The organism is Methylobacterium nonmethylotrophicum, from assembly GCF_004745635.1.
Lineage (GTDB): Bacteria > Pseudomonadota > Alphaproteobacteria > Rhizobiales > Beijerinckiaceae > Methylobacterium > Methylobacterium nonmethylotrophicum.
The window spans coordinates 54,131-100,985 of the sequence record NZ_SRLB01000022.1 but is presented as its reverse complement, the minus strand read 5'-3'; the positions used below and the strand labels follow the sequence as shown (position 1 = coordinate 100,985).

Here is a 46,855-nt window from a genome sequence, read left to right as displayed (position 1 = left end):
TCGGCGGCGAGCTGGGCGAGGTCGCTCTCGGGCAGCTGGCGCAGGTCCGCAGGCTCGCGGACGCGGTCGAGGAGGGGGAGAACCGGATCGGACACGTCGTGACACTCGCTCATTCGGGGGCGGACCCGCGCGGGCCCTCGTGGGCCGGGGATCCTGGCAGCTGGCCGCCGTTATACCTCAAGCGGCCGTTCGCGCCATCGCGCGACCTTCTAACGCCACGGTTGCGGCTGTGCGCGGCGCAACAACTCCGAAGAACATCCTGAACCTGAGGTGAATTCCGGGCGCGGCGGGACAGCTGCGCCGGAATGCGCTAGAATGCTCGCGCAGGCCGTGATCGCCCCGCGATCTCGCCAATACGCATCCCCAGGAGGTCGGATGGGACGGTCGCTACCGGCGCGCGGGCTTGCCGCTCGCGGGCTCGCCTTGCCCGGGTTGACCTTGGGTCTCCTGCTCGCGGTGCCGGGTCAGGCCGGGGCGGTGCCCCTGTACCCCGCCCTGGATCCGACCTGGCTGCCGCATCGTCCCGTCTGCCCGCCCACCGACCGGACCTGCGACACCGTCTCGCGCCGCCGGATCCCCGTCTGCACCTGGCGGGTGCGGCCGACGCCGGAGGGCCCGCGGCGGGTCCGGATCTGCGCGTGAGGCGCGCGGCCAAGGTGGCCACCGCCAGGACCCGCGCCGCGCTGCCGCCGGCTCGCGGCGCCCTGTGCCTGCTCCTGCTGGTCCTGCCGGGGCCGGTCCTGGCGCGCGGCTGCCCGGAGCACTTCGCCGGCGGCACGCTCCCGGCGCTCACCAACCCGCGGCTCTCCGCCAACACCACGCTCCTGTGCTACCAGGCCTTCGCGGTCCTGTATTCGGGGCTGTCCCGTACGCCGCTCTACGCCGCCGAGCACCTCACCGCCGCGGGCGTCGAGGCCGCCCGCCGCATCGACCGGGCCGACGCCTTCCACGAGGAGGAGCAGTTGCCGGAGGCGATGCGCTCCGAACTCGCGGACTATGCCGGCAGCGGCTGGGACCGGGGCCACATGGCTCCCTCCGGCGACATGCCGACCCCGAGCGCGCAGGCCGAGTCCTTCAGCCTCGCCAACATCGTGCCGCAGAACCCCGACGACAATCGCCGGCTCTGGGCCGGAATCGAGAGCAGCGTGCGCGCGCTGGCGATCGAGCGCGGCGACCTCTTCGTCGTCACCGGGCCGCTGTTCGAGGGCGCGAGCGTCCAGTCGCTGCGCGGCCGGGTGCTGATCCCGAGCCGGCTGTTCAAGGCGGTCTACGACGCGAATCGCGGCGAGGCCGGGGTCTACCTCGCCCGCAACGCCCCGGGCGACGCCTGGGAGGCGGTCTCCCTCGCCCAGCTCGCGACGATCGGCGGCATCGTGGCCTTCCCGGACCTGCCGGATTCCGTCCGCCGCCGCACCATGGCGCTGCCCGAGCCGCGGCGCGACGAGTATGCCGGCGGCCCCCGCAGCCGCCGCGAGCCGAGCTTCCTCGACTGGCTCACCGCCGAGCTGCGCCGCGCCGCGCGCCGCGCCTGGCGCGACTTCCTCCGCTCGCTGTTCTGAGCTGACCGGCGCTGGCAGGCCGGCGCGTCGTCCGCTTGGATCGTTGTTCTGCCGCAGGTTTTCATCGCAAAACCGGCAGCCACTGCTGCGAAACCTGCCTTGACGAGACGCCCCATGCCCGCGCACGCGAAGCCCGCCTTCACCCCCTTCGCCGACGATGCCGCGGTCCAGACCCTCGGCGGCCTCACCCTGGAGAACGGCACCGCGCGGATCGCCCTGCACGGCTCCCTCGACTTCGCCCGGGACCGGGAGAGCCTGGAGCGGGCGAGGGCGCTCATGCAGACCCTCGCGGCGATCGTGGCGGCGCTCGAGGGCGAGGGGCACCTGCCGGAGCGGGCCGAGGAGGTCCGGGTGGCGACGCAGGCGGTGAGGAACCCCTTCGGGTGAGGGCGGCGGAGCGCCGCCCAGGCGCCGCCTTGCACCCCCCCGGCGGCCCTGGTAAGCGCGGGAGCACTCCCCATTCCCGCGCGCGGCCGGCCGCGCCGACGCCCGGCGATCCGATCGTATCCCGGGAAACGGCCCGAATCCGGCAGAAAACCGCCCAACCCGGACCGCGCGCCAGAACCCGAAAAGGATCACCGCCATGGCCCGTGAATTCATCTACCACATGCGGGGTCTGACCAAGACCTATTCCAGCGGCAAGAAGGTGCTCGACAACGTGCACCTGTCCTTCTACCCGGACGCGAAGATCGGCGTGCTCGGCGTCAACGGAGCCGGCAAGTCGACGCTGTTGCGGATCATGGCGGGCATCGACACCGAGTTCAACGGCGACGGGTTCGTGGCCGAGGGCGCGCGGGTCGGCTACCTGCCGCAGGAGCCGCAGCTCGATCCGGACAAGACCGTGCGCGAGAACGTGATGGAGGGCGTCGCCGAGTCCCAGGCGATCCTCGACCGCTACAACGAGCTCGCGATGAACTATTCCGAGGAGACGGCGGACGAGATGACCCGTCTCCAGGACGAGATCGAGGCCAAGGGCCTGTGGGACCTCGATTCCAAGGTCGACCAGGCGATGGACGCCCTGCGCTGCCCGGGCGACGACGTCGCGGTCGGTACCCTCTCGGGCGGCGAGCGACGGCGCGTCGCCCTCTGCCGCCTGCTGCTGTGGCAGCCGGAACTCCTGCTCCTCGACGAGCCGACCAACCACCTCGACGCCGAGACCGTGGCCTGGCTCGAAGGCCACCTGCGCTCCTATCCGGGCGCGATCCTGATCGTCACCCACGACCGCTACTTCCTCGACAACGTCACCGGGTGGATCCTCGAGCTCGACCGCGGCCGGGGCATTCCCTACGAGGGCAACTACTCGTCCTGGCTGGTCCAGAAGCAGAAGCGCCTCGCGCAGGAAGGCCGCGAGGAGGAGGCACGCCAGCGCACCCTCGAGCGCGAGCAGGAATGGGTGTCGGCCTCGCCGAAGGCCCGGCAGGCCAAGTCCAAGGCCCGCATCGCCCGCTACGAGGAGCTGGTGGCGAAGTCCCAGGAGAAGGGGCCCTCGACCGCCCAGATCGTCATCCCGATCGCCGAGCGGCTCGGCAACAACGTCATCGAGTTCGAGCACCTCGAGAAGGCCTTCGGCGACCGGCTGCTGATCGACGATCTGTCGTTCAAGCTGCCGCCGGGCGGCATCGTCGGGGTGATCGGCCCGAACGGCGCCGGCAAGACCACCCTGTTCCGGATGATCAACGGGCTGGAGAGCCCCGACAAGGGCGAGATCCGCGTCGGCGAGAGCGTCAAGCTCGGCTATGTCGACCAGTCCCGCGACGCGCTCAACCCCGACGCCACCGTCTGGCAGGAGATCTCCGGCGGCAACGACGTGCTCTATCTCGGCAAGCGCGAGATCAACTCGCGGGCCTATTGCGGCGCCTTCAACTTCAAGGGCTCGGACCAGCAGAAGAAGGTCGGGGTCCTGTCGGGCGGCGAGCGCAACCGGGTCCACCTCGCCAAGATCCTCAAGAGCGGCGCCAACGTGCTGCTCCTCGACGAGCCGACCAACGACCTCGACGTCGACACCCTCCGGGCGCTGGAGGAGGCGCTCGAGGATTACGCCGGCTGCGCGGTGATCATCAGCCACGATCGCTGGTTCCTCGACCGGATCGCAACCCACATCCTCGCCTTCGAGGGCGACAGCCACGTCGAGTGGTTCGAGGGCAACTTCGCCGATTACGAGGCGGACAAGAAGCGGCGCCTGGGCGTCGACTCCACCATCCCGCACCGGATCAAGTACAAGAAGTTCAGCCGCTGACGGCGCAGGGCGGCGGGAGCGCCGCCCTCGTCTCCAGGCGAATCAAGAACGGGCCCCGCGGGGCCCGTTTCCGTTCCGAGGGATCGTTCGCCGGATTACCGCGTCGCCGAGTACAGCGAGGCGCCCGAGGCGATCGGCGAGGTGACGGTGGAGAACACGCTGAGCACCTTCTGGACCTCGGTGAAGGGCGCGTTCGAGACGTAGACGAGGTCGCGGTTGCGCATCCGGAACGCCTGCGAGACGAACAGGCTGTTGGGGTCGCGCATGTTGATCCGGTAGACCACCGGCACGAAGGTCGAGGCGAGGAGCGGGCTGCCCGGGTGCAGGCGGCGCACCACCGAGGCGGGCTCGAACCGGAAGATGAACACGCCGGCCGGATCGGCCTGGAGATCGCGCAGGCCCCCGGCCTTGGCGAGCGCCTGGGCGAGCGTGATGCCCTCGGCCGAGAACGGGATCTCGAAATTCGCCCCCGTGGCGCCGACGGCCAGGAAGGTCTGGGGGTCGCGCACCAGGGTGAGGGTGTCGCCCGGGCGCAGGAAGATGTTCTCGCGCGGGTTCGAGACGATTGCGGTGAGCGGCACCGTCGCGGTGGTCGAGCCGCGGGAGAGGCGCACGAAGGTCTCGTTCACCGGCGCGGCGACCCCGCCCGCCGTCGCGATGACGTCGAGGAGCCGGTCGCCCTTCTCGGTCAGCGGCACCCGGCCGCCGCCGAGGTTGGAAACCGGGCCGCCGCGGGCCGCCGCCAAGCGGGCGCCGCCGCCCGCGGCCGCCGCCTCGCCCAGCACCGTCACGCTGGTGCTGAGCGGGGAGTTGACGGTGACGAGCACCTGCGGCTGGATCGCCTTGCCGGCAAGCTCCTGCTCGATCTGCGCCTGCACCTCCGGCGCGCGCCGGCCCGCCACCTTGATGCGGCCGGCATACGGCACCGAGATGGTCCCGTCCCGGGCGACGATCTGCTCGGGGATGCTGGAGGATTTCGAGCCGGTGGAGAAGCGGTCGGCGATCGCCGGGCCCGAGAACAGGCCGCCGCTGCCGGCCTCCCAGATCGTCACCGTCACGGCGTCGCCGACGCCGATCACCGGCTGCACCGAGGGGCGGCGGTCGCCGAAGGAGGCGAGCAGGCTGTCGAGGGGGCGACCGCGCAGGGCCTCCACCACGGCGGCGTCGACGTCGATGATCTCGTAGCGGGCGAGCAGGCCCTGGTCGGTGGCGACGTCGGCCCCCTCCTGGACCGCGCTCGCCGTCGGGCCCGCCGCGGGCAGGAAGCTGCTGCAACCCGCCAGGAGGCTGCAACCCGCCAGGAGGCAAGCCGCCGCCAGAACCGCTGGCATACCGACGCGCACCATGCACTCACCCTCCGAACGACTCTCGAGAGCCGTCCGCGACGACCCCTTCGGTCCTGTACCCTACGATGCCGGCCGCGCCTCAAGACCGGCCGGCATCCGTCCCGATCCCGATCGGCAGACGCAGACGAGCACGGCCGCACGCGGCCACGCTTCGCCATCCTCCCTCTATCATCCCGGACCATCACGATCGAATGAACGGAGCGCCGTTTCGGCGTTCCGCGTGCACGCGCGCTCCCGGTGTTGCCCCGGGTCCACGGCCGACGGGTCGACGAGGAGGGGCGTCGGCCGCGAATGCGTCACGAGCGTGGCGGCAGGCACGGAGTGTGGCACGATCGCAACGCCCTGTGAATCCGGGGCATAACGCCGGAATGTCCACGTTCCTGCCCAGATCGGCGGCCTAATGGCGGCCGTCGCCCGACGGGCGACCGCGACGGCCGGACCTGCGCGACGGCGAGACTGCGATTTCCACAGAGTGTTGCATCCTTGCCATTGTTCGCCTCGGGCCGGTCGGTACTGTCCGCTTCGTCAGCGGCTCGCGCGCAGCTCGCGCGCCCCGAATGCCCGTCCGGGCAGGCTGGCATCAGCCTGTTCGGGCCTTCGTCGCCGCAGGGCCGATCCGGACGACCGTGCGCGGTCATCCGGCTCCCGCCCAGACTCGAGGTGTGCCCGTGAGAGTTGAGCCCGCGCGAAACGTCGAACCGAGCCGGCCGGGCCTCCGCCCCGGTCATCGCCAGGTCTTCCTGTTCCTGCAGGGTCCGATCACGCCGTTCTTCGCCCGGGTCGCCGATTCGCTCGAGGCGCGGGGCCATCGCTGCCTGCGGGTGAACCTGTGCTTCGGCGACTGGCTGTTCTGGCGCCGGCCGGGCGGGATCAACTTCCGGGGCACGCGGGAGACCTGGCCGGCCTTCATCGCCGACCTGATCGACCGCGAGGGCGTGACCGACCTGATGCTGCTCGGCGAGCAGCGCTACTACCACAAGGTCGCGATCGCCGCCGCCAAGGCCCGCGGCCTGAACGTCACGGTGACGGATTTCGGCTACCTGCGGCCGGACTGGATCACGCTGGAGCGCGACGGCATGTCGGGCGACAGCTGCTTCCCGAAGGATCCGGAGGCGGTGATGGCGCTCGCCGCGCAGGCGCCCGAGCCCGACCTGGTGCCGCGCTACCGCGACAGCTTCCTCACCCAGGCGGCTTGGGATATGGCCTACCACCTGATGAGCAACTGGCTCTGGTGGCTCTATCCCGGCTACAAGTCGCACCAGGTGCACCACCCGGCCCTGGTCTATATCGGCACCGGCCTGCACATCCTGCGCGCCAAGCGCACCGGCCCGCGGGGCGACGCCCTGGTGCGCCGCCTGCGGGAGGCCGGCACGCCCTACTACGTGCTGCCGCTGCAGATGGAGAACGACTTCCAGCTGCGCGCCTACTCGCCGTTCTTCGACCTGAAGACGCCGATCCACGCGGTGATCCGCTCCTTCGCCGAGCACGCGCCGGCGGAATCGCGCCTCCTCGTCAAGATCCACCCCCTCGATCCCGGCATCCGCAACTGGGCGCGCATCGTGCGCCGCTCGGCGGTGAAATGGGGCGTGGCCGACCGGGTCGACTTCGTCGACGGTGGCGATCTCGGGGCGATGCTGGAGGGCTGCCGGGGCGTCGTCACGGTGAACAGCACCGTCGGCCTCTGGTCGATGCGGGCCAACAAGCCGACCATGACCCTGGGCGCCGCGATCTACGACATCGAGGGCCTGACCTACCAGGGCGGCCTCGAGACGTTCTGGACGCAGGCCCCGCCGCCCCGGCGCGACCTCTGGGAGGCCTTCGTCAAGGCGATCGTGGCCAACATCCAGATCCGCGGCGTCTACTACAAGGGCGAGGGCATGGCGGCGGCGGTGGAGGCGACGGCCTCCCGCCTGGACCTCGCGCAGGGCGCCTGGCTCGAGGTGCGCACGCGCGCCCGCGGCACGGTCGAGGCGGGCGGCGACCTGCCGGGCCTCGAGGCGCTGCAGAACGCCTGACCGTACAGCAAGGAACGGAAGAACAAGAAGGGGCCGGAAACGGCCCCTTCGTCGTTTCCGGGCACCACCCACGCCCGCATCACCGCAAGCTTTCGCATAGGTGAAAGCCAGATCGACATCGCCCGTGTTGAGCTGAGAGCGCCGATCGCTTCGGGAAGAAGCCGGCACCTCACCGTCCGGCCCGTACATATCCGCTCTTTTGCGTGATACTGGCCGGACAATATCCTGCCTCGGTCGTGATGCCTCGGCGCATGGCTGACGGGAAGACTGCTCTCACGGCGCGAAAGGCCGCCCACGACGGTGAGCGCGGCCGCGCGCGGGGCCCGGGAGGAACCGCTCCGATGTCGTCCACCTCAACCGTCTCGGCGGGCGCAGGCGCCTCGTCACTCGCCCGCGGCGTGGCGCGGGCCGTCGGCGCGGCCGTCCGGACGCCGCTCTGGCTCGCCGGCGTCGCCGGGGCCGACAAGTCCTTCGCCAAGAACCCGATCCTCGGCAGCCCGGCCCTGAACCGGCTCGGGCTCCATGTCGGTCGGGTCAGGCTCGCCGCCCACATGGCCGAGCGGCGGCGCGCCCGGCTGGCGGCCCTGCTCGATCCGGCCGACCGCGCCGCCTTCGACCGCGACGGCATCGTGATCAAGCGCGACTTCCTCGACCAGGACGCCTTCGCGGCGTTGAAGGCCGAGATCTACGGGCGCAGCTTCGAGGCGCGGGAGCTGCGCCAGGGCCAGGCGGTGCAGCGGATGGTGCCCCTGGGCGGGCGGGCTCTGGCCGAGCTGCCGCACCTGCGCGCGCTGACCGAGCACCCGACCTTCCGCGGCCTGACCTACTACGCCGCGTCGCGCGCCGGCGAGCCGGTCTGTTACCTCCAGACGGTGCTGGCCGAGCCCGACGGGCCGGACGACCCGCAGACCGCGCTCCACGCCGACACCTTCCACGCCACCACCAAGGGCTGGTTCTTCCTGCACGACGTCGCCGAGGAGGACGGCCCCTTCACCTACGTGCCGGGCTCGCACCGGCCGACCCCGCAGCGGCTCGGCTGGGAGCGCGCGCAGAGCATCGCGGCGCGCGCGGCCGCCAACGGCCACCACGCCGCCGGCTCGTTCCGGATCGCCGAGGAGGAGCTGGCGGGCCTCGGCTACGGCTCGCCGGTCCGGGTCGCGGTGCCGGGCAACACCCTGGTGATCGCCGACACGTTCGGGTTCCACGCCCGCGCCCCGAGCCTGCGGGCGAGCACCCGCGTCACGGTGCACACCTATATCCGCCGCAACCCGTTCCTGCCCTGGACCGGCCTCGACCCGAAGGCGCTGCCGGGCCTGCGCGGGCGGGAGCTAGCGCTCTATCTCGGCCTGCAGGACGCGAAGCGCCGCCTGACCGGCCGCGGCGCGCCCTGGCGCCCGGTCGGCGCCGTCGCCATCGATGCGCCGGCCCGGTCCTGAGGGGCGCGCTCACCGCTCGTCCTAGCCTCGATCCGTCAGGTCCGGACGGCGGGACTCCGGTCCTCACCCACGGCGCAGCAGGTGGCGCCAGATCAGCGACCAGGCCTGCTTGAGCAAAGCCTCGGGGGTGAGGGTGCGCCGGGCCAGCTCCGGGTCGCCGGCGGCGAGGCGCTGCACCAGCACCTCGGGCGGGCAGGGCAGGCCGGAGCGCGGGTCGACGTAGCGCGGATACAGGATCAGGGCGCCCGCCACCAGCTCGTCGAGGGTGAGGCGACGGGTGCGGCGCGGGCAGCCGGGATCGTCGGTCAGGCCCCAGCCGGCGTAGAACGGCAGGCCGTGGGTGGTCACCGCCTTGCCGCGCAGGAGCGCCTCGAAGCCGATCAGCGAGGTCACGGTCTCGATCCGGTCCGCCGCCTCGATGGCGTCGACCGCCGAGACGTCGCGCAGGACGACATCGGCGTGCGCCGCCAGCTCGTCCGGCGGCACCCAGCCCGGCCGCAGGCCCGCCTCGACGTCCGGATGCGGCTTGAAGGCGATCACCGCGCCGGGGTTGCGCTCCCGGGCGAGACGCAGGAGCGCGGCGTTGCCAGACACCGTCGCACCGCCGAGGCGGATCGAGGCGTCGTTCTCGACCTGGCCGGCGACCAGCACCACCGGTCCCGGCCGCGGCATCGGCGGCAGCGCGGCGCTGCCGACATTGTACTTGCTCACCCGCGCGGCGATCACCGCCTCGCGCAAGGAGGCCGCCCGGGCGAGGAGATCGGCCGAAAAATCCTCCGTCTCGAGCAGCCGCTCGAGGTCGCTCGGACCCGTCGCATCGTAGTAGACGCCGGCGGCGTCGAGGACGTGCGAGGCACCGGGGCGCAGGGCGACCCCGAGACCGATCGAGCGCAGGAAGCCGTCCTCCATGCGCAGGAGCGGCACGCCGGCCTCCCGGCAGGCCGCCTCGGTCCCGGCCGGCATCCGGCTGGCCCAGGACACGACGCGCCGGACCTCCGAGAGCTCGCCCGCGGTGACCGGGTCATCCCCCCGCCGGACCACCGGGCGGCTGCCCGGCGCCGACAGCGTGCGGGCGATCCAGTCCCGCTTCCAGGCCGAGAAGCCGACGCAGAGGGTCGGCACGGCGTTCTCGCGCCAGCGCGACGCGACGAGGCCGAGGATCTCCACCGCGTCCTCGAACCGGGCCGGCGTCCCGGTATAGGGGTCGAAGTAGCGCGAGCAGACCAGGTAGGCGGCGGCGAACACCTCGGCGGGCTCGCGCCGGCGGGTGCGCCGCGGCAGGTGCAGCCGGTCGTCGGTGAAGCCCCAGCCGGCATAGAAGGGCAGGCCGAAGCAGGTCACGGGCGTGCCCGCCAGCGCCGCCTCGAAGCCGGCATGGGCGGAGACGACGTAGACGCGGTCGCTGTCCTCCGCCACCGACCAGGCGGTGACGGGATCGCTCACCAGCCGGGCCCCCGCCGCTTCCGCCGCGGCGGCGTCGATGTGGCCGCGCCGGCCCAGTGTCGCGGCGGGATCCATCACCACGAGGCGCTCGGCCTCCGGCGAGGCCGCGGCCGCGGCCGCCAGCATCGCCGAGAAGGCGCTGGCCCCGGCGAGGCCGAAGCCGACCGTGGGATCGCCCACGGCTTGGTCGACGATCACGATGCGCCGGCGGCCGGCCGCCCGCGCCGGCAGGTCGCGGCGGCGGGGGTCGTTGTCGAGGCTGAGCCGCCTCTCGCGCAGGCGCGCGATGCCGGCCCGGGCGCGGGCGACGAGATCGTCCGATTCCCAGCCGCCCTCCTCGAGCATGACCTCGAGCTCGCTCGGGGCCGTGGCGTCGTAGTGGATGCCGAGCCCGTCGATGATGTAGCTCAGGGCCGGCTCGGGGCGGATCTCGCCGAGGCGCAGGAAGCCCTCGTCCCAGCGGTCGCTCAGGCGCACCCGCCGCGAGGTCGGTTCGCTGCCCAGGCGCCGCGAGCGCCGCGGGCCGGGTCCTTGCGACTCCGACGGCATCCGGGGCCACAACCGCTTCAGCTTGCCGCGATCCATCCGCCTCTCACTCACTGCGGACCGTGCCGCCCAGGCGTTGCGGCCCGGAGCAGGGGCCGTTCCACATCACCCCGGCGCCGTCAAGCATGCACGCTCTGCGCGCAAGCCCGGGCGAGGGTGGCGCCGGTCTCCGTCCCGCTCCGGTTCTCCTTGAGGACGGTGTCACTTTTCGAGTCCGACCCTGCCGCCGGACGCAACCGGATTTTTTCGCGACCCGGCCGGGACCGACGTGCTACAGGCGCGGCCGTGCCGCCGCGTTCCGCTCACCGTCCGGGAGTAGCCATGCCCGTCATCCTGATCACCGGCGCCTCGAGCGGGATCGGCGCGGCCCTGGCGCAGCATTACGCCGCCCCCGGCACCACCCTGGTCCTGAACGCCCGCGGGGCCGAGCGCCTCGAGGCGGTGGCCGAGGCCTGCCGGGGCAGGGGCGCGACGGTCGAGGCGCGCACCCTCGACGTGCGCGACCGGGACGGCGTGCGGGCCTGGATCGACGACGTGGCCGAGCGGCGCGGCCTCGACCTCGTCATCGCCAATGCAGGTGTGAATGGCGGCCACCCGGAGGGCGGGCTCGAGACCGAGGAGACCGCCTTCCTGGTGCTCGACGTGAACCTGATGGGCGCCCTCAACGTGGCGCTCCCGGCGGTCGCCCGGATGGCCGCGCGGGGCAGCGGTCAGGTGGCGCTGATCTCCTCCCTCGCCGCCTACGCGCCGCTGCCCGACGCCCCGGCCTATAGCGGCACCAAGGCGGCGCTGCTGGCCCACGGCCTGGCGCTCCGAGAGAAGCTGGCGCCCCGGGGCGTGCGGATGAACGTGGTCTGCCCCGGCTACGTGAAGACCGCGATGGGGGCCGATTACGAGGGCTGGCGCCCCCTCGAGATGAGCGCCGAGGCGGCGGCGACGCGCATCGCCAAGGGGCTGGCGCGCGACGAGGCGGTGATCGCCTTCCCGGCAGCGCTCGCCGCGGCGGCGCGGGGCGCCGGGCTGATCCCCGAATCCTGGCGCCGCCTCGGCATGCGCGGCTTCAGCTTCCGGATGGGAGAGCGCCAGCAGCGCTGAGCCCCTCCTTTGCCGCGGAGATCGACGACCCGGTGCGGATCGCCCTGTTCACCCTCGAGGCCCTGCCCAACGCCCGGGCGGTGCGCCGCTTCGTGGCCGACCACGCCGCGCGGATCGCCTTCGTGGGCCTGTCCGATCCCGAGCGGCCGAGCACCGGCGGGCTGACCGGCCAGGTGCGGCGCCACCTGATGCGCTCCGGACCGGGCTTCCTGCCTTATCTCGCGGTGAATTTCGGCCTGCCCGACCTCGCCCGGGGGCTGGCTCCGGCGACGCAGGCGCTCGCCGGCAGCCGCGACGTGCCGGAGGCCACGCCCTTGCGCACGCTGTGCCGGCGCCTCGGCCTGCCGCACGCCACCATCACCGACGTGAACGGGCCGGAGACGACCGGGCACCTGCGGGAGCACCGGGCCGACCTGATCCTGTCGTTCCACTTCGACCAGATCTTCGACGCCGCGACGCTCGCGGCGGCGCCGAAGGGCGGGCTCAACGTCCACCCCTCGCTGCTGCCGCGCCATCGCGGTCCGGTGCCGACCCTGCACGCGCTCCTGGAGGATGAACCGGATTTCGGCGTCACGGTGCACCGGCTGGCGCCGACGATCGATGCCGGCGGCATCCTGGCGCAAGAGGCCGTTGCGCTGCCCGAGGGCGTCACCGCCTCGCGGGCGGCGATGCTGCTGCACGAGGCCGGGCGGCCGCTGCTCGACGAGGTACTGGTGCAAGCCGAGCGGACGGGCGCGCTGCCGGAGGGACGCAGCGTCCCGGTCCTGCCCTATTGCGGCTTCCCGACGCCGGCACAGCTGCGCGACCTGAAGCGGCGCGGCCGCAGGCTCGTCGATGCCGGGGACCTGCGGGAGGCCCTGAGCCTGTCGCTCAAACCATAGCGGCTTGGAGCGCATCACACGTCTATCCCAACCTCAACCTCATCCTGAGGTGCCCGGCGATCGTAGGATCGCTGGGCCTCGAAGGAGGGCTCCAGAAGTCTCAGCGATTGCTGGAGGCCTCCTTCGAGGCTCGCTTCGCTCACACCTCAGGATGAGGTCGCGGGTGGGAGAGAGAAGACCGTACCTTCCAAGTCACCTTGGGTCCCGCAGCGCGGACCCAGGGTTACCTAAGAGGTTCACGCCCGCCGCGACATCAGCCGCTCGACCAGCGAGCCGCCCTTGTTCAGCTCGTCGAGCTCGTCGGCGAGCACCGTCACCGTCTCGCGGATCTGCTCCGGCGTGTGCTCGGAGGTGATGAAGAAGCGCAGGCGCGAGGAGCGCTCGGGCACAGCCGGGTGGATGATCGGCTGCACGTTGATGCCGCGCTTGAACAGCCGGTCGGACAGGGTGACGGCCTTGAGCGAGTCCCCGAGGATCACCGGCACCACCGCGAGGCCGAGGCTGGTGCCGGTGTCGAGGCCGCGCTCGCGGGCGGTCGCCAGGAAGAGGGCGCCGTTGCGGCGCAGGCGCGCCACCCGCTCGGGCTCGCGCCGCATCAGGGCGAGGGATACGGTCGCGGCGGCCGCGAGAGGCGGCGAGAGGCCGACCGAGTAGACGAAGCCGCCGGCCGTGCACTTCAGGAGTTCCACCAGGGCCGCGGCGCCGGCGACGTAGCCGCCGCAGGAGGACAGCGTCTTCGACAGCGTGCCCATCCAGATGTCGACGCTGCCGGGGGGGACGTCGCAATGCTCGTGCAGGCCGTGGCCGTCGCGGCCGAGCACGCCGAGGCCGTGGGCGTCGTCGACCATCAGCCAGGCGCCGTAGCGCTCCTTGAGGGCGACGAATCCGGCGAGGTCGGGGGCGTCCCCGTCCATGCTGTAGAGGCCCTCGATCACGATCAGCGCGCGGCGGTGCTCGTGGCGGGTGGCGTGCAGCAGCGACTCCAGGGCCTGGAGATCGTTATGGGCGAAGCTGCGGCGCTGGGCGCCGGAGAGCTGCGCCCCGGTGACCACGCTGTTGTGGATCAGGGCGTCGTGGTAGATCACGTCGCCGGGCTCGAGCAGGGCCGCGATGGTCGCCACGTTGGTGGCGTGGCCGCTCACCATCACGACGCAGGCCTCGGTGCCGTAATGCGCCGCGATCGCCCTCTCGAGGGTGAGGTGGCCCGGCCGCTCGCCGGCGACGATCCGGCTCGCCGAGGCCGAGGTGCCGTAGGTGGCGAGCGCGGCTTGCGCCGCCGCGTTCACCTCCGGATGGCCGTTGAGCCCGAGATAGTCGTAGGACGAGAAATTGACGAAGGACTGCCCGTCGATCCGCGTCGTGGCGCCGGCCTTGGCGTCGTGGACGCGGAAGAACGGGTTGCCGAGGCCGATCAGGTCGGCGGCGGAGCGCTGGAGCTTCAGCTCCTTGTAGGCCGGCAGGCTGTCGAAGCTCGGAGCCTGCGCGAGGACGGGCTTGGGCGCCGGGCGGGCCGGCGCGGGGCGGACGGGAGCCTTGCCGAGGCGGGCGGCGACGAAGCCCGCCAGGGCCTCGCGCCCGCCTGCCCCATTGGAGGATCCGGTGCTCATTTGGTGATGACCTTGATGTCCTGGCTGTTCTGCTCGACCAGCACCTGGATGGATTGCAGCGCCTCGGCGTCGACCGCCTCAGCCCCGCCGTGGCGCTGCGACAGGCTGAGCACCGCCGCGGCGCTCTCGTCGACCGGGGCCGCCACCGACTGGATCAGGGTGTCGGCGAGTTCGGTCACGGTCTGGCCGCTCGATACGCCGGCGGGCGGCGCCTCGAGGCCGAACCGCTCCTGCAGGCTCGCGCCGAGCTCGACGCCCATCAGCGAGTCGAGGCCGATCTCCGAGAGCACCCGCACCCGGCTGATGTCGTCCTTCGGCAGGCGCAGGATGCGGGCGATGTCCTCCACGATGGCGTCCGCCACGGTCTTGCGGACCTCGTCGAGGTCGTGGGCGCGCAGCAGGCCCGCGATGCTGATCACCGCCTGCGCACCGGACTCCGCCTGCTGCTCCGAGCCGAGGCTGGCGTAGCTCGGGGAGCGCAGGGTCGCGAGGCGCTCGCGGGCCTTGCCCCAGTGCATCGCCGCGATGGCGATCACCGCGTCGTCGGGCGCAGGGCCCTGCGTCCCCAGCGCCTCTGCCATCAGGTCGAGGGACTTGCGGGCCTCGACCGGCGTCACGCCGACGCGGCCGGCCAGCGTCTCCATGACGGCCTTGTTGCGGGCGAGCACGCCGACATCGCCGATGGCGCCCCAGGCCACCGCCAGGGCCGGGAGGCCGATGCGGCGGCGCTGGCGGGCCAGCCCCTCCATGAAGCCGTTGGCGGCGACATAGGAGCCCTGGCCCGGATTGCCGATGAAGGTCGTGGCCGAGGAGAACAGCACGAAGTAGTCGAGGGCCCGGTCGCGGGTGAGCGCGTCGAGATGGCCGGCGCCGGTCACCTTCGGGGCGATCACCGCCTCGAGGGCGGTGGAATCGAGGTTCGCGATCAGGCCGTCCTGCAGCACCATCGCGCCGTGGATGATGCCGGCGAGCTTGCGGCTCTTGCCATCGACACCCTTGGCCTCGACGCGGTCGAGCAGGCGCTTGACCGAGGCCCGGTCGGCGATGTCGCAGGACTCGACCCGGACCTCGACGCCGCGGGCGGTGAGGTCGGCGATCGCCGAGAGCGCCGCCTCGCCCGACGGGGCCTTGCGACCGACGAGCACGAGGTGGCGGGCGCCCCGGTCGGCGAGCCAGCGCGCCGCCTCGATGCCGAAGCCCCCGAGGCCTCCGGTGACGAGATGGTACCGGTCCGCCGCGACCACGAAGGGCTTGGTGGCGACGGCCGGGACCGTGCCGGCCCTCGGGGGGGCGATGACGATCTTGCCGACATGGCCCGACTGCTGCATCAGCCGGAACGCGTCCGAGACCTCTTCCGCCGCGAAGGGCTGGTAGGGCAGCGCCTTCAGGCTGCCGTCGGTGAAGAGCGCCATCACCTCGCGGAACAGCCGCTTGCCCTCGTCCGGCTGGAACTGGAGCAGCTGGTCGAGGTCGACGCCGAAATAGGACAGGTTCCGGCGGAACGGCCGCAGGCCAATATGGGTGTTGGCGACGTAGTCGCGCTTGCCGAGTTCCACGAAGCGCCCGAAGGGCTTGAGCGCGTTGAGGCTGCGCTCCATCGCCTCGCCGAACAGGCTGTTGAGCACGACGTCGACGCCGTCGCCGGTGATGCGGCGGATGTCGTCCACGAAGGCGAGCGAGCGGGAATCGAGCACGTGCTCGGCGCCGAGCGCCTTGACGAGCGCCCGCTTCTCGTTCGAGCCGGCGGTGGCGATGACCCGGGCGCCGCGCATCCGGGCGATCTGGAGCGCCGCCAGGCCGACGCCGCCGGCGCCACCATGGACCAGCACCCACTCCCCGGCCTTGAGGCGGGCGAGGGTGACCAAGCCGTAATAGGCGGTGAGGAAGGCCACCGGCGTGGTGGCGGCGGCCTCCGGCGACAGCCCCTCGGGGGCGGCCGCCACGACCATCTCGGGCACCACGATGTGGGTCGAGAAGCCCGACTGGGCGAAGGCCACCACCCGGTCGCCGGGCTTGAAGGCGGTCACGCCCGCACCCACCGCGGCGACGCGGCCGGCGCATTCCAGGCCGAGCCGCGGGCCAGCGAAGCCGTCCTCGAGGATCTCCTCGGGCAGCATCGACAGGGCCCAGAGCACGTCGCGGAAGTTGAGGCCGGTGGCCTCGACCGCGATCTCGATCTGGCCGGGTCCGGGGGCGGCGCGCTCGGCCGGGCCCCAGTGCATCTCGTTGAGGCCGCCCGTGGTGCTGCGCTCGAGCCGCGCGGCCGGGGCCGCGGGCCCGGCGCGGCGCACGGGGCGCGCCCCTTGCGCGAACCGCACCACCCGGGTGCGGTCGTCGTCGACCACGATCTCGGTCTCGTGGGTGCCGGACAGGATCAGGTCGCGCAGCCGCTCGGCGGCGCGCTTCGAGGGGATCGCGGTCGAGAGGTCGATGCGGCGCACGTCGAGGCTGGCCACCTCGTTGGCGAGCGTCCGGGTGAAGGCCCAGACGCCGGCCTCGACCCCGCAGGCCAGCCCGCCGCGGTCGCGGGTCGCGCCGGGGCAGACCACCCAGAGCCGGGTCTGCCGGCTGCCGAGATGCTCGACGCAGCGCTTGAGCCCGAGGCAGCGCTCGCGCAGGCGCTCGGCCGGCTCGCCGCCGCGGTTGAACGCGCCGGCGAGGTAGACCACCGTGTCGGGCGTCTCGCGCTCGAGCTCCCGGAGGGACGCCTCGGAATCGAGGATGATCGAGACGTGGACCCCGCTCGCCACCAGGAGGGTGGCCAGCGACGAGGCGGTCTCGGCCGCGAACTCGTCCTCGGAGCCGATCACGAAGGCGAAGGTCTGGCCGGCGGCGGCCTTCGGCCGCGGCGGAGCTTCCGCCAGCAGCAGGAGGTCGTTGCCGTTGCGGGTGACGGCGCGGTCGGCCGCGACCTTGACGAGGCCGACGGCGCTCAACGAGCGCTGCCAGCCCGCCACGTCGTCGAGGCGCCCGACCGGAACGTCGCCGGCGGCCTCGAACCAGCCCGGGGTGAGGCCGAACACCATGTCCCGGAACAGCGAGGCGCCGGGCTCGACCGCCGCGAACAGGCCGCCCGCCGCCAGCGACGCCGCCAGCGGCGCGAGGAGGTCACGGGAGGCGCGGTGGAGCACGTCGCTCGCCAGCACCGCGTCGAAGGCGGCGAGCCCCAGGGCGGCCGGGTCCTCGATCACCGTGACGCCGGAGGGCAGGGCGAGGCGCGCGCGCTCGGCGAGGCGCCGGTCGGCCTCGAACACCGTCAGGCGCGCCTCGTTGAGCCCCGCGAAGGTCGCGACCTGGGCCGAGAGCGGCCCGAACCCGACCTGGAGCAGGCGCAGGGCCCGGTCGCGGGGCAGCGCAGCGGCGCTGTCGGACAGGAGCCGCATCACCGCGTCGGCCGAGGCCCGCACGGTGGCGCCGCGCAAGCTGAACGCGTCGAGCGCCGCCTGAGGCAGGGACGGGGCCTCCGCGAGGGAGCCCGCGAGGATGCGCGACACCACGGCGCCGAGATCGGCGCAGAGCAGGAGCTCCGCCGACAGCTCCGGATGGTCCGCCGCGATCCAGCGCATGATCTCGTCGGGTTCGGGCAGCGTCACATCGGCGCGCAGGCGCCAGCGGTCGTCGCCCGCGCCGTCCGCGAGGCCGCTGACCTCGAGGGCCAGGAGCTGGTTGACGAGCCACGGCCGAAGCGCCGCAGGCAGCCGGCGCGAGGCCGCGACGTCGACGACGCCGCCGACCGCGAGGCCCCGGGCGAGCCGGTCGGCGAGCGAGGTCGCCCAGCCCTCGAGCAGCATGTGGCCGGCGCCGAGGGCCGCCTCGCCGGCAGCAGTGACCGCGCGGGCCTGCCGGCGGATGAGGGCCGCGATGGCCGGCTGCGGCTCGAGGGCGATCGCCGTCGGCTCGGTGGCGAGCTCGGTGAACTGGCGGATCGCGAAGGCGTCGAGATCCCCCCCCGCCTTGACGCGAAGGGCCTGGAACCGGCTCTCGCGCAGGGTGGCGATCACCTCGCCGGCCTCGTCCACCAGGGTGAAGTCGGCCAGGATGCTGCGCTCGTTGCAGCGCCGGGTGCGGATCACCGCCCGGGCGATCGCCGCACCGGGGCGCACGAGGCGGATCTCGCCGAAGCGGATCGGCACGTAGGCCCGGCTCGCCGCCTCGCCGAGCAGGTCGGCGAAGAGCAGGATCAGGCCATGGAAGCACGCGTCGAGGCGCGCCGGCACCAGGCCGTAGCGGGCATGGGCCTGGTCATCGGCTTGCGCCGGCACCAGGTCGGACACGATGGTGACGTCGTCGAGCCGCGCCGAGCGGGCGACCTGGCGGAAGCTCGGGCCGAAGCCGAGGCCGGAGGCCCTGGCGCGGGCGTAGAGCGCCTCGCCCTCGACACTCGTCTCGGCCGGCAGCGGCGCCATCGCGCGGCCGGAGAGGCGCGCCGGCGCCGGCGCCTCGCCCTCGACCAGCTTGGCGACGGCGTGGAGCTGCCACGGCGCCTGGCTCAGGCGCGGCCGGGACAGGATCTGCACCAGGTTGGCGCCCGGCGAGAACCGGGCCAGGACCTCGCGCACCGCGTCCTCGGCGAAGACCATCGGCTGCTGGATCTCGAGATCGGCGAGCGTCACGCTCTCGGAGCGCACGATCTCGCGGCCGACGGCCAGCGCCATCTCGGCGAAGGCGGCGCCCGGCAGGATCGCCTGGCCGTCGATGCGGTGGTCGTCGAGGTCCGGCACCGTCGCGACGTCGAGATGGGCCAGCCACTCGAGGCCGTCCGGCCCCTGGCGGGAGCCGATCAGCGGGTGGTAGGGCCGGGCGCTCGCCGGGTTGGCGGTCTCGGTGGTCTCAGGCAGGCGGAAGACCTTGCGCTGCCAGGGATAATGCGGCAGCGCCACGATCCCGGCGGGATCGGCCCCGAAGGCCACGTCCTCGTCGACGGCCGCGCCGGCGGCCAAAGCCGCCGCGAGGGCGCGCCGGAACGGATCGGCCTTCAGGTCCTTCTTGGGCAGCACGCCGACCGTGGCGCCGTCAAGCCCGAGAGGCTCGAGGCAATCGCCGATATGGGGCAGCAGGGTCGGGCGGGGCCCCACCTCGACGAAGACCCGGGCCCCTCCTTGCGCCGCCGCCTGGATCGCCGCGCTGAACCGCACCGGCTCGCGGATGTTGCGCCACCAGTAGCCGGCGTCGAAGGCGCGGCCGTCGAGCATGTCGCCGGTCACCGTCGAGGCGAGGGGCACGGTGCCGGAGGCGGGGGAGAGCCCGGCGAGGTCGCGCCGCAGCGGCGCCTCGATCGGGTTCATCAGCCGGCCGTGGAAGGGGTAGTCGAGGTCGAGCTTGCGGCCGCGGCGGCGCTTGCGCGCGAGCGCCTTCATGGCGGCGTCGATCACCGCCACGGGACCCGCCACCGTCACGGCCTTCGGGCTGTTGTAGGCGGCGATGTCGAGCTCGGGGTAGTCGACCAGGAAGGCCTGCGCCTCATCGACCGGGGCGAGCAGCACCGCCATGGTGCCAAGGCCGCGGGTCGCCTCCTGGTGCTTCGAGCGGTAGAAGATGACCTTGACGGCCTGCTCGAGGGTCAGGATGCCGGCAGCCTCGGCGGCGCCGATCTCGCCGACCGAGTGGCCGACGATGGCGGTGGGCTGCAGGCCGACGGCGCGCAAGGCCGCCGTGGAGGCCGCCTCGATCGCGAAGATCAGCGGCTGCGACACGCTGGTGAGGGCGAGCCGGGCATCGAGGTCGTCGGCGTGCAGGGCCTCCTTGAGCGACCAGCCGGCCAGCGGCCGGAACAGCGCGTCGACGGCGTCGAAGCGGGCGCGGAAGACCGGATTGAGGGAGTAGGCGTCCCGGCCCATCCCGGCCCACTGGCTGCCGTTGCCCGAATACACGAAGGCGACGCCGCCGGCGCGCTCGACCGCGGTGGCGACCGCCGCCGCCGGGCTCTCCTCGCCCTCGGCGAGGCCGCGCAGGGCCTCCACCACGCCCGCGGGTCCCTCGAGGGCAGGATCGCGCAGCGGGATCGCGGCGCGGACCGGCAGGCGCTCGCGGCGATGGGCCGCCGCCGCCGCGACCCGGGCGATCTCGGCCGCATCCGCCCCCTCGAGGCGGGCGGCGTAGTCCTGGGCGAGGTCGGCGAGGGCGGCCCTGGTCTGGGCCGAGACCAGGAGCACCTCAGGCGCCGGCTGCGCCGCCGCGGAAGGCGCCGGCTGCGCCGCCGCGGACGGCGTTGCGGCCGCGGCCGGCGCCGGGTCGGTCAGGATCACGTGGGCGTTGGTGCCGCCGAAGCCGAACGAGTTCACGCCGGCGAAGCGCTGCTTGCCCGTGCGGGGCAGGGGCCGCAACTCGCGGTTGACCTCGAGATTCAGCTCGTCGAACGGGATCGCCGGGTTGAGCTCGGCGCTGTGCAGCGAGGGCGGCAGCAGGTCGTGCTCGAGCGCGAGACTGGCCTTGAGCAGGCCGGCGAGGCCCGAGACCGGCTCGGTATGGCCGATATTGGTCTTGATCGAGCCGATCGGCAGAGGCGTCAACCGGCCGCGGCCGAGCTTGCCGCCGATGGCGCCGGCCTCGATCGGGTCGCCGACCGGGGTGCCGGTGCCGTGGGCCTCCACGAAGGCGATCGCATCGAGGGGAACCCCGGCCTCGCGGTAGATCTCGTCGAGGAGCGCGCCCTGCGCGTAGCCGGAGGGCAGCGAGATGCCGGTGGTGCGCCCGTCCGAGTTGACCTTGGCGGCGGCGATGACGCTCCGCACGGTCGCGCCGTTGCGGGCGGCGGCCGCCGCCGATTGCAGCACCAGGACGACGCCGCCCTCGGCCCGCACGTAGCCGTCGGCCTTGGCCGAGAAGGCCTGGCACAGGCCGGTGCGCGACAGCATCGAGGCGTTGGAGAACGCCACGAAGTTGAACGGGCTCACCAGCAGGTTGACGCCCGCCACGACCGCGGTGTCGATCCGCCCCGTGGCGATCGCCGCCACCGCGGCGTCGAGGGCGACGAGGGACGACGAGCAGGCGGTGTCGAGGGTGAAGCTCGGCCCCTTCAGGTCGAAGATGTAGGAGATCCGGTTCGACAGGATCGACAGCGTGTTGCCGGTCGCCGCGTAGGCGTCGCCCGAGGCGGCGTCGAGCACCCGCAGGTTGCCGTAATCGAGCGAGGAGGCGCCCACGAACACGCCGATCGGGCTGCCCGCCACCGCGGAGGGCCGCAGGCCCGCGCTCTCCAGCGCCTCCCAGGTCAGTTCCAGCAGCATTCGCTGCTGCGGGTCCATCTGCTCGGCCTCGCGCGGCGAGATGCCGAACACCGAGGGATCGAAGGACCAGGGATCGTCGATGACGCCGGCGGCCCAGGTGTAGCTCTTGCCCCGCTCCTGCGCCCGGGGGTGGCCCATGCGCTCGAGGGACCAGCGGTCCTCCGGGATGCGCGAGACGGCGCACCGTCCCTCGATGAGCATCTGCCACAGGCTGTCGACGCCAGAGGCGCCCGGAAGCCGGCAGGCCCGACCGATGATCGCGATGTCAGGACGCTGTGTCACGTTCGATTCGCACACGCTCTTCTACGGAGGACCGGACGCGGCGGCGCCGCACCCGGGCATTCGGCTCAACCCATAGTATGAGGCCCGCATCGCGCCAACCCCGGAACGGCGCCAACCACCCCGGAACGGCAAGACTTGGTCCACCTGTGACATGCCTTCATCAGTCAAAGTCCTGCCGCGCGACCGGGGACAACGCCGGTGCACACGACACAACATTGTCATCAGACAGAGATGTCCGGCATCCCATACAATCCCGTTAAGCTTGCCCGCGGATCCCGGTCAGTCTGGGACACGCTCAATGCGATAAACCCGATGAATCGGGTGGCAATGGGGCAGCCCCGCAGGCGGCGCGGTCAGAACGCCTTGAAGGTGATGATGGTGCGGGTGTCGTGGATGTCGGCGATGGTCTGCACGTGCTCGGCCACGAAATGCCCGATATCAACGCCGTCATCGACGTGAAACTTGGCCAGTACGTCGTAGTGTCCGGCCGTGGAATAGATCTCGGATGCAATTTCGCGATCGGCCAGGGCGCTCGCGACGGTGTAGGTCTTGCCCAGGCGGCACTTGATCTCGACGAAGAAGGTCTGCATCGGCTCGCTTCCGGTTACCTGCGGAACTTGTCGTTGGAAGAATTCGCGAATCGGCGGAGACGCCGGCACGCCCATCGTGGCGTCATCCATCGATCGCCGGATGATGTCCGGCGCGAGGGCGCCTTCAGGGCCGCCCGACGCTGGCGTATGTGAAGCCGTGCTTGCGGGCGTCCTCGGGCCGGTAGACGTTGCGCAGGTCGACGAGGACCGGCTCGGCCATCGCGCCGCGCAGGCGCCTCAGGTCGAGGGCGCGGAACGCGTCCCATTCCGTCACGATCACGAGCGCGTGCGCCCCTTGCGCGCAGGCATAGGCGTCGGCGGCGTACGCCACCCCGGTGAGGTGCTGGCGAGCCTGCTCCACGCCCTCCGGGTCGTAGGCCACCACCTTCGCGCCGGCATCCTGCAGCCCGGCGATGATCGCGAGGGACGGCGCCTCGCGCATGTCGTCGGTGTTCGGCTTGAAGGTGAGCCCCAGCACCGCGATCCGCTTCCCCCGGACGCTCCCGCCGCAGGCCGCCACCACCTTGCGGGCCATCGCGCGCTTGCGGCTCTCGTTGACCGCCACCACGGTCTCGACCAGCCGCACCGGGGATCCGGCGTCCTGCGCCGTCTTGACCAGGGCCAGCGTGTCCTTCGGAAAGCACGAGCCACCGTAGCCCGGCCCGGCATGCAGGAACTTGCGCCCGATGCGGTTGTCGAGCCCGATGCCGCGGGCGACCTCCTGCACGTCGGCGCCGACCTGCTCGCACAGATCGGCGATCTCGTTGATGAAGGTGATCTTGGTGGCCAGGAAGGCGTTCGCCGCGTACTTGGTCAGCTCGGCGGTGCGGCGGCTCGTCACCAGGATCGGGGCGTGGTTGAGGTAGAGCGGCCGGTAGAGCTCGCTCACCACCGCGGCGGCCTGCGGCTCGTCGGCCCCGATGACGATGCGGTCGGGACGCTTGAAGTCGGAGATCGCCGCGCCCTCGCGCAGGAATTCGGGGTTGGAGGCGACCGCGATGGCGATTTCGGGACGCTCCTCGCGGACGATGCGCTCGACCTCGTCGCCGGTGCCGACCGGCACCGTGGACTTGGTGACCACGACGGTGGGCCCGGTCACCGCGCGGGCGATGTCGCGGGCCGCCTGGTAGACGTAGGTCAGGTCGGCAAAGCCGTCGCCCCGGCGCGACGGCGTGCCGACCGCGATGAACACCGCGTCGGCGCCCTCGACCGCCTCGGCGAGGTCGGTGGTGAAGGCGAGGCGCTCCTGGCGCACGTTCTCGGCGACGAGGGCGTCGAGACCGGGCTCGTAGATCGGGATGCGGCCGTCCTTGAGGGCGGCGATCTTCCCGGGCGCGGTGTCGACGCACGTGACGGTGTGGCCGAAATCCGAAAAGCACGCCCCGGAGACCAGGCCGACATAGCCGGCCCCCACCATCGCAACGCGCATCTCACGTCCTCCTGGCAGCGGCGCGGCGCGCGCCCTCGGTCGCCGCCGCCCTGATGTCCGCGACGGTCCGGCCCCGGTCGAGCGTCCTACGCCGAGCGCCCGGCGCCAAGCGCCCGGCACCGAGCGCCCTACGCCCCTTGCACGCTGTAGCGTTGCAGTGCAGCGCGGGCAACGGGCGCGGCCTCACCAGAGGCGGAACAGCGCCTTCGCGCGGGCGAGGTTCGGGTTGTAGTAGGGGTCGTTGCGCAACTCCGGGCCCCAGCGCTCGGTCATGGTGGCGACCTCGGCCTCGAAGCGGGCGCGCTTCTCGGGCGTGTCCTCCTTGCCGCGGCTCTTCGATTCGTGGTGGGTCAGGGCGGCGTGGGGCGTCCAGATCACGCTGTAGCCAGCCCGCCGCACCCGCAGGCAGAGGTCGATGTCGTTGAAGGCCACCGCCAGGTGCTCGGCGTCGAAGCGGCCGACCTGGTCGAACACCTCGCGGCGGATCATCAGGCAGGCGCCGGTGACCGCCGAGACCTCCTGGGCGATCACCATGCGGCCGAAATAGCCCGGGTCGTCCGGCCCGATATCGGGGTGGCTGTGGCCGGCCACCCCCCCGACGCCCAGGACCACGCCGCCGTGCTGCAGGGTGCCGTCCGGATAGGACAGCTTGGCGCCGACCGCGCCCACGGCCGGCTCGACCGCGATCGAGGCCATCTCGGTGAGCCAGCCCGGCTCGGCGATCGCGATGTCGTTGTTGAGGAACAGGAGGAGCGGCCCGCTCGCCGCGGCCGCGCCGTCGTTCGACAGCCCCGAGAAGTTGAACGGGCCGGGCCGGGCCAGCACCCGCACCCGCGGGTCGGCGGCGGCCTGTTCCAGCAGCGCCAGGGCCGAGGGCTCGGTGCTGCCGTTGTCGACCACCACGACCTCGATGTCGGGATAGTCGGTGCCTGCCAGGAGCCCGTCGAGGACGACGCGCAGGAGCTCGGCCCGGTCCTTCGTCGGGATGACCACCGAGACGCGCGGCGCCGGATCGGGCAGGGCCCTCACCAGCCGGTTGAAGCCGAGCGGGCCCCGCTCGACCCGGTGCGGCCAGCCGCGCCGCGCCACCAGCTCCTCGAGCGCCCTGAGCCGCGCCGCCTCGGCCCGGGCGAGGAACGCGTCCGAGAACGTGCCGGAGCCGATCGCGGTCCGCCAGTGATAGAGGATCGCCGGCAGGTGACGGACGCGGCGGGGCTCGAGGCGGTCGCTCAGGCGCAGGAGCAGGTCGTGGTCCTGGCTGCCCTCGAAGCCGGGGCGCAGGCCCCCCACCGCCTCGACCAGGCTGCGGCGCACCACCGTCAGGTGGTTGAGGTAGTTCTGGCCGTAGAGCAGCTCCGGGTTCCAGTCGCCCTTGAAGTGGGGCTCGAAGCGCCGGCCCTCGGCGTCGATCTTGTCCTCGTCGCTGTAGATGAGGTCGAGCTCGGGCTCGCGCCGGATGGCCTTCGCCACCTCGTAGAGGGCATGGGCCGGCAGCACGTCGTCGTGGTCCATGAAGGCCACGTAGGCGCCGCGGGCAAGCCCCAGGGCGGTGTTGGTGGCGGCCGCGATGTGGCCGTTCTCGGGCCGGCGCGCGACGCGGATGCGGGGTTCCTCCGCCGCGGCCCGGGCGAGCAGGCGCGGCACCGCCGGGTCGGTCGAGGCGTCGTCGGCGATGCAGAGTTCCCAGTGCGGGTAGAGCTGGTCCCGCACCGAGCGCAGGGCCTCCTCCAGCACCGTCGGGCCCGGATCGTAGACCGGCATCACCACCGAGATCAGCGGGGAATCGCGCCACTGCGCCACCTCGGCGCGGATGCGGGCGCGGTCGGTCTCGCTCAGCGTGTCGAAGTGGCGGACCCAGGTATCGTAGCCGGTGAGCCCCGGCGGCACGAGGGCACGGGCGAGGCGGTGCTGCGAGCGCACCCTCTTGCCCACGCTGCGCCAGAACAGCGCCTGGATGGTGAGCCCCGGCCGCCGCAGGGCCGCCCGGCCGACCAGGGCGAGGCGGCTGCGCACCGTGACGGTGAACTCCGTGATGCTCAAGGCCGGCTCGCCGAGCATCGGCGTCAGCCGCAGCGACGTGGTGCCGGCGGGCAGCCGCCCGAGCCAGGTGAAGCGCCCGTGCCCGAAGGCGCGCTCGGACAGGCTGGTGCCCTGCGGCCCCTCCGGCCCGTCCGCGACCGCCGTGAGCTCGACCCGGCTGAAGGCGCCGTGGTTCTCGTCCTTGAAGGCGATGCTGACCCAGCGCGCCCCGAGCCCGAGATCCGCCACGTCGAGGCTCAAGGCCTCGGCCCCGAATTCGAGCCGGATCCGGGTGAAGTCCCGCGCGGTCGCACGCCCGCGCCCGGTGCGGATCGACGCCCGCAGGGGTGCGGCGGGGGAAGGGGTCTGGGCTGTCACCTGTCCTCGCGCCTCTGGCTGCCGCACGGCCGGCGGCAGCGCCATCCTCGTCCCTGCCACCGCATCGTCGGACCGCCCCCTGGTGCCGATCGCGTCGCACGGATCCATCTCGGGCCAGGCGGGAGCACGTCCATCGGGCGCGCGTCAATCCCCGGACGGCATCTGCGCGCCCATGCGCAACCAGCCGGACCCGGCCCGACGCACGAGACGCAGGCGGCGTGCCCGTCAGCAGGTTTCGCAGCAGGGCCCTCGGTTCTGCGAGAAAAACCTGCGGCGCAGCAAAACCTGAGCAGACCTGCGTTGATCGGCCCACGGTACGCGACCATGCGATCGATCGGGGTCACGTGCCTCCGACCCTCAAACCCCATCCTGAGGTCGCGGGGAGGAAGGGCCGACGCTGCCTCACGACCGCACTGTCGTGGACCGTGCCATAAGAAATCGGATCGATCGCTTCGCGATGCGGATTTCGGCTCCGCTCAGGCGCCGCGGCCGGGTTTTCAGCTGATCGGGCAGCGCCCGCGCCCCTTGTAGACGTAAGGCCGGCCCGCGAAGTTGTAGCAGATCTTCCCGCCCCCGCCCGGCGGACGCGGCCGGTGATAGCCGCAATCGCCCATCGGGCAGTGCCGGCCGCCATGCTGGCCCCTTCCGCCATAGCCGCCCCATTGCGCCTCCGCCGGCACCGCCAGCAGCAGGGCCGCCAAGCCGCCGACCGTGGCGGCCATGCCGGCCGTGACATGAATCCTCGTCATCTTGCGTCTCCTGCACGCGTGTCCAAACGTGATCCTGCCCCGGACCCCGTCAGGGCGATGTGCCGAAGCTCACCGCGCCTCGGGCCGTGCATGCCGCGTTGCGGAGGACGGGCTCGAGGGCGGCACCGGATTCCGTCGACGCCGACGGGCATCTTCCGGCCCGCGCCCGGGACGGTCGGGCACGGCTCCGGGGCGGGGGCTGCGGGACGCCGGGGGCGGGACAAGCCAGTCGGCGAAGAACCGGCTTGCCACCCGTCCGAACAGCCTCTATACGCCCACTCACACCGGGGCCGCGGCAAGCGGCTTCGCCGGGCGCGTAGCTCAGCGGGAGAGCACTACGTTGACATCGTAGGGGTCACAGGTTCAATCCCTGTCGCGCCCACCACTTAACTTCCTGACTTCACTCAGAAAGTTTCGTGCCCTACCCGGTTCTGCGACGTGATCCCAGGTTCAGCGAACCTCGGAGACCGCGGATCACGCCCGGCCGCAGGTTCACGACCGGACGCGCTGCGGTCATCCTGGAACCGGCCGGGCTGCCCGAAACCACCCTCCCGCCCACCATCCTCGACTGATCGCGCGGCCTCGCCAGCCTGTCGCCTGGGGTGCCGCCGGGTCCCAGTCTCCTCGCCGAGACGGGGCAGGAGACGCATGAAGAGCGGCAATCGCAGCCAATCGTGGTAAAAAGGCCTGGATTGAGCATCAATCCCAAGCCGCCACGACGATACATCCCACTTGTATCTGCAGTGACTGATGGCACGCCAGGGATCACCGCCCAACTGTTGTGAATAGAGCGATCTGCTCTGCTTCCGTGCGAACGCTCTAATGGACGGAAGGCGCGGAGCTGCCACTTGCAACAAACATCCGCTCAGCGGAGCGTCACACCTGGCGACCAGCATTTCACAATTGTGATGTCTAGTATAAATAAATATGCAATATTTATGTTAGAACTTAAATCTGTTGTCGGCCCGCGCAGCGACAGAATAAATTTTGAAACATTCTGAAATGATAATGATACAATATCAATTCGCAGTTGCTTAGATTCAACAACGCAGGTGACGACTACAGCTTATAAATCCGGCAAATCAATTATTATTTGCACAGTCAATATTTTCATGATATATTGTTGAAGCCTTGAGCAAAACAACTTTACAGCCTGGGAGGTTATAACAATGCAAACTGTATACTTCAGCCGCACAGCTAGCTCCAATGAAGAGTTGTGGTCGTCGGACGCCTATGGCACGAGACGCATCACGACTCTCAACACAGTGGGCGCAACATCTTCTCATTTTATCACCGTCGGAAATCGATTGTATTTTGATGCTTATACCAGCAGTTACGGCTCTGAACTTTGGACATCGGACGGCACGGCATCAGGGACACAGCTTGTCAAGGATATCTATCCGGGAACAAATGGATCTGCTTATTCAAATTTCATTAATATGAATGGTACGCTGTATTTTACAGCGACCGATGGGTCGACCGGATACGAGCTTTGGAAGAGTGACGGCACAGCATCAGGCACAACTCTCGTCAAGGACATCTATAGCGGTTCCAATAGCAGTTATCCAGGTTATTTTGTTCGATCTGGCAACAACATATATTTCACGGCAAATGATGGCACCAACGGATATGAGCTATGGAAGACGGATGGCACGTCGGCAGGAACCACGCGGGTGAGAGACATCAACCCAGGAGCGTCCAGCTCCAGCCCATACAATTTATATGCGAGCAACGGATCGGTCTATTTTACAGCTAACGATGGTCCTGACGGTTACGAGCTTTGGAAAACCGACGGAACCGCCTCCGGAACTTTGATGCTGGCTGATCTATATACAGGTTCTGGCGGATCATACCCCGGCAATTTTACAAACGTAAACGGGACATTATTTTTTACGGCCCTGACGAGCACCTTGGGCTATGAATTATGGAAGACGGACGGAACCACATCCGGAACAGTACTGGTAAAGGATATATATAGTGGCTCTTCCAGCTCGTCGCCATATAATCTGACCAGTCTAAATGGCTCGCTTTTATTCGCTGCATATACTCCCACATCCGGATATGAGCTGTGGAAATCCGACGGCAGCGCCTCAGGAACCGTGCTGCTGAAAGATATCAGAATCGGTTCACAGGATGCCGGGATCGCAAACATCACGACGATCGGCAACAAGGCGTACTTCGAGGCGACCGATGGCAACGGTGACGAAATTTGGGTGACGGACGGAACGGCGTCCGGCACCCGCATGGTGTACAATCTAAATCCAACCACCACCCTCACATATGGCTCGACGTTCTTCCAGGCGAACGGCGATGTGTATTTCACAGGTTATGATGGAGATTACTGGAACCTTTACAGCACCGATGGAACATCGGAAGGGACAAAAATTGTCGCTGCAGCAATAAATCCAAACAATGTCGCTGTTACGAGCGGCTCCGGATTAAATGCATCGCAGATCACGGACTATAACGCAGATCAAACGTCAGATATTACATGGGCCAATCAATCCGGAGAAATCGACATCTGGTACATGGATGGAACGAACATCAGGGGTGGCGGACCAGTCTTCAACACGGCGCCGGGCTTTCAGGTCGTTGGACATAGCGACGTCAACGGCGACGGGAGAAGTGATATTGTTCTGCGCAACAGCAGCACAGGCGAAATCGATCTCTGGCAGATGGATGGCAAATCCATCATCGGAGGTGGTTACGTTTCCAATCCTGGGACCGACTGGAAGGTCGCAGCTCTCACCGACACCGATGGCAATGGCACGAGCGACCTCATCCTGCGCAACAATACGTCGGGTGAACTCGATGTCTGGAGAATCGATGGAAAAGGCAAGATCGCCGCGGGTAGCGGTTACGTCGGCAATCCTGGATCCGACTGGGACGTCGTCGGCAGTGGCGACTTCAACTACGATGCGCATGGCGACCTGGTGCTTCGCAATCGCAATACCGGAGAAATCGATCTCTGGTTCCTGAATGGGAACACCGTTCTCGGGAGCAGCGGGTATGTCGGCAATCCCGGTACCGGCTGGACGGTCACAACGACCGGCGACCTGAACGGCGATGGCGCGACGGACATCGTGCTGCGCAACACCGCCACCGGCGAACTCGATGCCTGGTTGATGAACGCACGCGCGATCGTGAACGGAAGCGGCTATATCGCCAATCCCGGTACGGCGTGGACGGCAGAGCAGTCCGGAGATTTCAACTCCGATGGGAAGGCTGACCTCGTCCTTCACAACACCCAGACGAACGAAGTCAACCTCTGGTACATGAACGGAACAAATCTGACTGGGGGTGGATACGTTTCACAACTGGACGGAAGCTGGAAGCTTAGCTGAGCCGCATGCAGCGATGGAGGGCGCGACCTCGCGCTCTCCATCTGTCGCCCGGTCGGCAACCGGGCCACACGGTCAAAATCCTGACCGACGAGCGGCTCGATGCGGCGGGCATGGCCTACCTGGCCGGTCCGTCGAAACCGGTGGTGCTTGGACATCGGGAAGCTGTGCCTCGACGTCGCTCCGGCCGTCCTGACCAACGCCTACCGGGCGTGGGAGTTCGAGCGATACCTGCCGGCGAAGCCTTCACGGCGAAGCTTCTGACCGGACGGGCGTCACCGATCGCGCGTGCGGCCCGGCAGAGCACCGGACCGCGCGGCTCACGAGGCGGGCGAGGCCGCAAGGCGCCGGGTGGCAGACATCAGGAGAAGACGAGCTGATCCTGGATCTGGGCCACGGTGAAGTTCTGGACGATCACGCCACCGGTGCCGCCCAGCTGCGTCGTGCTGACCAGGACGTCGCTGCCCTGCTGCGTCACCTCCAGGCTCGACGCCGACATCCCCAGGAAGAGCAGGGCATCGGTATCGCCTATCGCCTCGTGGAAGTCGCTCACACGATCGAACACCCCGGCCTGGAAGTCGCCGGCCTGGAACGCGAAGGTGTCCGAGCCATCTCCGCCGACGAGGGTGTCGGCCCCCTGGCCGCCATACAGGAAGTCGTTGCCGGCCTGGCCGTAGAGCTGGTTGCTGCCGGCATCGCCCTGGAGGTTGTCGTCGAAGGCGGAACCGACCAGGCCCTCGATGTTGGCGTAGGTGTCACCCGCCGCCTCACCGGCGTTGAAGCCGGATAGGTACAGCACCGCCGTGACCCCGGTGGTGGCGTAGTCGTAGCGGGCGAAGTCGAAGCCGGCGCCGCCATCGAGGCTGTCGCCGTCCAGGCCGCCCCAGAGACTGTCGCCACCGTCGCCGCCCACGAGGGTGTCGCTGCCGGCAAGGCCGAAGAGCTGGTCGTCGCCGGCCTGGCCGAAGAGCTGGTTGGCGCCGCCGTCGCCCTGGAGGTTGTCGCCGAAGGCCGAGCCGACCAGACCCTCGATGCCGGCGTAGGTGTCGCCCGCCGCCTCCCCGGTGTTGAAGCCCGGCAGGTACAGCACCGCCGTGACCCCGGCAGCGGCATAGTCGTAGCGGGCGAGGTCGAAACCGGCGCCGCCGTCGAGCACGTCGCCATCCTCGCCGCCCCAGAGGCTGTCACCGCCCTCGCCGCCCAGGAGGGTGTCGCTGCCGGCAAAGCCGAAGAGCAGATCGTCACCTCCCTGGCCGTAGAGCAGGTTGGCGCCGCCATCCCCCTGGAGGTTGTCGGCGAGAGCGGAGCCGACCAGGCCCTCGATGCTGGCGTAGCTGTCGCCCGCCGCCTCGCCGGCGTTGAAGCCGGGGTTGGACAGCACCGCCGTGACCCCGCTGGACGCGGAGCCGTAGAAGGCGACGTCGAAGCCCTGGTCTCCCGACAGGGAATCGGCACCGGCCCCGCCCATGAGAATGTCGTCGCCGGCATTGCCGGTCAGCGTGTCGTTGCCGCTGCCGCCCACGAGGGTGTCGTTACCGTCGCCGCCGTAGAGAAAATCGCTGGCCAAGCCGCCGGTGATCAGGTCGTTGCCGGCGTCGCCGAACAGGACCACCGTCGCGTTGTCGCTGTCGTAACCGATGACGTCGTCGCCGTCGCCGCCGTAGACCCAGTCCGAGCCCTCGCCAAGGCTGCCCCGGATGGTGTCGTTGCCGCCGCCGCCATAGATCGTGTCGTTGCCTTTCCCGCCCCGGAGATAGTCGGCCCCGTCGGTCAGGCCCGACCCGGCATCGTCGTCTCCGTAGATGACGTCGCTGCCAAGTCCCCCTGTCAGCGAGTCGTTGCCGCCGTTGCCGGAAATCGTCGATGCGTCGAGGTCGTTGCCGTACCAGACGGTATCGTTGCCGGCACCGGCAAGGACCGTGTCATTCCCCGTGTGGATGGGTGATGAACCGCCGTCGGTGATGAGGTCGTCGCCCTCGCCGCCGTCGACGAGATCGTCGCCGAATCCGCCGAGAATCGTATCCTTTCCTGCTTCACCGTACAACTCGTCACCGCTTCCGCCGCCGAAGACGAGATCGTCGCCACCTCCAGCCAGGACGATCACTTTGTCTTGGGAGGAGACAAAATTGAAAACGTCATTTTGACTGTCGTCGTCCGATACATTGGCATTGATTCCGTCGGAGTATCTATATTCAGACATTTATTTACCCATTTCCCGCCTCTCGATGTCTAATCTCATATGAAACTGATTATGTTAACAAAATGTGGATTGACATCGACCCACTTCAAGCATAACTTTGACGTGGACAAATCAGGCGTGCCCGTATATCGAGAGTGTTTTTGGTAATTTATCTATTGTCGGATAGAAATCTGGCGATAATCAGCAACAGGCCCTGCCGCAGCCCGTCGACGCGGCGTTGGCGCACCGACGAACGGCGCGCCGCCTCACCCAAAGTCAGGCACCGGCGATCTGCGGCCTACATTCCCATAACGTGCTATTATTTGATATTATCGACTGCAAGTTGTACTCTTTTTTCGCCACATTACGGCATGTAACATTCGCCAAAAGGCATATATATGTCCAGCAATGCGGGCTATGCCTTCGTTTTGTTAGATTTCCGTCAATGATTGCGCCACCATCTCATGTCCGAGACAGTGGCGCACCGCCCATGGCGCGCCGCCGTCGAGCCTCATGGGACCGTCCGTGACCGCCAGACAGGCCGCCTGCATCGTCGGCATCCTCTACCTCGTGCTCGCCGCCGGCACGATCCACCTGACGAGCAACGGGCGCGACATCGCGACCGTGTGGCCGGCCAACGCCGTCCTGCTCGCTGCGCTGCTCGACCGGCGCCCGGGCGCCTGGGCCGGGGTGCTCGGCGCCGGGTTCCTGGCCAACGTGGCGGCGAATGCGGCGATGCGCGGCCTCAGCGCGGCACCGCTGCTCTTCAGCGCCTGCAACCTCGTCGAGGTCGTCGTCGCCGCCGCGCTCCTGCGTCCGGCCCCGAGGGGCGAGGGCCTGCTCGGGGCGCCCGCAGTGGTCGGGCGCTTCATCGCGGTCTGCGGGTTCGTCGCCCCGGCGATCAGCGGGACCGGCGGCGCGGCCACCGCCTGGCTGCTGTTCGGGCAGGACCTGCGGGCCTCGTTCGCCACCTGGCTCCTGAGCGACGGCCTCGGCCTCCTGGTCTTCACGCCCTTCCTGCATGCCCTGCTGCGCGGGGAGTATGTGCGGTGCTTCGCCGGCAAGGGCTGGCGCCGGCGCGCGGAAGCGGCGGGGCTGCAGGTGCTGACCGCCACCGTGGCCTACGGGGTGTTCTTCGTCGCCGTGCGGCCACTGCTGTTCGTGCTGTTCGGCCCCGTAATGCTGGCGACGTTCCGGGTCGGACGCCTCGGGACGCAGCTGTCGGTGATGATCATCGCGGTGATCGGCGCCGTCGCGACCCTGCGCGGCCAGGGCCCGGTCGCCGCCCTCGCGGCAGATCCCCGCGAGCAGGCCGCCCTGTTCCAGGTCTTCCTGGCGGTCCTGCTGCTGACCTGCCTGCCGGTGGCGGCAGCCCTGGCCGCCCGGGGCGCGAGCTTCGCCTCTCTGGCGCAGAGCGCCGAGGCCCTGCGGGTGCGGGAGGCCGAACTCGCGCACCTCGCCGCCACGGACGGCCTGACCGGCGTCCTCAACCGGGCGGCGTTCCGCGACGCGGCCCTGCGGGCGATGCGCAGCCCCGCCCGCGCCCCCGTCAGCCTGATCGCCCTCGACCTCGACTTCTTCAAGCAGGTCAACGACCGGCACGGCCACCTCGCGGGGGACCGGGCGCTCGTCCACCTGGTCCGCGTCCTGCGCTCCGACCTGCGCGAGCACGACGTGCTCGGGCGCGTCGGCGGCGACGAGTTCCTGGTCCTGCTCGCCGGCACGGATCTCGACCAGGCGACCGCGATCGCGGCGCGCCTGCGGGATGGCTTGCGCCGGACGCCGCTGGTGCTCGACGACGGCACGACCCTTCTGCTCGCGATGTCCTGCGGCGTCGCCCTGCACCGGCCCGGGATGGGCTTCGAGGACCTGGTGCACGCGGCCGACATGGCGCTCTACCGCGAGAAGCGCGCGCGGCGCTGGGAGGCGCAACACGCGTGAGCGGAGCGGGGCGGCTACCGGTCGTGCTTGATATAGGCGAAGCGCGGATCGCTCGGCGTGCCCTCGAGCGCGCCGCCCTCGAGCCCCGGCTGCCAGCCGACCACGTCCTCGATCTTCTTCGCCAGGGCGAAGTCCTTCTCGGTCAGGCCCTTGGCGGAGTGGGTGGTGAGCCGCACCTCGACCCAGGCATAGGACGCGGTGAGGTCCGGGTGGTGCCAGGCCGCCTCGGCCAGGTGCCCGACGGCGTTGATCACCATCAGGGTGCCCTTCCAGCTATGGGTCCGGTAGGTGCGGATGATCCAGCCGTCGGCCTCGCGCCAGCCCGGCAGGTCGGCGAGGCGCGCGGCGATCGCATCGGGGCCGAGCACCTGATCCTTCGGCATGGCGTCCTCTCCCTCTGACGATAGTACAAGTGACCGCGGCGACGGGTCCGCCCAGGGTGCGGCCTCGCGCCTCCGCGCGCAAGCGGTGGACGCCGCCGTCCGCGCCGCCTACCTGAGGGGGCAACGGCCGGCGACACGGCCGGGCAGGTTTGGAGGGGCGCGCATGCTCTCACGGCGCGGATTGATGGCGGCGGCCGGGCTGTGGCCGATCGCGCCGCTCCGCGCGGCGCAGGCGCAAGGAACCTTGGGTCAAGGAACCTCGGGCCAAGGAACTCCCGGACAAGGAACCTCCCCGCAGGCCCTGAAGGTCGGGCTCCTGCCCTTCGGCACCGTCGCCTGGGAGGCGGCGGTCATCAAGGCGGAGGGGCTCGACGCCGCGGAGGGGCTCGTCGTCGAGGGCGTGCGCCTGGCCGGCAGCGACGCCGCCCGCATCGCCTTCCAGGGAGGTCAGGTCGACACCATCGTGTCCGACCTGCTCTGGGCCGCCCGCCTGCGCGCCGAGGGGCGGGCGGTGAAGTTCCTGCCCTATTCCTCGACCGAGGGCGCCCTGATGGTGCCGGGCGACAGCGGCCTGCGCTCCGTCGCCGACCTCGCCGGCAAGCGCCTCGGGGTGGCGGGGGGGGCGCTGGACAAGAACTGGCTGCTGCTGCGGGCCCGGGCCCGCGAGAAGGAGGGGCTCGACCTCGAGCGCGAGGCAAGGCCGGTCTTCGGCGCGCCGCCGCTCCTGATGCGCAAGCTCGAATCGGGCGAGCTCGACGCCGCCCTCCTGTACTGGACCTTCTGCGCCCGGCTCGAGGCGCGGGGCTTCCGCCGCCTGATCGGCGCCGACGGCATCGCGACGGCGTTCGGGGTCGAGGGGCCGATCGCGCTCCTCGGCTACGTCTTCGACGAGGCGTTGCTGCAGCGCGCGCCGCAGGCCGTCGCGGGCTTCGCCCGTGCCTCGGCCCGGGCCAAGCGGGCACTGGCCGCCGGGGAGGCGGCCTGGGCGCCGGTGCGGCCCCTGATGGCGGCGGAGGACGAGGCGACCTATGCCACGCTCAAGCGCGCCTTCCTGGACGGCATCCCGCGCCGGACCGCGGCGGCGGAGCGGGTGGACGCCGAGCGCCTCTACGCGGTGCTGGCGCGGCTCGGCGGCGAGCGCCTGGTCGGGGCCGCCGCGACCCTGCCGGCGGGCCTGTACTGGGACGGCGGGCCGAATGGCTGAGCGGCCCCCGCGCGGCACCGGCTGATGGCGCTTCTCGCCCGCCTCGCCTCGGCCGCCCTGCTCCTCGCCTGCTGGTGGCTGGCGAGCCGCACCACCGATCCGCGCACCCTGCCGTCGCCCGAGGCGGTGGCGGCGTTCCTGGCGCGGGAGGCGGCCTCGGGCGACCTCCTGCGCAACATCGGCATCACGCTGTGGCGGGTCGCGGCCTCGTTCTGCCTCGCCATGGCGACGGGGGCGGTGCTCGGCATCGCGCTCGGGCGCTCGCGGGCCGCCGACCGGCTCCTCGACACGCCGCTCCTCGTGCTCCTCAACACCCCGGCGCTGGTCATCACGGTGCTGGCCTATATCTGGCTCGGCCTGACCGAGACCGCCGCGATCCTGGCGGTCGCCCTCAACAAGATGCCGAACGTCGCGGTGATCCTGCGCGAGGGCGCCCGCGGGCTCGATCCCGGCCTGGAGGAGATGGCCCACGCCTTCCGGTACGACCGCCGCACCTGGATCCGCCACGTGCTGATCCCCCAGCTTGAGCCCTTCGCGGTGGCCGCCGCGCGCTCGGGCGTCTCGCTCGCCTGGAAGATCGTGCTGGTGGTCGAGCTCCTGGGCCGGCCCAACGGCGTCGGCTACGCCATCTCGTACTACTTCCAGCTCTTCGACGTCGCGGCCCTGATCGGCTACAGCCTCGTGTTCAGCGCCGTCATGCTGGCGGTCGACGCCCTGCTGCTCCGGCCCCTCGACGCCCATGCCCGCCGCTGGCGATAAAGGGCCCGGCGCCGGGCTCGCGGTCGCCACGGCGACCGCCCCCCTGCTCACCCTGACGGTCCGCCGCAAGGTCTACCGCCCGGCCGGATCCGCGCCGGTCGAGGCGGTGCGCGACCTCGTCGTCTCGATCGGGACGGCTGAGACCCTGTGCCTGATCGGCCCCTCGGGGGCGGGCAAGACCACCACCCTGCGCCTCCTGCTCGGTCTCGACCGCGACTTCGAGGGCAGCCTGACCGCCGATCCGCATCTTCGCATCGGCATGGTGTTCCAGGAGCCGCGGCTCCTGCCCTGGCGCAGCGTCGAGGAGAACGTGCGCCTCTCCCTGCCGAGGGCCGAGCGCCGCCAGTCCCTCGACGCGCTGTTCGCCGAGCTCGGCCTGACCGAGTGGCGCGGGCGCTACCCGCGGGCGCTCTCGCTGGGAATGGCCCGGCGGGTGGCGCTTGCCCGCGCCCTCGCCCTGGCGCCCCGCCTCCTCGTCCTCGACGAGCCCTTCGTCTCCCTCGACGATGCGGCGGCTTCGTCCTTGCGCGCCGCGGTGTTCGGCAGCGCGGCGTCGCGCGGCGCGGCGGTCCTGATGGTGACCCACAACGTGCCCGAGGCCCTGGCGGTGGCCGACCGGCTGCTGCTCCTCTCCGGCCGGCCGGCGAGCCTGGTGGCGGAGGTGCCGATCCGGACGCCCAAGGGCGAGCGCGGCCGCGACTGGGCCGAGGCGATGCGCCGGGACCTGGCGGCGCGCTACCCCGGGGCGGTCGCCGAGGGGTGAGGAGCGCAGGGCTGCCCCGCAGACATGTCCGGGCCGATCCGTGCCGGATCTCTGTCCCGTATGACCTCCGCCGATGCGCCGCTTGTTCCGCGGATCGAAACGATTACCTTCCGTATCGAGAGTCACAGCGACACCGTCATGCCCGCACCCGCCCTCACCCCCTTCGCCGCCGAGGATCGGGCACGCGTCAGCCCCGCGGAACTCGACGTGGTGACGTTGAAGGCGCCCGCGCAGAGCGACGACGGCGAGACGGTACCGGCCGGCGCGACGGGAACGATCGTGGCCGTCTACGGTGATGCCGTCGCGTTCGGGGTGGAGTTCGAGGCGCCCAGGCACGCTCTCGCAACGGTCTATCGGCACCAGATCGGCTCGTACCGGCGAGCCGGATAGGTACCTGCCGGCTCCTCCAAACCGCCGGACTTCGTCATCCCCTTCCCGAAACTCACCCGCTACCTTCTGCACCCGGAAGGGGCGGCGCCGGCGAAGGCGAAGTTCTTCCTCGGGCACGGCTTCGATCGGAACGCGCCGACCGAGCTGGCTCAGGCCTTGTGGCGACACGCGAAACCGGATCATTTCAGATCCGAGCGCGTCGTTCCCTTCGGGCGAAACCTCGTGTTCGAAGGGCCGATCGATACACCGAACGGAACCAGGCCCTCGATTCTCTCGGTCTGGCACATATCCCATGACAATCCGCAGCACATCGCCAGGTTCGTGACGGCATAACCGTCCGGACTCGACACTGTCCTCACGTGACGCCGTGATGTCGCGGCCGATGCGGGACACGGCGCATCGATCCCGCAGGGGTCGAACCGGTGATGACGAGCAGCGACGCCGTCACCCCGCGCAGCGGGGCAGGGGGGTTGCACCCGGATCGCTCCTCGGACGCCGCCCCGGCTGCTACAGCACCGGCAAAGCCAGAAGACGATTCGAGGACACGCCCGTGCCGACCAGCCCGCTGCCCGCCGACGGGCTCGATTCCGCCGCCGCCTGGCGCCGCCTCGTCGTCTCCGTGCTGCTGACCACCATCGGGGGCGTCGGCATGTGGTCGGTCGTGGTGGTGCTGCCCGCCGTGCAGGCGGAGTTCGGCGCCGCCCGCGGCGCGGCCGCCTTGCCCTACACGCTCACCATGGTCGGCTTCGCCTTCGGGGGCGTGCTGATGGGGCGGCTCGCCGACCGCTTCGGCATCCTGGCGCCGCTGGTGCTCGGCGGGATCTGCCTCTTCCTCGGCTACGGCGCCACCGCGCTCTCGACCAGCCTGTGGCAGTTCGCCCTCGCGCACGGGATCCTCATCGGTTTGCTGGGCTCCAGCGCCGCCTTCGGGCCGCTGATGGCCGACATCTCGCTGTGGTTCGCGCGCCGGCGCGGCATCGCGGTCTCGGTCTGCGCCGCCGGCAACTACGTCGCCGGCACCCTGTGGCCGCCGCTCGTGCAGCACGCGGTCTCGGACTTCGGCTGGCGCGCCACGCAATTCGGCATCGGGCTGTTCTGCCTCGCCACGATGCTGCCGCTGGCCCTCCTGATGCGCCGGCGCCCGCCGGTGGCGACCGTCGAGCGGGGCGGGCGCGCAGGGAGCGGCGGCACGCTCGGCCTGCCGCCGAGCCTGCTCCAGGGCCTCCTCGTGGTCGCGGGGCTCGCCTGCTGCGTGGCCATGTCGATGCCGCAGGTCCACATCGTCGCCTATTGCGGCGACCTCGGCTACGGCGTCGCCCGCGGCGCCGAGATGCTGTCCCTGATGCTCGGCTTCGGCATCGTCAGCCGGATCGCCTCCGGCTTCCTGGCCGACCGGATCGGCGGCCTGCCGACGCTCCTCGTCGGCTCGGTGCTCCAGGGCGTCGCGCTCCTCCTCTATCTCGCCTTCGACGGGCTGACCTCGCTCTACGTGATCTCGGCCCTGTTCGGCCTCTTCCAGGGCGGCATCGTGCCGGCCTACGCGATCATCGTGCGCGAGCTGTTCCCGGCGAGCGAGGCCGGCGGCCGGGTCGGTGTCGTCATCATGGCGACCCTGTTCGGGATGGCGCTCGGCGGCTGGCTCTCGGGGGTGATCTTCGACCTCACCGGCTCCTATGCGGCGGCCTTCGCCAACGGGGTCGGCTGGAACCTCCTCAACGTCGCCATCAGCCTGTGGCTGGTGCAGCGCCGGGCCGGGCAGGGGCGGGCGGTCCCGGCCTGACGCCACGCGAGCGCACGACGTCGATGCGCGCCCGGTCCGGACGGACCCTGCGGAAGGAACCGATCCGGACTTGAGCCCGTTGGAGGTACGTCACAGTCCCCCGGGGACGGAATACAGGGTCAGCGCCGCTCCGAGGCCGCCCGCGCAATCCCGGCGACGCCGTGCGAAATGTCACCGCGGCGTCGCACAGGCACGTTTACCGTTTTTTCAACGGACACGCTTGCGCGGCGCAACTCTTCGGGCGCTCGCGACTTATCCATGGCAAGAGAGAGCGGTCCAGAGCCACCTCGCCGGACATTGCCGCTCGGCACTCAACCGATGGGATCACCGACCATGCGTGCGCGTCCCTGCGCCCGACTGCCCCTGCTCGCCCTCCTGGCCACCCTGGCCACGGGCGTCGCCCCGCTCGGCGGGCACGCCGCGCCTGCGGTCGACAAGGCGCCGAAGGCCGGGACCGGAACGGCCCGCGACGTCACCGCAACCTCCAGCGTTTCCGCCACGGGCGGTGTCACCGCGACCGCCGCGGAGGCCGACGACGCCCAGTGCACCACCGCGCGCAAGCGCCTCTTCGTCGACGGCGAGGGCTGGATCGTGCGGCGGGTGACGACCTGCCGCTGAGGCTCCCGACCGGACGAATGTGGAGGCCCGCTTCGTTGAGGCGGGCCTTTTCCGTTTGGGGCCGGGATGGGCGCCGGATCGACGGCGGTTCGTCCTCGACAAGGCCGCATCGACGCCCCCGTCGTCATGCCGGGGTCGCGCGGCGGAACCCGGGATCGGCGGACGGGCGGGGCCTCGAGAAACGGAAAAAGGGGCGCCCGCGACATCCGCCGCGGGCGCCCCCTCAAGGAGCCTCGTCAGCTCAGTGCGCGGTGTCGCGCTCGTCGAAGATGTCCCGGTCCTTGGTCTCGGGCACGAAGAGCAGGCCGAGCACGAAGGTCATCAGCGCGATGACGATCGGGTACCAGAGGCCGTAATAGATGTCGCCGGTCTGGGCCACCATCGCGAAGGCGGTGGCGGGCAGGAGGCCGCCGAACCAGCCGTTGCCGATATGGTAGGGCAGGGACATCGAGGTGTAGCGGATCCGGGTCGGGAAGAGCTCGACCAGGGCCGCGGCGATCGGGCCGTAGACCATCGTGACGAACAGCACTAGGACGAACAGCAGCCCGATCACGCCGGCCACCTGCGGCCGGAAGATGTCGAAGGGGTTCGACATCTTCACCACCTGGGCGTCGCCGGCCTTCGGGTAGCCGGCGGCCTGGAGCGCGGCCGTCGCGGCCTTGTTGAACTCCGCCGCGGGTGTGCCCGCCGCGAACGGGACCTCGGTGCCGTTGATCCGCACCACCGTCGGCTGGCCGGCGGGACCGGCCTCCGTCGCGTAGCGCACCGACGACTTGGCGAGGTAGTCGCGGGCGAGGTCGCAGGGCGCCGAGAACACCCGTGTGCCGACGGGGTTGAACAGGTTGCCGCACTGGACCGGATCGGCCACCACGGTCACCTTGACGTTCTCGATCGCCTTCTCGAGGGCGGGGTTCGCCAGGGTGGTGATCTGCTTGAACACCGGGAAGAAGCTGAGCGCCGCGATCAGGCAGCCGGCCAGGATGATCGGCTTGCGGCCGATCTTGTCCGAGAGCCAGCCGAACACCACGAAGAAGCCGGTGCCGAGCAGCAGCGCCCAGGCGATCAGGAGGTTGGCGGTGTAGCCGTCGACCTTCAGGATCGATTGCAGGAAGAACAGGGCGTAGAACTGGCCCGTGTACCAGACCACGCCCTGGCCGGCGACGAGGCCGAGCAGCGCGATGAGCGCGATCTTGGCGTTGCTCCACTGGCCGAAGGCCTCGGTGAGGGGCGCCTTCGAGGTCTTGCCCTCGTCCTTCATGCGCTGGAAGGCCGGCGACTCGTTGAGCTGCAGCCGGATCCACAGCGAGATGCCGAGCAGCAGCACCGAGACCAGGAACGGGATGCGCCAGCCCCACTCGGCGAAGGCGGCCTCGCCGGTGACGGTCCGCACCGTCAGGATCACGATCAGCGACAGGAACAGGCCCAGCGTCGCCGTGGTCTGGATCCAGCTGGTGTAGAAGCCGCGCCGGCCGTGCGGCGCGTGCTCGGCCACATAGGTCGCCGCGCCCCCGTACTCGCCGCCGAGCGCCAGGCCCTGCGCGAGCCGCAGCACGATCAGGATGATCGGCGCCGCGATGCCGATCTGGTTGGCGTTGGGCAGGATGCCGACGATGAAGGTCGACAGGCCCATCAGCAGGATGGTGACCAGGAAGGTGTACTTGCGCCCGACGATGTCGCCGACCCGCCCGAACACCAGGGCGCCGAACGGCCGCACCAGGAAGCCCGCCGCGAAGGCGAGCAGGGCGAAGATGTCGCGGGTCGCCGGCGGGTAGGACGAGAAGAACTGCGCGCCGATGATGCCGGCGAGCGAGCCGTAGAGGTAGAAGTCGTACCACTCGAACACGGTACCGAGGGAGGAGGCCAGGATGACCTTCTTCTCCTCCCGCGTCATCGGGCGCGCGGCATCGCCGGCTGACCCGATTGCGGCTGAGTTTGCCATGGGGGTATTTCCTCCTTGGGAATTCTATCCTGTCAGGACGGCGCGCGTCGCCCGCGCGAGTCTTCGCCGCGTCGGGATCGTCGCGTTCGGCTCATTGAACCGTGTGTCCGGCGGCGCCTCAGCGGCCCGGGGCGAGGGGATGAGACCGCCCGCTCGTGCGTGATCCACCGCTGGAACCAATCGTTAAGCCAGCCCTGCGGCGCGGCCCATCCGACAATTCGTCGTGAGACTTAGGTCGTGAGACTTCCGTCGGGGGCGGGGGCGTGAGCCCGGTCGGGGGTGACCGCGTGACGGGCGCCCGGGGCTGGGATGCGATCATCCGCGAAACGCCGCACGGATATCCGGCACGCGGCCAACGCGGATGATCCGGCCATTCACGATGTCCGACCGGACCAGACCGGGTTGACCCGCAGGCCTCTTGATATTATGGTCATCATATAAAGGCGTCAGGAGGTCCAGGGAGACGATGCGTTACGCGGCGGACCACAAGCAGCAGACGCGCGAGCGTGTCCTGCAGGTGGCTGCGACGCAGATCCGCAAGGGTGGGCTGGACAGCATCGCGCTCGCCAAAGTCATGGCGGATGCAGGCCTGACCCATGGCGGGTTCTACGCGCACTTCACCTCCAGGGATGCGCTCCTGCAGGCGTCGGTGGAGCAGATGTTCGCCACCTCTCCCTACGCGACCCTGCAAGGGAAAGGTCGCTCCCCGCGCGAGGCGCTAGATGATTTCGTCGCCTACTACCTCTCGGCCGAGCATCGCGACACGAGGACGGGGGGATGCCCGCTTCCGTTCCTGACGGCCGATGCACCGAGAATGAAGGCGGATGTGCGGGACTACGTGGCCAGAGCGGCGGCCAGGTTGCGGGCCACGGTCGCGCGCCATCTGGCCGCTCTGGGCCACGCCGATCCCGAGGGTGAAGCGTCATCCTGCGTGGCGGAAATGATCGGAGCGGTGATCCTGTCCCGGGCCGAGCCCGATCCGGTTCGATCCGACGCCATCCTGGCGCGGACGAGTGCCGCCGTGCGCCGGCGGTTCAACCTCGAGGCGAACACATGAACATCGTCGAGACCCTTGCCCCGGGACTGTCGGGGATCGACACGCTCCGAACGTTGATCGAGGCCGGGGGTCGTCCGCCGATCGGCGAAACGCTCGAGTTCGACCTGGCGGAGGTCGGCGATGGCTGGGCCGCCTTCGTCGGGACGCCGAGCCTGCGCGCCTACAACCCGATCGGCATGGTCCATGGCGGCTACGCGGCGACGCTGCTCGACAGCGCCTGCGGCTGCGCCGCGCATTCGAAGCTCACGGCCGACCAGGCTTACACGACGGTCGAGCTCAAGGTGTCCTACATCCGGGCCATCACGGCCGGCGTGGGGCCGCTTCGCGCGGAAGGGCGCGTCGTCTCGATGGGCCGGCGCGTCGTCTTCGCCGAGGCGGCGCTGAAGGACGGGAACGGACGCCTTTACGCGACCGCGACGTCGACCCTGCTCGTGATCGAGCGCCCCAAGGCAGCGGACGTTGCCTAAGCAGATTTGCATGGCGCAACTCTGCTTCGCTTCTTGTTTTTGCATCATTTTCACCGCCGAACCGGTGACCGCTTCGGCGAATGACGCCGAGCTGTTTGGTGGCGGAACGTCGTCGGGGATGCCGCGCGTTGGGCGATCGAGGAGCATGCCTGGCGTGTCGAGCCCGGCGTTCCGAGCGGGCCCAGCGCTCCTCCTCCAGGGGGCGCGCTGATGCACGCGTTCCACCCCAACGCCCGCATCACCCCCGCCGTCCGCCTCGACACCGCCCGCTCTCGTGAGCCCTCCAGCGTCCTCGCACGCCGCGACGGCGTCTCCACCGAGACCATCCGCAAGTGGCGCAAGCGCGGATCCTGCTTCACCGCTGATGCCTTCGAAGCCGCGTGCCGGCGCACGCGATCGAGCACCGCAGGACGAGAGCCGATACCCCGACCACCAACGGCATGGTCAGCGCTTCAACGGCCGGGTGCAACGTGAGGTGCCGGGCATCACGATCGACAGCCATCAGGATCCGGAACCCCTGCTGGCCGGCCTCACCGTCGCTCGCGATGGCCGTCGCCAGCGTGCCTTGAACGATCTCTCGCCCGAGATGGTCCTGCACCAGCGCCGGAAGGACAAACCGGTCATGGCTCGCGATGGAGCCAAGATCGCCGATCCCACCGCTCTGGACCGCGCGCTCAAGGTTGCCGCCGGCGCAAACGAGGTCTCGCGACCAGACAGCTAACACCATGCCGAAGGTTTTTAATGCAGATCCATCTCATCATGGCGAGGCGCGGTTGAGAAGGACGACGCTGGCAAGTGTGCCGAAACCAGTCCCATCCTGATTGCGGCCGGCATGAATTCCAACGACGAACCTGCCATCCTCCGAGAGGATCGGCGCGCCCGCCGTTCCTGGTCCCGTATCGCAGCCATGAGACAGGAGCGGCGGCACGACGGACACGACGTGACACCTGGGTGATTGGACGGCGAGCGGCACATCAACGCCCCCGCGGTACATGAGCAGCTTGAGGCGGTCGCCGACGGCTGGTGCTTGCGAAGCGAGACTCAGGCCTACGAGGCCTTCGGTGTTCCCGCCGAGCGCCAGAACCGCGTAATCGCCCTCGGCCCGGTTGTCAAAAATCTTACGCGCGCTCTGAACGGCCAGCGTTCTCCCATTCACGACAAGCTGTGCGGTGCCGTCCTGTGGTATGATGCAATGGCCCGCCGTGATCGCACGGTCGGCAGCGACCAAGAATGCAGTGCATACAGACATCGAACCGAACGAGAGAAGACCGACTGATCGACTTGCGGAGACGAGAGGATCGGCTTTTGCTAACTGACCGAGTGCGATTGCGTCGTCTTCGCCCTGGATCCCACTATAATTGGCCTGGGGGGCAGCCTCCGGATTTCTCTCAAGATAGGACCGAACTTGATTCGCATAGGTCGGCAACAGTCCGACTTCGAGCAGAAATTTGAGGTTCTCACGAACAACGGGACGCGGTCCTTCCGTAAATTTCTTGATCAAGTCGGCCTGAAGCGTGTCTTGCGAACTGATGCGCGCGAGATCGGCTTTCTGGGCTTCCGCCCTGCGATTTTCTGCAGCATTGTAGTAGCCAGAGATAATTGTCGTCATCAAACTGATAAATCCACCCGCGATAGCGAGCGTCAGCGGATTCGCGAGCGCCGACCCAAACGGCTTACGCTTCGCCTGGATCGAATCTCGGCGCTTTTGCAATACTTCGATCGACAATTTCTGCCGCTCGAACTTCAATCGTTCGCGCTCGAGAGCAAGGCGATCACGAGCGAGATCCGTTGATTGCGGCGCTTCGTCATCTTCGGACATGCTGCCGTCTTCCGGTGTCGATCGGGGCCTTCGCACGACGGATATCATACTATCAGCCGGGTCTGCTACTTCACGCTCGTCCCGTGGCGGACATTTAGAGGCAGACGGACCAGGATGGGCCGGAACCGCATCGGATCGGCGGAATGTCCCGCCCGGTCGGCCCGCCGCGCCGCGACCCGCGTGGTGCGCACTCTGCCACGGCTGGCGCGGCTCGCTCGCGGGAACAAGGATGCCGGTGCGGCATTGAGCCCTCGCGGAGTGCCGGGAGCCGGGAAGACAAGCCATGCGTCGCGACCTGATCGTCCTCACCCTCGCGGCGGCCCTGGCGGGCGCCGGTGCCGAGGCGCGGCCGCTGCGCGGCCCCGGCGCCGGGGCGGTCCACGGCCTGCCCGGGCCGGCGGGGGGCGCCGCCATCTACGACGTCCGCGGGCGGGGCTTCCACGGCAGGGGCTTGCCGGGCCGCAACCTGCGCGGTTACGGCGGCCGCGGCCAGAGGGTCGCGGCCTATGGCGGTGCGGCCTTTGCGGCCCCCCTCGGCGCCTACGGCGCCGGCGGGGCGCTCGAGCCGGGTCTCGTCGCCGAGCCGTACTTCACGCTGCCGCGCCCGAGCGAACTCGTCCCCTCCGCCTGGGGGGAGGGCACCTACGGGATCCCGACCGTCGCCGGCATCCCGCCCCAGCCGAGGGCCGATCCGGTGCTCTACGTCATCAATGGCGGCGAGCGCCCGGTCGGCGGCGCCCGGGTGGTCCCGGTCGAGGCGCCCCGGCGCTGAGAACCGCGACCTTTGCCCGCAGCAACCCGGCGCGGGATGGCGCGCGCAGCGGGGCCGTCGGCGCTCGCCTGACGGGGCGCGATTTGTTATGCCCTTCCGGTGATGCAGACCTCACCTCCCGCGCCGCCGACCCCGCGAAGCCGGACCCGCGCCGGGCGCGGGCGGCCGGGCGCATGAGCGGACAGGGGGCGAGCCTCGCCGGGTCGGAGGCCGCCGCGGCGGGTTTCGACGGTTCGGCGGGTTCCGCCGACGAGGCCGCGTCCCTGCGCCGCGAGGTCGCCGTCCTGCGCCGGGCGCTCGCCGAGCGCGACGCCTTCCTGGCTGGCGTGGCGCACGAATTGCGCAACCCGATGACCCCGATCCTCGGCCAGGTCGAGCGCCTGCTCGCCGCCGCCGAGCGCGACGCGCCGGAGGGCAAGGTGGCGCAGGGCCTGGCGCAGCTGCGCTGGCTCGTCGAGCGCTACGTCCGCCGGGCCACGACCCTCCTCGACGTCTCCCGGGCCCAGACCGGCCAGCTCGCGCTGCTCGCCGCCCCCGTGCCTCTCGCCGCGGTGGCGGAGGAGGTGGTGGCCTCCCTGAACCCGATGGCGGCGCATGCCGGCAGCA

Annotated in this window: 34 protein-coding genes and 1 tRNA gene (1 of these 35 only partly in view); 23 read left to right on the top strand and 12 right to left on the bottom strand. The window is 70.4% G+C overall.

Annotated elements, in window-relative coordinates; translation table 11 throughout:
- Window positions 1-375 precede the first annotated feature (375 nt).
- From EU555_RS25440 to ettA, 4 genes are all read left to right on the top strand, one after another.
- Window positions 376-642, top strand: coding sequence for a hypothetical protein (locus EU555_RS25440; protein ID WP_135418052.1), 267 nt, complete (start codon window positions 376-378; stop codon window positions 640-642).
- Window positions 639-1,559: a DNA/RNA non-specific endonuclease gene (locus EU555_RS25435; protein WP_425375152.1), complete on the top strand. Its 921-nt coding sequence runs from the start codon at window positions 639-641 to the stop codon at window positions 1,557-1,559. Before EU555_RS25440 ends, EU555_RS25435 begins: the two co-directional genes overlap by 4 nt.
- Window positions 1,560-1,673: 114 nt before the next feature.
- Window positions 1,674-1,946, top strand: a complete 273-nt coding sequence (locus EU555_RS25430) for a hypothetical protein (RefSeq protein WP_135418048.1) — start codon at window positions 1,674-1,676, stop codon at window positions 1,944-1,946.
- A 196-nt stretch (window positions 1,947-2,142) separates the two neighbouring features.
- Window positions 2,143-3,795: an energy-dependent translational throttle protein EttA gene (gene ettA, locus EU555_RS25425; protein ID WP_135418046.1), complete on the top strand. Its 1,653-nt coding sequence runs from the start codon at window positions 2,143-2,145 to the stop codon at window positions 3,793-3,795.
- Between the two features lie 95 nt (window positions 3,796-3,890).
- Here ettA and EU555_RS25420 read toward each other — a convergent pair whose 3' ends face one another.
- Window positions 3,891-5,141: a polysaccharide biosynthesis/export family protein gene (locus EU555_RS25420; RefSeq protein WP_135418044.1), complete on the bottom strand. Its 1,251-nt coding sequence runs from the start codon at window positions 5,139-5,141 to the stop codon at window positions 3,891-3,893.
- Between the two features lie 668 nt (window positions 5,142-5,809).
- On the opposite strand from EU555_RS25420, the gene EU555_RS25415 reads away from it, so the two are divergent.
- Both EU555_RS25415 and EU555_RS25410 read left to right on the top strand, forming a co-directional pair.
- Window positions 5,810-7,156, top strand: coding sequence for a capsule biosynthesis protein (locus EU555_RS25415; RefSeq protein WP_245524485.1), 1,347 nt, complete (start codon window positions 5,810-5,812; stop codon window positions 7,154-7,156).
- 341 nt (window positions 7,157-7,497) lie between these two features.
- Window positions 7,498-8,592, top strand: a complete 1,095-nt coding sequence (locus tag EU555_RS25410; RefSeq protein WP_135418040.1) for a phytanoyl-CoA dioxygenase family protein — start codon at window positions 7,498-7,500, stop codon at window positions 8,590-8,592.
- 63 nt (window positions 8,593-8,655) lie between these two features.
- Here EU555_RS25410 and EU555_RS25405 read toward each other — a convergent pair whose 3' ends face one another.
- Window positions 8,656-10,620, bottom strand: a complete 1,965-nt coding sequence (locus EU555_RS25405) for a capsular polysaccharide biosynthesis protein (protein WP_135418038.1) — start codon at window positions 10,618-10,620, stop codon at window positions 8,656-8,658.
- A gap of 282 nt (window positions 10,621-10,902) precedes the next feature.
- Here EU555_RS25405 and EU555_RS25400 point away from each other — a divergent pair, with 282 nt between their 5' ends.
- Complete coding sequence (locus tag EU555_RS25400; RefSeq protein ID WP_135418037.1) at window positions 10,903-11,676, top strand: SDR family NAD(P)-dependent oxidoreductase; 774 nt, start codon at window positions 10,903-10,905, stop codon at window positions 11,674-11,676.
- Window positions 11,677-11,708: 32 nt separating this feature from the next.
- Window positions 11,709-12,557, top strand: coding sequence for a formyl transferase (locus EU555_RS25395; RefSeq protein WP_135418035.1), 849 nt, complete (start codon window positions 11,709-11,711; stop codon window positions 12,555-12,557).
- Between the two features lie 236 nt (window positions 12,558-12,793).
- Here EU555_RS25395 and EU555_RS25390 read toward each other — a convergent pair whose 3' ends face one another.
- The 6 genes from EU555_RS25390 to EU555_RS25365 all read right to left on the bottom strand — a co-directional run bounded on the left by EU555_RS25390 (window position 12,794) and on the right by EU555_RS25365 (window position 26,837).
- A complete protein-coding gene (locus EU555_RS25390; RefSeq protein WP_135418033.1) occupies window positions 12,794-14,164 on the bottom strand; it encodes an aminotransferase class I/II-fold pyridoxal phosphate-dependent enzyme in 1,371 nt (456 codons plus the stop codon).
- Complete coding sequence (locus EU555_RS25385; protein ID WP_135418031.1) at window positions 14,161-21,672, bottom strand: type I polyketide synthase; 7,512 nt, start codon at window positions 21,670-21,672, stop codon at window positions 14,161-14,163. The genes EU555_RS25390 and EU555_RS25385 overlap by 4 nt, the downstream gene beginning before the upstream one ends.
- A 353-nt stretch (window positions 21,673-22,025) precedes the next feature.
- Window positions 22,026-22,262 carry an Lrp/AsnC ligand binding domain-containing protein gene (locus EU555_RS25380; RefSeq protein WP_135418069.1) on the bottom strand — a complete coding sequence of 79 codons (237 nt, stop codon included), beginning with the start codon at window positions 22,260-22,262 and terminating at the stop codon, window positions 22,026-22,028.
- 124 nt (window positions 22,263-22,386) lie between these two features.
- The gene (locus EU555_RS25375) at window positions 22,387-23,691 is read right to left on the bottom strand and encodes a UDP-glucose dehydrogenase family protein (protein WP_135418030.1); all 1,305 of its coding nucleotides are present in this window, start codon (window positions 23,689-23,691) and stop codon (window positions 22,387-22,389) included.
- Between the two features lie 183 nt (window positions 23,692-23,874).
- Window positions 23,875-26,088, bottom strand: coding sequence for a glycosyltransferase family 2 protein (locus tag EU555_RS25370; RefSeq protein ID WP_425375151.1), 2,214 nt, complete (start codon window positions 26,086-26,088; stop codon window positions 23,875-23,877).
- A gap of 497 nt (window positions 26,089-26,585) precedes the next feature.
- Window positions 26,586-26,837, bottom strand: coding sequence for a hypothetical protein (locus EU555_RS25365; protein WP_135418026.1), 252 nt, complete (start codon window positions 26,835-26,837; stop codon window positions 26,586-26,588).
- Between the two features lie 310 nt (window positions 26,838-27,147).
- Between EU555_RS25365 and EU555_RS25360 the strand changes: the two genes are divergently transcribed.
- Both EU555_RS25360 and EU555_RS25355 read left to right on the top strand, forming a co-directional pair.
- Window positions 27,148-27,222 (top strand) — tRNA-Val (locus EU555_RS25360).
- 784 nt (window positions 27,223-28,006) lie between these two features.
- Window positions 28,007-30,181, top strand: coding sequence for an ELWxxDGT repeat protein (locus EU555_RS25355; protein WP_135418025.1), 2,175 nt, complete (start codon window positions 28,007-28,009; stop codon window positions 30,179-30,181).
- 358 nt (window positions 30,182-30,539) lie between these two features.
- Here EU555_RS25355 and EU555_RS25350 read toward each other — a convergent pair whose 3' ends face one another.
- Complete coding sequence (locus EU555_RS25350; RefSeq protein WP_135418023.1) at window positions 30,540-32,378, bottom strand: calcium-binding protein; 1,839 nt, start codon at window positions 32,376-32,378, stop codon at window positions 30,540-30,542.
- A gap of 504 nt (window positions 32,379-32,882) precedes the next feature.
- On the opposite strand from EU555_RS25350, the gene EU555_RS25345 reads away from it, so the two are divergent.
- On the top strand, window positions 32,883-34,298 hold the full coding sequence (locus EU555_RS25345) for a GGDEF domain-containing protein (protein WP_205820989.1): 1,416 nt from the start codon (window positions 32,883-32,885) through the stop codon (window positions 34,296-34,298).
- Window positions 34,299-34,312: 14 nt separating this feature from the next.
- Here the strand turns inward: EU555_RS25345 and EU555_RS25340 are convergent, their stop codons facing one another.
- Window positions 34,313-34,681: a 4a-hydroxytetrahydrobiopterin dehydratase gene (locus EU555_RS25340; RefSeq protein ID WP_135418019.1), complete on the bottom strand. Its 369-nt coding sequence runs from the start codon at window positions 34,679-34,681 to the stop codon at window positions 34,313-34,315.
- Between the two features lie 163 nt (window positions 34,682-34,844).
- On the opposite strand from EU555_RS25340, the gene EU555_RS25335 reads away from it, so the two are divergent.
- From EU555_RS25335 to EU555_RS25310, 7 genes are all read left to right on the top strand, one after another.
- The gene (locus EU555_RS25335) at window positions 34,845-35,885 is read left to right on the top strand and encodes an ABC transporter substrate-binding protein (protein WP_135418017.1); all 1,041 of its coding nucleotides are present in this window, start codon (window positions 34,845-34,847) and stop codon (window positions 35,883-35,885) included.
- A gap of 24 nt (window positions 35,886-35,909) precedes the next feature.
- Window positions 35,910-36,644, top strand: coding sequence for an ABC transporter permease (locus tag EU555_RS25330; protein ID WP_135418015.1), 735 nt, complete (start codon window positions 35,910-35,912; stop codon window positions 36,642-36,644).
- A complete protein-coding gene (locus EU555_RS25325) occupies window positions 36,625-37,407 on the top strand; it encodes an ATP-binding cassette domain-containing protein (RefSeq protein ID WP_135418013.1) in 783 nt (260 codons plus the stop codon). The genes EU555_RS25330 and EU555_RS25325 overlap by 20 nt, the downstream gene beginning before the upstream one ends.
- A gap of 60 nt (window positions 37,408-37,467) precedes the next feature.
- Complete coding sequence (locus EU555_RS25320) at window positions 37,468-37,797, top strand: hypothetical protein (protein WP_245524484.1); 330 nt, start codon at window positions 37,468-37,470, stop codon at window positions 37,795-37,797.
- Between the two features lie 36 nt (window positions 37,798-37,833).
- Window positions 37,834-38,130 (top strand): DUF6883 domain-containing protein, encoded by a 297-nt coding sequence (locus tag EU555_RS37745; RefSeq protein ID WP_425375153.1) that lies wholly within the window; start codon window positions 37,834-37,836, stop codon window positions 38,128-38,130.
- A 217-nt stretch (window positions 38,131-38,347) separates the two neighbouring features.
- The gene (locus EU555_RS25315) at window positions 38,348-39,577 is read left to right on the top strand and encodes an MFS transporter (protein ID WP_245524483.1); all 1,230 of its coding nucleotides are present in this window, start codon (window positions 38,348-38,350) and stop codon (window positions 39,575-39,577) included.
- Window positions 39,578-39,910: 333 nt separating this feature from the next.
- On the top strand, window positions 39,911-40,195 hold the full coding sequence (locus tag EU555_RS25310) for a hypothetical protein (RefSeq protein WP_135418011.1): 285 nt from the start codon (window positions 39,911-39,913) through the stop codon (window positions 40,193-40,195).
- Window positions 40,196-40,436: 241 nt separating this feature from the next.
- On the opposite strand, the gene EU555_RS25305 is transcribed toward EU555_RS25310, so the two are convergent.
- Entirely contained in the window at window positions 40,437-42,086 is a 1,650-nt protein-coding gene (locus tag EU555_RS25305; RefSeq protein ID WP_135418063.1) for an MFS transporter, read from the bottom strand.
- 514 nt (window positions 42,087-42,600) lie between these two features.
- Here EU555_RS25305 and EU555_RS25300 point away from each other — a divergent pair.
- The 3 genes from EU555_RS25300 to EU555_RS25290 all read left to right on the top strand — a co-directional run bounded on the left by EU555_RS25300 (window position 42,601) and on the right by EU555_RS25290 (window position 44,379).
- A complete protein-coding gene (locus tag EU555_RS25300; RefSeq protein WP_135418009.1) occupies window positions 42,601-43,191 on the top strand; it encodes a TetR/AcrR family transcriptional regulator in 591 nt (196 codons plus the stop codon).
- The gene (locus EU555_RS25295) at window positions 43,188-43,658 is read left to right on the top strand and encodes a PaaI family thioesterase (RefSeq protein ID WP_135418007.1); all 471 of its coding nucleotides are present in this window, start codon (window positions 43,188-43,190) and stop codon (window positions 43,656-43,658) included. Before EU555_RS25300 ends, EU555_RS25295 begins: the two co-directional genes overlap by 4 nt.
- Window positions 43,659-44,022: 364 nt before the next feature.
- Entirely contained in the window at window positions 44,023-44,379 is a 357-nt protein-coding gene (locus EU555_RS25290; protein ID WP_425375150.1) for a hypothetical protein, read from the top strand.
- Between the two features lie 36 nt (window positions 44,380-44,415).
- Here EU555_RS25290 and EU555_RS25285 read toward each other — a convergent pair whose 3' ends face one another.
- Complete coding sequence (locus EU555_RS25285; RefSeq protein WP_167858659.1) at window positions 44,416-45,477, bottom strand: trypsin-like serine peptidase; 1,062 nt, start codon at window positions 45,475-45,477, stop codon at window positions 44,416-44,418.
- A 283-nt stretch (window positions 45,478-45,760) separates the two neighbouring features.
- On the opposite strand from EU555_RS25285, the gene EU555_RS37185 reads away from it, so the two are divergent.
- Together EU555_RS37185 and EU555_RS25275 are read left to right on the top strand one after the other, a co-directional pair.
- Window positions 45,761-46,249, top strand: coding sequence for a hypothetical protein (locus EU555_RS37185; RefSeq protein WP_245524482.1), 489 nt, complete (start codon window positions 45,761-45,763; stop codon window positions 46,247-46,249).
- A 173-nt stretch (window positions 46,250-46,422) separates the two neighbouring features.
- Window positions 46,423-46,855 carry the 5' portion of a sensor histidine kinase gene (locus tag EU555_RS25275; protein ID WP_135418003.1) on the top strand. 377 nt of this gene lie beyond the right edge of the window, so the window shows 433 of its 810 coding nt (coding positions 1-433); the start codon lies at window positions 46,423-46,425; its stop codon lies off the right edge, out of view.

Coding starts and splice junctions, on each gene's coding strand:
- EU555_RS25430 (WP_135418048.1), top strand. CDS start 1,674: ATGCCCGCGCACGCGAAGCCCGCCTTCACCCCCTTCGCCGACGATGCC.
- EU555_RS25290 (WP_425375150.1), top strand. CDS start 44,023: ATGCCTTCGAAGCCGCGTGCCGGCGCACGCGATCGAGCACCGCAGGAC.
- EU555_RS25320 (WP_245524484.1), top strand. CDS start 37,468: ATGACCTCCGCCGATGCGCCGCTTGTTCCGCGGATCGAAACGATTACC.
- EU555_RS25400 (WP_135418037.1), top strand. CDS start 10,903: ATGCCCGTCATCCTGATCACCGGCGCCTCGAGCGGGATCGGCGCGGCC.
- EU555_RS25380 (WP_135418069.1), bottom strand. CDS start 22,262: ATGCAGACCTTCTTCGTCGAGATCAAGTGCCGCCTGGGCAAGACCTAC.
- EU555_RS25300 (WP_135418009.1), top strand. CDS start 42,601: ATGCGTTACGCGGCGGACCACAAGCAGCAGACGCGCGAGCGTGTCCTG.
- EU555_RS25305 (WP_135418063.1), bottom strand. CDS start 42,086: ATGACGCGGGAGGAGAAGAAGGTCATCCTGGCCTCCTCCCTCGGTACC.
- EU555_RS25440 (WP_135418052.1), top strand. CDS start 376: ATGGGACGGTCGCTACCGGCGCGCGGGCTTGCCGCTCGCGGGCTCGCC.
- EU555_RS25365 (WP_135418026.1), bottom strand. CDS start 26,837: ATGACGAGGATTCATGTCACGGCCGGCATGGCCGCCACGGTCGGCGGC.
- EU555_RS25355 (WP_135418025.1), top strand. CDS start 28,007: ATGCAAACTGTATACTTCAGCCGCACAGCTAGCTCCAATGAAGAGTTG.
- EU555_RS25390 (WP_135418033.1), bottom strand. CDS start 14,164: ATGAGCACCGGATCCTCCAATGGGGCAGGCGGGCGCGAGGCCCTGGCG.
- EU555_RS25375 (WP_135418030.1), bottom strand. CDS start 23,691: ATGCGCGTTGCGATGGTGGGGGCCGGCTATGTCGGCCTGGTCTCCGGG.
- EU555_RS25325 (WP_135418013.1), top strand. CDS start 36,625: ATGCCCGCCGCTGGCGATAAAGGGCCCGGCGCCGGGCTCGCGGTCGCC.
- EU555_RS25285 (WP_167858659.1), bottom strand. CDS start 45,477: ATGTCCGAAGATGACGAAGCGCCGCAATCAACGGATCTCGCTCGTGAT.
- EU555_RS25350 (WP_135418023.1), bottom strand. CDS start 32,378: ATGTCTGAATATAGATACTCCGACGGAATCAATGCCAATGTATCGGAC.
- EU555_RS37185 (WP_245524482.1), top strand. CDS start 45,761: ATGCGTCGCGACCTGATCGTCCTCACCCTCGCGGCGGCCCTGGCGGGC.
- EU555_RS25335 (WP_135418017.1), top strand. CDS start 34,845: ATGCTCTCACGGCGCGGATTGATGGCGGCGGCCGGGCTGTGGCCGATC.
- EU555_RS25310 (WP_135418011.1), top strand. CDS start 39,911: ATGCGTGCGCGTCCCTGCGCCCGACTGCCCCTGCTCGCCCTCCTGGCC.
- EU555_RS25340 (WP_135418019.1), bottom strand. CDS start 34,681: ATGCCGAAGGATCAGGTGCTCGGCCCCGATGCGATCGCCGCGCGCCTC.
- EU555_RS25405 (WP_135418038.1), bottom strand. CDS start 10,620: ATGGATCGCGGCAAGCTGAAGCGGTTGTGGCCCCGGATGCCGTCGGAG.
- EU555_RS25420 (WP_135418044.1), bottom strand. CDS start 5,141: ATGGTGCGCGTCGGTATGCCAGCGGTTCTGGCGGCGGCTTGCCTCCTG.
- EU555_RS25295 (WP_135418007.1), top strand. CDS start 43,188: ATGAACATCGTCGAGACCCTTGCCCCGGGACTGTCGGGGATCGACACG.
- EU555_RS25410 (WP_135418040.1), top strand. CDS start 7,498: ATGTCGTCCACCTCAACCGTCTCGGCGGGCGCAGGCGCCTCGTCACTC.
- EU555_RS25330 (WP_135418015.1), top strand. CDS start 35,910: ATGGCGCTTCTCGCCCGCCTCGCCTCGGCCGCCCTGCTCCTCGCCTGC.
- ettA (WP_135418046.1), top strand. CDS start 2,143: ATGGCCCGTGAATTCATCTACCACATGCGGGGTCTGACCAAGACCTAT.